At 64.6% G+C, this 54,495-nt stretch carries 62 protein-coding genes (2 of these 62 running past the window's edge); 16 read left to right on the top strand and 46 right to left on the bottom strand.

Annotation, left to right across the window (positions count from 1 at the left end):
- Both B5V03_RS36215 and B5V03_RS36210 read right to left on the bottom strand, forming a co-directional pair.
- Positions 1-147 carry the beginning of an efflux RND transporter periplasmic adaptor subunit gene (locus B5V03_RS36215; protein ID WP_129275194.1) on the bottom strand. 972 nt of this gene lie to the left of the window's left edge, so 147 of the gene's 1,119 nt are visible here — the first part of the coding sequence; it begins with the start codon at positions 145-147; the stop codon falls past the left edge of the window.
- A complete protein-coding gene (locus B5V03_RS36210) occupies positions 144-881 on the bottom strand; it encodes a sensor histidine kinase (RefSeq protein WP_245502452.1) in 738 nt (245 codons plus the stop codon). Before B5V03_RS36210 ends, B5V03_RS36215 begins: the two co-directional genes overlap by 4 nt.
- A gap of 250 nt (positions 882-1,131) precedes the next feature.
- On the opposite strand from B5V03_RS36210, the gene B5V03_RS36205 reads away from it, so the two are divergent.
- On the top strand, positions 1,132-1,785 hold the full coding sequence (locus B5V03_RS36205) for a TetR/AcrR family transcriptional regulator (RefSeq protein WP_129275191.1): 654 nt from the start codon (positions 1,132-1,134) through the stop codon (positions 1,783-1,785).
- 37 nt (positions 1,786-1,822) lie between these two features.
- Here B5V03_RS36205 and B5V03_RS36200 read toward each other — a convergent pair whose 3' ends face one another.
- The 3 genes from B5V03_RS36200 to B5V03_RS36190 all read right to left on the bottom strand — a co-directional run bounded on the left by B5V03_RS36200 (position 1,823) and on the right by B5V03_RS36190 (position 3,242).
- A complete protein-coding gene (locus B5V03_RS36200) occupies positions 1,823-2,467 on the bottom strand; it encodes a TetR/AcrR family transcriptional regulator (protein ID WP_129275189.1) in 645 nt (214 codons plus the stop codon).
- Between the two features lie 8 nt (positions 2,468-2,475).
- Positions 2,476-2,913, bottom strand: coding sequence for a hypothetical protein (locus tag B5V03_RS36195; protein WP_245502451.1), 438 nt, complete (start codon positions 2,911-2,913; stop codon positions 2,476-2,478).
- Between the two features lie 74 nt (positions 2,914-2,987).
- The gene (locus B5V03_RS36190) at positions 2,988-3,242 is read right to left on the bottom strand and encodes a hypothetical protein (protein WP_129275185.1); all 255 of its coding nucleotides are present in this window, start codon (positions 3,240-3,242) and stop codon (positions 2,988-2,990) included.
- 143 nt (positions 3,243-3,385) lie between these two features.
- Between B5V03_RS36190 and B5V03_RS36185 the strand changes: the two genes are divergently transcribed.
- The 5 genes from B5V03_RS36185 to B5V03_RS36165 are packed head-to-tail and all read left to right on the top strand — an operon-like array spanning position 3,386 to position 4,924.
- The gene (locus B5V03_RS36185; protein ID WP_129275183.1) at positions 3,386-3,586 is read left to right on the top strand and encodes a hypothetical protein; all 201 of its coding nucleotides are present in this window, start codon (positions 3,386-3,388) and stop codon (positions 3,584-3,586) included.
- Positions 3,583-3,768 carry a hypothetical protein gene (locus tag B5V03_RS36180; protein WP_129275181.1) on the top strand — a complete coding sequence of 62 codons (186 nt, stop codon included), beginning with the start codon at positions 3,583-3,585 and terminating at the stop codon, positions 3,766-3,768. Before B5V03_RS36185 ends, B5V03_RS36180 begins: the two co-directional genes overlap by 4 nt.
- Positions 3,762-3,980 carry a hypothetical protein gene (locus tag B5V03_RS36175; protein WP_245502450.1) on the top strand — a complete coding sequence of 73 codons (219 nt, stop codon included), beginning with the start codon at positions 3,762-3,764 and terminating at the stop codon, positions 3,978-3,980. Before B5V03_RS36180 ends, B5V03_RS36175 begins: the two co-directional genes overlap by 7 nt.
- 40 nt (positions 3,981-4,020) lie before the next feature.
- Entirely contained in the window at positions 4,021-4,329 is a 309-nt protein-coding gene (locus B5V03_RS36170; protein WP_129275179.1) for a hypothetical protein, read from the top strand.
- Positions 4,301-4,924: a PepSY domain-containing protein gene (locus B5V03_RS36165; RefSeq protein WP_245502449.1), complete on the top strand. Its 624-nt coding sequence runs from the start codon at positions 4,301-4,303 to the stop codon at positions 4,922-4,924. The genes B5V03_RS36170 and B5V03_RS36165 overlap by 29 nt, the downstream gene beginning before the upstream one ends.
- A gap of 1 nt (position 4,925) precedes the next feature.
- On the opposite strand, the gene B5V03_RS36160 is transcribed toward B5V03_RS36165, so the two are convergent.
- From B5V03_RS36160 to tolQ, 5 genes are all read right to left on the bottom strand, one after another.
- A complete protein-coding gene (locus B5V03_RS36160; protein ID WP_129275175.1) occupies positions 4,926-7,256 on the bottom strand; it encodes a putative bifunctional diguanylate cyclase/phosphodiesterase in 2,331 nt (776 codons plus the stop codon).
- Positions 7,257-7,589: 333 nt separating this feature from the next.
- Entirely contained in the window at positions 7,590-8,948 is a 1,359-nt protein-coding gene (tolB, locus tag B5V03_RS36150; RefSeq protein ID WP_433995369.1) for a Tol-Pal system beta propeller repeat protein TolB, read from the bottom strand.
- A 23-nt stretch (positions 8,949-8,971) separates the two neighbouring features.
- Complete coding sequence (locus B5V03_RS36145) at positions 8,972-9,931, bottom strand: protein TolA (protein ID WP_129275171.1); 960 nt, start codon at positions 9,929-9,931, stop codon at positions 8,972-8,974.
- A gap of 4 nt (positions 9,932-9,935) precedes the next feature.
- Positions 9,936-10,385 (bottom strand): protein TolR, encoded by a 450-nt coding sequence (gene tolR, locus B5V03_RS36140; protein ID WP_129275169.1) that lies wholly within the window; start codon positions 10,383-10,385, stop codon positions 9,936-9,938.
- 43 nt (positions 10,386-10,428) lie between these two features.
- Complete coding sequence (gene tolQ, locus B5V03_RS36135; RefSeq protein WP_129275167.1) at positions 10,429-11,145, bottom strand: protein TolQ; 717 nt, start codon at positions 11,143-11,145, stop codon at positions 10,429-10,431.
- A gap of 645 nt (positions 11,146-11,790) precedes the next feature.
- On the opposite strand from tolQ, the gene B5V03_RS36130 reads away from it, so the two are divergent.
- A complete protein-coding gene (locus tag B5V03_RS36130) occupies positions 11,791-12,078 on the top strand; it encodes a hypothetical protein (protein WP_129275165.1) in 288 nt (95 codons plus the stop codon).
- 16 nt (positions 12,079-12,094) lie between these two features.
- Here B5V03_RS36130 and B5V03_RS36125 read toward each other — a convergent pair whose 3' ends face one another.
- From B5V03_RS36125 to B5V03_RS36090, 9 genes are all read right to left on the bottom strand, one after another.
- Entirely contained in the window at positions 12,095-12,805 is a 711-nt protein-coding gene (locus tag B5V03_RS36125; protein WP_129275163.1) for an SDR family NAD(P)-dependent oxidoreductase, read from the bottom strand.
- Positions 12,806-12,832: 27 nt separating this feature from the next.
- Positions 12,833-13,600, bottom strand: coding sequence for a serine O-acetyltransferase (locus B5V03_RS36120; RefSeq protein ID WP_129275161.1), 768 nt, complete (start codon positions 13,598-13,600; stop codon positions 12,833-12,835).
- 63 nt (positions 13,601-13,663) lie between these two features.
- Positions 13,664-13,801, bottom strand: coding sequence for a hypothetical protein (locus B5V03_RS41860; protein ID WP_164988516.1), 138 nt, complete (start codon positions 13,799-13,801; stop codon positions 13,664-13,666).
- Positions 13,798-14,055 (bottom strand): hypothetical protein, encoded by a 258-nt coding sequence (locus B5V03_RS36115; protein ID WP_129275159.1) that lies wholly within the window; start codon positions 14,053-14,055, stop codon positions 13,798-13,800. The genes B5V03_RS41860 and B5V03_RS36115 overlap by 4 nt, the downstream gene beginning before the upstream one ends.
- A gap of 238 nt (positions 14,056-14,293) precedes the next feature.
- Complete coding sequence (locus tag B5V03_RS36110; RefSeq protein ID WP_129275157.1) at positions 14,294-14,785, bottom strand: DUF2852 domain-containing protein; 492 nt, start codon at positions 14,783-14,785, stop codon at positions 14,294-14,296.
- A 121-nt stretch (positions 14,786-14,906) separates the two neighbouring features.
- Positions 14,907-15,659, bottom strand: a complete 753-nt coding sequence (locus B5V03_RS36105; RefSeq protein ID WP_129275155.1) for a TetR/AcrR family transcriptional regulator — start codon at positions 15,657-15,659, stop codon at positions 14,907-14,909.
- Between the two features lie 129 nt (positions 15,660-15,788).
- Positions 15,789-16,154: a YciI family protein gene (locus tag B5V03_RS36100; protein WP_129275153.1), complete on the bottom strand. Its 366-nt coding sequence runs from the start codon at positions 16,152-16,154 to the stop codon at positions 15,789-15,791.
- Between the two features lie 59 nt (positions 16,155-16,213).
- Positions 16,214-16,618, bottom strand: a complete 405-nt coding sequence (locus B5V03_RS36095) for a YciI family protein (RefSeq protein ID WP_129275151.1) — start codon at positions 16,616-16,618, stop codon at positions 16,214-16,216.
- A 129-nt stretch (positions 16,619-16,747) separates the two neighbouring features.
- Positions 16,748-17,113, bottom strand: coding sequence for a nuclear transport factor 2 family protein (locus B5V03_RS36090; protein WP_129275149.1), 366 nt, complete (start codon positions 17,111-17,113; stop codon positions 16,748-16,750).
- A 157-nt stretch (positions 17,114-17,270) separates the two neighbouring features.
- Between B5V03_RS36090 and B5V03_RS36085 the strand changes: the two genes are divergently transcribed.
- From B5V03_RS36085 to B5V03_RS36070, 4 genes are all read left to right on the top strand, one after another.
- Positions 17,271-18,059 (top strand): SDR family NAD(P)-dependent oxidoreductase, encoded by a 789-nt coding sequence (locus B5V03_RS36085; protein ID WP_129275147.1) that lies wholly within the window; start codon positions 17,271-17,273, stop codon positions 18,057-18,059.
- A gap of 7 nt (positions 18,060-18,066) precedes the next feature.
- Complete coding sequence (locus B5V03_RS36080) at positions 18,067-18,504, top strand: hypothetical protein (protein ID WP_129275146.1); 438 nt, start codon at positions 18,067-18,069, stop codon at positions 18,502-18,504.
- Between the two features lie 257 nt (positions 18,505-18,761).
- Entirely contained in the window at positions 18,762-19,103 is a 342-nt protein-coding gene (locus B5V03_RS36075; RefSeq protein WP_129275144.1) for a hypothetical protein, read from the top strand.
- Between the two features lie 433 nt (positions 19,104-19,536).
- On the top strand, positions 19,537-19,887 hold the full coding sequence (locus B5V03_RS36070) for a hypothetical protein (RefSeq protein ID WP_129275501.1): 351 nt from the start codon (positions 19,537-19,539) through the stop codon (positions 19,885-19,887).
- 102 nt (positions 19,888-19,989) lie between these two features.
- On the opposite strand, the gene B5V03_RS36065 is transcribed toward B5V03_RS36070, so the two are convergent.
- From B5V03_RS36065 to B5V03_RS36050, 4 genes are all read right to left on the bottom strand, one after another.
- The gene (locus B5V03_RS36065; protein ID WP_129275142.1) at positions 19,990-20,403 is read right to left on the bottom strand and encodes a VOC family protein; all 414 of its coding nucleotides are present in this window, start codon (positions 20,401-20,403) and stop codon (positions 19,990-19,992) included.
- A gap of 49 nt (positions 20,404-20,452) precedes the next feature.
- Positions 20,453-20,989: an SRPBCC family protein gene (locus B5V03_RS36060; protein ID WP_129275140.1), complete on the bottom strand. Its 537-nt coding sequence runs from the start codon at positions 20,987-20,989 to the stop codon at positions 20,453-20,455.
- Between the two features lie 192 nt (positions 20,990-21,181).
- Positions 21,182-22,477, bottom strand: coding sequence for an RNA polymerase sigma factor (locus B5V03_RS36055; RefSeq protein WP_129275138.1), 1,296 nt, complete (start codon positions 22,475-22,477; stop codon positions 21,182-21,184).
- Positions 22,474-22,842, bottom strand: a complete 369-nt coding sequence (locus B5V03_RS36050) for a YciI family protein (RefSeq protein WP_129275136.1) — start codon at positions 22,840-22,842, stop codon at positions 22,474-22,476. The genes B5V03_RS36055 and B5V03_RS36050 overlap by 4 nt, the downstream gene beginning before the upstream one ends.
- Before the next feature lie 144 nt (positions 22,843-22,986).
- Between B5V03_RS36050 and B5V03_RS36045 the strand changes: the two genes are divergently transcribed.
- Together B5V03_RS36045 and B5V03_RS36040 are read left to right on the top strand one after the other, a co-directional pair.
- A complete protein-coding gene (locus B5V03_RS36045) occupies positions 22,987-23,952 on the top strand; it encodes a 2-hydroxyacid dehydrogenase (protein WP_129275134.1) in 966 nt (321 codons plus the stop codon).
- 99 nt (positions 23,953-24,051) lie between these two features.
- On the top strand, positions 24,052-26,019 hold the full coding sequence (locus B5V03_RS36040) for a methyl-accepting chemotaxis protein (protein WP_164988515.1): 1,968 nt from the start codon (positions 24,052-24,054) through the stop codon (positions 26,017-26,019).
- 174 nt (positions 26,020-26,193) lie between these two features.
- On the opposite strand, the gene B5V03_RS36035 is transcribed toward B5V03_RS36040, so the two are convergent.
- Positions 26,194-26,856, bottom strand: a complete 663-nt coding sequence (locus tag B5V03_RS36035; protein ID WP_129275132.1) for a TetR/AcrR family transcriptional regulator — start codon at positions 26,854-26,856, stop codon at positions 26,194-26,196.
- A 106-nt stretch (positions 26,857-26,962) separates the two neighbouring features.
- Here B5V03_RS36035 and B5V03_RS36030 point away from each other — a divergent pair, with 106 nt between their 5' ends.
- Positions 26,963-27,607 carry a glutathione binding-like protein gene (locus tag B5V03_RS36030; RefSeq protein WP_129275130.1) on the top strand — a complete coding sequence of 215 codons (645 nt, stop codon included), beginning with the start codon at positions 26,963-26,965 and terminating at the stop codon, positions 27,605-27,607.
- A gap of 53 nt (positions 27,608-27,660) precedes the next feature.
- Here B5V03_RS36030 and B5V03_RS36025 read toward each other — a convergent pair whose 3' ends face one another.
- The 5 genes from B5V03_RS36025 to B5V03_RS36005 form a co-directional block, all read right to left on the bottom strand.
- Positions 27,661-29,319, bottom strand: coding sequence for a hydantoinase B/oxoprolinase family protein (locus tag B5V03_RS36025; protein WP_129275129.1), 1,659 nt, complete (start codon positions 29,317-29,319; stop codon positions 27,661-27,663).
- 2 nt (positions 29,320-29,321) lie between these two features.
- The gene (locus tag B5V03_RS36020) at positions 29,322-31,406 is read right to left on the bottom strand and encodes a hydantoinase/oxoprolinase family protein (RefSeq protein ID WP_129275127.1); all 2,085 of its coding nucleotides are present in this window, start codon (positions 31,404-31,406) and stop codon (positions 29,322-29,324) included.
- Positions 31,407-31,546: 140 nt separating this feature from the next.
- On the bottom strand, positions 31,547-32,368 hold the full coding sequence (locus B5V03_RS36015; RefSeq protein WP_129275500.1) for an NAD-dependent protein deacetylase: 822 nt from the start codon (positions 32,366-32,368) through the stop codon (positions 31,547-31,549).
- A gap of 86 nt (positions 32,369-32,454) precedes the next feature.
- A complete protein-coding gene (locus tag B5V03_RS36010; protein WP_129275125.1) occupies positions 32,455-33,291 on the bottom strand; it encodes an SDR family oxidoreductase in 837 nt (278 codons plus the stop codon).
- Positions 33,292-33,364: 73 nt separating this feature from the next.
- Positions 33,365-34,684, bottom strand: coding sequence for a solute carrier family 23 protein (locus B5V03_RS36005; RefSeq protein ID WP_129275124.1), 1,320 nt, complete (start codon positions 34,682-34,684; stop codon positions 33,365-33,367).
- Between the two features lie 132 nt (positions 34,685-34,816).
- Here B5V03_RS36005 and B5V03_RS36000 point away from each other — a divergent pair, with 132 nt between their 5' ends.
- Positions 34,817-36,151 carry a dicarboxylate/amino acid:cation symporter gene (locus B5V03_RS36000; protein WP_129275123.1) on the top strand — a complete coding sequence of 445 codons (1,335 nt, stop codon included), beginning with the start codon at positions 34,817-34,819 and terminating at the stop codon, positions 36,149-36,151.
- 148 nt (positions 36,152-36,299) lie between these two features.
- Here the strand turns inward: B5V03_RS36000 and B5V03_RS35995 are convergent, their stop codons facing one another.
- From B5V03_RS35995 to B5V03_RS35950, 10 genes are all read right to left on the bottom strand, one after another.
- Positions 36,300-37,895 carry an ABC-F family ATP-binding cassette domain-containing protein gene (locus tag B5V03_RS35995; protein ID WP_129275122.1) on the bottom strand — a complete coding sequence of 532 codons (1,596 nt, stop codon included), beginning with the start codon at positions 37,893-37,895 and terminating at the stop codon, positions 36,300-36,302.
- Between the two features lie 170 nt (positions 37,896-38,065).
- A complete protein-coding gene (locus B5V03_RS35990; protein WP_092034560.1) occupies positions 38,066-38,413 on the bottom strand; it encodes a RidA family protein in 348 nt (115 codons plus the stop codon).
- Positions 38,414-38,428: 15 nt separating this feature from the next.
- Positions 38,429-39,550, bottom strand: a complete 1,122-nt coding sequence (locus tag B5V03_RS35985) for an NAD(P)/FAD-dependent oxidoreductase (protein ID WP_129275121.1) — start codon at positions 39,548-39,550, stop codon at positions 38,429-38,431.
- Positions 39,547-40,965, bottom strand: coding sequence for an NAD(P)/FAD-dependent oxidoreductase (locus B5V03_RS35980; protein ID WP_129275120.1), 1,419 nt, complete (start codon positions 40,963-40,965; stop codon positions 39,547-39,549). The genes B5V03_RS35985 and B5V03_RS35980 overlap by 4 nt, the downstream gene beginning before the upstream one ends.
- Positions 40,962-41,258 carry a (2Fe-2S)-binding protein gene (locus B5V03_RS35975; RefSeq protein ID WP_129275119.1) on the bottom strand — a complete coding sequence of 99 codons (297 nt, stop codon included), beginning with the start codon at positions 41,256-41,258 and terminating at the stop codon, positions 40,962-40,964. Before B5V03_RS35975 ends, B5V03_RS35980 begins: the two co-directional genes overlap by 4 nt.
- A 19-nt stretch (positions 41,259-41,277) precedes the next feature.
- Positions 41,278-42,414 (bottom strand): NAD(P)/FAD-dependent oxidoreductase, encoded by a 1,137-nt coding sequence (locus B5V03_RS35970; RefSeq protein WP_129275118.1) that lies wholly within the window; start codon positions 42,412-42,414, stop codon positions 41,278-41,280.
- Positions 42,415-42,422: 8 nt separating this feature from the next.
- Positions 42,423-43,229 (bottom strand): ABC transporter permease, encoded by an 807-nt coding sequence (locus B5V03_RS35965; protein WP_129275117.1) that lies wholly within the window; start codon positions 43,227-43,229, stop codon positions 42,423-42,425.
- Positions 43,226-44,101 (bottom strand): ABC transporter permease, encoded by an 876-nt coding sequence (locus B5V03_RS35960; RefSeq protein ID WP_129275116.1) that lies wholly within the window; start codon positions 44,099-44,101, stop codon positions 43,226-43,228. The genes B5V03_RS35965 and B5V03_RS35960 overlap by 4 nt, the downstream gene beginning before the upstream one ends.
- On the bottom strand, positions 44,098-45,138 hold the full coding sequence (locus B5V03_RS35955; protein WP_129275115.1) for an ABC transporter ATP-binding protein: 1,041 nt from the start codon (positions 45,136-45,138) through the stop codon (positions 44,098-44,100). The genes B5V03_RS35960 and B5V03_RS35955 overlap by 4 nt, the downstream gene beginning before the upstream one ends.
- A 25-nt stretch (positions 45,139-45,163) precedes the next feature.
- Positions 45,164-46,198, bottom strand: a complete 1,035-nt coding sequence (locus B5V03_RS35950) for an ABC transporter substrate-binding protein (protein ID WP_164988514.1) — start codon at positions 46,196-46,198, stop codon at positions 45,164-45,166.
- Positions 46,199-46,474: 276 nt separating this feature from the next.
- Here B5V03_RS35950 and B5V03_RS35945 point away from each other — a divergent pair, with 276 nt between their 5' ends.
- Positions 46,475-47,374, top strand: coding sequence for a LysR substrate-binding domain-containing protein (locus B5V03_RS35945; RefSeq protein WP_129275113.1), 900 nt, complete (start codon positions 46,475-46,477; stop codon positions 47,372-47,374).
- Between the two features lie 211 nt (positions 47,375-47,585).
- Here B5V03_RS35945 and B5V03_RS35940 read toward each other — a convergent pair whose 3' ends face one another.
- The 7 genes in view from B5V03_RS35940 to B5V03_RS35910 are tightly spaced (at most 23 nt apart) and all read right to left on the bottom strand, a layout consistent with a single transcriptional unit that may run on beyond the window.
- Positions 47,586-48,959: an amidohydrolase family protein gene (locus tag B5V03_RS35940; protein ID WP_129275112.1), complete on the bottom strand. Its 1,374-nt coding sequence runs from the start codon at positions 48,957-48,959 to the stop codon at positions 47,586-47,588.
- Complete coding sequence (locus B5V03_RS35935) at positions 48,956-50,539, bottom strand: ABC transporter substrate-binding protein (RefSeq protein ID WP_129275111.1); 1,584 nt, start codon at positions 50,537-50,539, stop codon at positions 48,956-48,958. Before B5V03_RS35935 ends, B5V03_RS35940 begins: the two co-directional genes overlap by 4 nt.
- A gap of 23 nt (positions 50,540-50,562) precedes the next feature.
- On the bottom strand, positions 50,563-51,219 hold the full coding sequence (locus B5V03_RS35930; protein ID WP_129275110.1) for an aspartate/glutamate racemase family protein: 657 nt from the start codon (positions 51,217-51,219) through the stop codon (positions 50,563-50,565).
- Between the two features lie 8 nt (positions 51,220-51,227).
- Positions 51,228-52,112 (bottom strand): polysaccharide deacetylase family protein, encoded by an 885-nt coding sequence (locus B5V03_RS35925; protein ID WP_129275109.1) that lies wholly within the window; start codon positions 52,110-52,112, stop codon positions 51,228-51,230.
- Positions 52,099-52,914 carry an ABC transporter substrate-binding protein gene (locus tag B5V03_RS35920; protein ID WP_007596398.1) on the bottom strand — a complete coding sequence of 272 codons (816 nt, stop codon included), beginning with the start codon at positions 52,912-52,914 and terminating at the stop codon, positions 52,099-52,101. The genes B5V03_RS35925 and B5V03_RS35920 overlap by 14 nt, the downstream gene beginning before the upstream one ends.
- Positions 52,915-52,929: 15 nt before the next feature.
- Positions 52,930-53,694 (bottom strand): amino acid ABC transporter ATP-binding protein, encoded by a 765-nt coding sequence (locus B5V03_RS35915; RefSeq protein WP_129275108.1) that lies wholly within the window; start codon positions 53,692-53,694, stop codon positions 52,930-52,932.
- A protein-coding gene (locus B5V03_RS35910) for an amino acid ABC transporter permease (protein WP_164988513.1) crosses the window boundary here: on the bottom strand, positions 53,691-54,495 show its 3' portion. The gene runs 53 nt beyond the window's last position; 805 of the gene's 858 nt are visible here — the last part of the coding sequence; its start codon lies off the right edge, out of view; the stop codon is at positions 53,691-53,693. The genes B5V03_RS35915 and B5V03_RS35910 overlap by 4 nt, the downstream gene beginning before the upstream one ends.

Below are 54,495 nucleotides of genomic sequence, written 5' to 3'. Positions count from 1 at the left end.
GGTTCTGACCAGCGCGGCGCGCGTGGCCGTCTGCGGCGCGTGATCATTGCAGCCGCTCAGCGCAGTGCTGACGAGCGCGGTTGCCAGGACTAGCGCCTTCGCCGCACGTGGCCTTTGACGGGACGGATTGGAGCATTGATTTGTCATGACGCGTCCGTTGGATGAGAAAGCGACAACAGCGCGCCAAGCGCATCCGCGGATCGCAAAGACGCGTGCGTTGCGTCATTCGAAGCAATGGCTCTCGTGCGGCGCGGAGCCCTCATTTGGCGCGTCGCAATGGTCCAGTTCGCCCCCCGTTCGCGTTCGGTCAGCGGGAACGAGAGAACAATCGAGGTGAATTCGGCGCCGAAACCCTGCTCGATCCGGCCGCCGAGCGCCCTCGCGATATCCCTCGCAATTCGCAACTCGCGATCCGAGGCATCCCGGGCGGGGCGCGTTCCGTTGTCCAGGATCACGCAGTTCAGCAGCGCGCCGGTGCGCGTCAGCTTGATCTTGATCTGCCCGGCCCGCGCGTCGAAGCAGGCGTGCCGTGCCGCGTGCATCACGAGTTCATGGACGATGAGGCCCAGATGCCAGCAACGCTCCGGCTGGAGCGCGATGGACTGGGTCGCGAATGCCAGTTGAATCGTCATCCGGTCTAGCAGCGCGCGGCGCATGCCAGAGCCCAGCCTGCGGATGCAGGTCGCGGCATGGATCAGCGTGTCGCCCGTTGGCATGGCCAGCGCACGATGCACGTCGGCGTAGCCGTGCAGCAGCTCGACGACATCGCCGAGCGCACATTTGGCTTCCGTCCCCTCGACCCGGATGGCCGCGGCGGCGACAAGGTCGATGGCCAAGGCGACACCATTGGTGACCCTGCGATTCAGCTCGCGCAGCAGCACGCCTTCCTGCAAGCCGGACGGGGCTGGGCTCAAAACAGTCACGACATTCTCCTATTCGACGCGAATGAATCGGGGACGAACACCCCACCTTTGCGACCCCGATCTTTCGGGAGCACTCGCAAAGCCTACAAAGCGTTGTGGCCTGACGACTTAATAAACTATACCGTATATTTTCTTTTTCTTGCCTTTCTTCGTCCCCCGTGTCAAGTCGGAAAGCAATGCGCACAGACTCGTGAATTCGGAGGCCAAAATGAAGAAGACGAAGCGAGGCAGACCGCCCAAGGATCTTGCCGGCGACGCACAGGCGCGAATTCTCGATGCCGCCCAGCAGCTGTTTCTGGAGAAGGGGTACCGCAGCGCCAGCATCGACGACATTTCCGAGCTCGCTCCTGCGAGCAAGCCGACGATCTACGCCCACTTCCCCGGTAAAGAGGCGCTGTTTGCGGCGGTGGTGGCCCGCACCATCGAGGGCTTGACGGACTTCGAGGGCTTCTCGCCTGAGGGCCGCACCATCGAGGACAAGCTGATGAGCCTCGGGACAGCCCTCGTCGAAAGAGTGGTCGAGGAATCGCTGGGCATGGTGCGCGCGACGATCGCCGAATCACAGCGCTTTCCCGAACTGAGCCGCAACGTCCACGACGCTGCACGTGATCGCTCCCTGAACGCGGTGTCCCAGCTGCTGGACGACGCCACGCAGAAGCTCGCGCGGACGCCAAGGGGACCGTTCAGCCCGAAGCGAAGCCGCGCCACCGCGCAGATCTTTCTCGACCTGATTCTGCTGCCGATGCTGTTTCGCTCGCTTGTCGGTGAAACTCAGAAAGATCTGAAGAAGGAGCTTCCGGGCTTCGTGCGCGAGCGCGTCGGCTTTTTCCTGGCAGCCTGCGAAACGGACTGGTCGTCCTAGCTGTCTTCTTTGGACGGTCGGCTTGGAAGCATTCGCCTCAGCCGGCGACCCTGAGCTGTACGTGAGCTGTCATCCCGGCCGGCTGCAGGAATGGCGCGCGACGCAAAGCGCCCGTAGAAAATCTCAACATCTCGTCGAAGCTTGGCCGCAGCGTCGCAGCCCCGACCCGCGAAGGATTGAGATGGACATCCATGGCTTGCAGCAGGCAGCAGGTCAGCGCCATCGGACTGCCGCCCTGCAGTTCGCCGCGTGCTTGCCCGGCGCCGATGATCGGTCGCACCAATCCTCGGATCCTGTCGTCGTAGGCGAGAACGACCGTCCAGTTCTGACGCACGGCTTGAGCTATCAGGTCGTGCAGTCGTCGATGCTTCGCCGGTCGGGCTTCATTGCAGTCGGCGATGGCCTTCAGGATTGCGGCCAGGCGCCGCAGCGCTGGCCCACTGCCACCGGCCGCCTCAGCCGCCGCACTGACCGTTTCATCGAGCACCTCCTGCACCACAGCCTCCTCGATCGCTCGCCTCGAGGGAAAGAATCGATAGACGTTGGCTGATGACATCGACAGGCTCCGCGCGATGTCGCCGACGGTGGTCTTATTGTGTCCCATCTCGCCGTAGAGATGGATAGCGGCCTGCATGATCCTGCGGCGGGCGGTCCTCGTTCGATCGTCAATCTGTTCGCGCATAACGTCTCTCACTGCGCCGGAATGTTCATCAGCTCGCGGCGGCAGGCCTGTCCGAAATCACGCAAGGGATCCATCTCCTCAATGAATCTGGGGAGATCGACGAATGTACGATTTGGCGACAGATAGGCTTCGATGATCAGGTGCCCGGCTCGCTCGGCGGCCTGAACGACCTCGTTGCTCGACAAGATCCGCATGCGTCCGACCAGCGTATAGAGGCTGACCAGTTGCGGGATTTCGGCCTGATCATTGACCAGGGCCTCGGCATAGAGCCGTGATGCCTCCTCCATGAAGCTATGGTACAATTGTTCGCGCTTCGAGAACGAGCGGGCATGATGAAGCTCGCGGCGCCTTCGTCGCCCGCTGAACCATCCACTGACGATGGTCGAGAGCGCGCCGAACGCAGAGCCGCCGAAGGCAGCCAGGGCCGGTATGTACACGGTGGTCATGCGATCGCTCCTTTGCCGCCGCGGCGCGGATTTGATCCAGACAGCGCCGGTCAAATCAACCGCCACGTCGCTCCTTATCTAACCTTCGTCGATCCGGCGGACGCCTGCTCGAATACCGCCTTGCAGCCTTCGCTCAGGTCCGATTTCCTCTGTCGTAGACAGGCTTCGACTCCCGGCGGATCGGGAATGTAGGCGCTGCACAGTCGAAAGGCGTCGGCCATACAGGCTGCCCTCTGCTCTGGCGTGCCCTGGTTGTCCTGCGCAGAAGCTGCTGCGCTGCCAAGCGCGACCACGATCGCCGCGAGCAGCGCCGGCATCAATCTCGTCATGTCAGTTCCTCTCTTTGCTGGGAGCCTCGTTTGCGAGCCACCTTGGCCCGCCTGCACACGCGCTTGTGACGTCCTTGCCTTGACACCGACGTCGTGTTCGATTTATATGAACTATACGGTTTATTTTATTTAGGAGGCAGAGAATGTCAAGTCCGCTGTTCGCCTTGATGCGCGAAAATCCAATGCCAGGGCTCGCCGTCGCATCGCTGAATGTCGTCGTCGGCGTGTGCCTCGTGGCGTCGAGCCTGCTGCTGAGCATCGCGATCGCGGTGATTGCCGGGGCTCATTCGCTTGCGGAGAGCAAGCACAGCCCTGGCCGGCTGGAGCGGAAGACGATGGCATGACGCCGGCCCTGCTGATTGCCCGCGATTGCATCATTTGCCGGGTGAACGTCTGGATCGCGCCGGTCGAATATGTGTTCGACATCATCGAGTCCGAGCTGGCGCGCAGAGGTGTTGCACGCGGGGAAACCGACCGTCTCACGCACAGGGCCGGAGCAGAGAGTACCGGTGCGATGACATGCTGAACTTCACGAAAGTGTACGACGTGATGGAAGTGGATCCGGACACCGGCAAAGCCGTGTGGACTGGGATCACGGGGACGCGGGCGGCGCTCCAGCGCGACAGGTTCACGATCGACCCGAAAGTCGCAACCTATTGTCCCACCGATTGGGTCGACGAGCGCGGCTATCTCGATGCGGAGCTCGCGCGCAAGCATCGGCGGCCGTGGAGCATTTGACGATGAGACAGCGTGATATGACCATCAGGAGCCGTGTACCGTGAGCCGACGATCCTTCCTCATGCGCGCCGGCCCGGCGACCGAAACCGCGCTTCCCTTGCGCGGCTATCTTCTCTCGGTCGGCGGCGCGTTGCTCGCTTTGATCTGGACAGCAGGCTCGATGCTGCCGGCCCCGTCGGCTGGTCGCTTTGCAGATGAGGATCCCGCGCGGCCTCCGATCCTCATCCACTCTGCGGTGAGGGGACCGGAGCGTGTCGTGATCGATACGAATCAGTCACTCCCCGCGCCCTCCGAGATCGTCGTCGCCCACGCGGCCGTGCATGCAACTGCCCAACCTGACCGAGATTGATCCGATGTCGAAGCGATATTTGCTTGTCCTGATCGTAGGGTCCTCATTGCTGGCAGCGACCGGCGCCGCGGCGGACGTGCAGAATCCTGCGGATGCCGACAGCCGCAGCGCGACCACGCAGAGCGACGCCGCGGTCCGCCGCGCACTCACGGAGTTCCGCACGACCCGCGTCCCGCTCAGCCGCGCCATGGCAATCGCCGAACGTCTCCATGAGGGCTCGAAGACGGCGGACATCAGCTTCGAGTCCGCCGGCTCCCCCGTCTACCGCGTCCGCACGATCAGGAATGAACAGGTATGGGAGAATGCCATCGACGCGAACACCGGCAGCACGGCCGGAAAGGAAGTGACGTCTTCGCTGCGAGAACTCGGTCGCGAAGACCTCGCCAACATGATTGCTCTCAGGTGGATCAAGCAGGAATTGTCGGACGCCGTGCAGGTCGCGGAGCGGGCTGCGGCCGGCAGCGCGCTTGCCGGGGGGCTCGTCAGGCAGGACGGCAGGCTGAACTTCGTCGTTGTCGTCGCCGTCGGCGATGATTTGAAGGAAGTCATGCTCGAGCCGCCCAAGGTCGCAAAGCAAAGCTCGGTCCATCGCTAGACTAGGCGAAGGAGCGCGAGCCGACGACCTGGAGCAGGCTCTCGCCGCGCCGTCCATGCGAGGCGTTGAGGAGCTGGCGCATCCGCACGGCAGGCACCGGACGGCTGAACAGATAGCCCTGCGCCTCCGAGACGGTGCCGTCGGCGCTGATCAGCTCGAGCTGCTCGTTGGTCTCGATGCCCTCGACCACGACGGCCATGCCGAGGTCGGCCGACAGCCGCGCCACGCCGCGCAGCAGCGTCAGCGGCCGGTCGGTGTCGATGCCTTCCAGGAAGGAGCGGTCGATCTTGACCTTCTGCATCGGGAAATTGTGCAGATAGCTGAGGCTCGAATAGCCGGTGCCGAAATCGTCCAGCGAGATGCGCACGCCGAGCGCATGCAGCTGCGACAGGATATCGTGGGTCAGCTGGGTGTTGCGCAGCAGCGAGGATTCGGTGATCTCGATCTCGAGGCGATGCGCCGGCAGGCCCGACACTTCGAGCGCGTAACGGATCTCGCTGAGCACGTCGCGCTGGTGGAATTGCTGCGGCGAGAAGTTGACGGCGACGCTGACGCTATCAGGCCATTTCATGCATTCCATGCAGGCGCGGCGCAGGATCCAGCGGCCGAGATCGACGATCAGGCCCATGTCCTCGGCGACCGGGATGATATCGACCGGCGAGACCGTGCCGCGCACCGGATGGTTCCAGCGCAGCAGCGCCTCGCAGGTGGTGATCTTGCCGGACTTGAGGTTGACCAGCGGCTGGTAGAACAGCTCGAACTCCTCGTTCGCCAGCGCCTTGCGCAGGTCGAGCTCGAGGATGCGGCGGGCCTCGACGGTCGCCGCCATCTCGTCGCGAAAGAAGCAGAAGGTGCCGCGGCCGTCGGCCTTGGCGCGGTACAGCGCCATGTCGGCGTTCTTGAGCAGCGTATCGGCGCTGACGCCGTCCGGCGAGGTCAGCGCGATGCCGACGCTGGCGCCGATCTCGACGAGGTGATTGTCGATGCGATAGCGCTCGCTCAGGCGTTCGACGATGCGGCGGGCGAGGCTCGCGGCATCCTCGGGCGCGCCGATGTTCTGCTGGAACACGACGAACTCATCGCCGCCGAAGCGGGCGACGAAATCTTCGGGACGCAGCATCTCGCGGAGGCGGTTGGCGACCGCGCACAGAAGCTGGTCGCCGCAGGGATGACCAAGCGTGTCGTTGACCTGCTTGAACTGGTCGAGATCGACGAACAGCAGCGCGGAGAGCCGTTCGGCATGGTGCGATTGCGCCAGCAGCCGCTCGATCTCGTCGCGGAACGAGACCCGGTTGGGCAGCGCCGTGAGCTCATCATAGCGGGCGAGATGGCTGATGCGGGCTTCCGCATTGGTGCGCTCGGTGATGTCTTCCAGCAGCAGCACGGTGCCGCCACCGGTCATCGGCTGGAACGTCCAGGCCAGCGTGCGGCCGCGCGAGAGATCCGGGTCGGTGGTAACGATCTCGCAGATCCGCGCATGCTCGATCTCGGCCAGAACCTGGTTGCCGCTCTCCGCCGAGAGGGAGCCTGCGGCGACGCAGGCCGAGACGATGTCGGCGGCGGTGGCGCCGCGCTTGACGAGGTCCTCCGGCAGGCCCATCAGCTCGCCGAAACGATGGTTCATCACCGCAAGGCGTCCGTCGGCGCGAAACATGCAGAGGCCATGCGGCATGTTGTTGAGCGCGGTATCGAACTGGCTCGCCAGCGCGGATTCGCGGAAGCTCGAGGTCAGCGCCTTGACGAAGATCGCATGCAGGCTGAGGTTGATGTTCTTCAGTCCGACGAAGAAGAACACGAGCAGGATGGCGAGCCCGATGTGATAGAAGCCGCCGTGCAGCAGGAGCGCTAGCGACATCGGACCGCAGGCGAGCGCGACGTGCCACTGGATCACCCGGGGCTGGCCGTAATTGCGGGCGGCGCCGCCAGCGGTGTAACCGATGCCGATGGCGACACAGAGCATGTCGGCCACCGCATCGTCATTGTTGTAGATGACGACGAAAGACCACAGGCCGAGCAACGCCGCAAAGCTGAGCGCACCGAACCAGTAACGCGGCTCCAGATACTTGGCTTCTTCGAATGACAATGCGTGCGTGCGGTTTTCATATCCGCGCATCTGGAACGCGCGCGCGGTGCCGATGGCGATCAGCAGAAATGCGAGCGGCCACAGCCAGACATCGCCCGTCTTCAGCGCAGTCATGACCGCGGCCACGGCCGCGGAGGCCGAGCCCAAAAAGATCGCCCAGAAATTCTGAACCATAGAGTTGATGAGAGCGGCGTAGAGTATCGGCTCCAGCTCGTCTCGATCGCTCTGCTTCTGGTCGGCCAGCTGCATTGCTTGTTACGCGTCCTGTTTGGCGCGTACTTTTACCCAGACCAAGTGAAGTCTTTCTGAGGGAACATCGTTAAAGTCGAGTTGTTTTTCGGCAATAGCGAACCTGTTTCGGCTGAAATATCAAGCAACTAGGCAAGCGTTGCCGGGCACAAGGTGAAGGAAAACTTGCTTTCCCCACCGAACCCGAAAAAATCGGCGCATTTTTTCGAAAACATCGCGCGTCCAAATGCGCGATACCAGAACCACGTTCCAATGAAATCGGAACGGGCTCTGGATTCTTGTTTTGACGCGTTTTCTTTACGCGAACCGGTACCCACTTCGCTCGAAAACGCTCTACTGCCCCGCCGTCGAGGACAATAGCGGCGACCATGCCGGGTCGGAGGCGAAGCCCGGCGTCGGCACCTTCAGCTCGTTGCGGCCGGAGATGTCGACCGAGAACAGCGACGGCCCGCCGCTGCCGCCGGGATCGCGGAAGAACATCAGCACGCGGCCGTTCGGCGAGAAGGTCGGGCCTTCATTGTGATAGCCGGAGGTCAGCAGCCGTTCGCCGGAGCCGTCCGGCTTCATGACGCCGATCGAGAACTGCCCGCCGCCCTGCCTGGTGAAGGCGATGTAGTCGCCGCGCGGCGACCACACCGGCGTCGAATAGGTGGCGTTGGTATCGTCCTTGGAGAAGGAGATGCGCTGCGCCTGTCCACCGCCCGCCGCCATCACATAGATCTGTGACCTGCCGCCGCGATCGGATTCGAAGCAGATGCGCGTGCCATCCGGCGAATAGGACGGAGACGTGTCGATCGCCGGCGTGTCGGTGAGGCGCGTTGTCGAGCGCGAGCGCAGATCCATCACGAACAGGTTGGAATTGCCGCCCTGCTGCAGGCTCATGATGACGCGCTGGCCGTCGGGCGAGAAGCGCGGCGCAAAAGTCATGCCGGGGAAGTTGCCGACGATCTCACGCTGGCCGGTCTCGATGTTGAAGAGATAGACCTTCGGATCGCCCTGCCCGAACTCCATGTAGGTGATCTCTTGCGAGTTCGGCGAGAAGCGCGGCGTCAGCACGAGGTCCGAGCCGCGGGTCAGGTAGCGCACATTGGCGCCGTCCTGGTCCATCATGGCGAGCCGCTTGACGCGGCGCTCCTTCGGACCGGTCTCGTCCACGAACACGACGCGGCTATCGAAATAGCCCTTTTCGCCGGTCATCTGCTCATAGATCTGATCGGAGATGATGTGGGCGATGCGGCGCCAATATTCCGGCGAGGTGAAATATTGCTGGCCGGCGAGCTGCTGGCCCGTGACGACGTCCCAGAGGCGGAATTCCGCCTTGAGACGGCCGTCCGGCTGCCGCGTCATGCGGCCGGTGACGAGAGCCTGGGCGTTGAGGGTCTTCCAGCTCTGGAATTGCGGCGCGACGTCGATGTTGCTGATGCGCTCGATGAAGGCGGCCTGGTCGATCGGGGCAAACAGGCCCGAGCGCTTCAGATTGTTGGTGATGACCTGGGTGACGCCGTTGCTGACGTCGCCGTCGGCAGGCGACCCGGGTACGAAGTTGGAGATCGCAATCGGAATCGGCCGAAACTCGGTAGGATCGATGCGAATTCGTCCCTGGGCGAAGCTGTGTCCGCTCCCGAGCATCGCGAGCGTCGATCCCGTCAGGGTCATGAAGCGGCGGCGGTTCATCAATCGGACGTCATTCATCGCAAAATTCTTTTGTTCGGATGTCACAACATGTCTTTCAGGCCGAAAGTCATTTCGATCTTCTTCCAGCCTTCATATTGCTGCCTGGGCATGAACGAATAGACCTGACATTGCACGATGGCGCGCTTGGCGCTCTCGGCCACGGCCTGGGCAATCGACTTGGATGGGCCTCGCACCTCGACGATGATCGGCTCGGACGCAAGCGAGCCGTCGATCTTCATCGGGATATCGATGTCGGCCTCGTATTGATCGGCGTCCTGTCCGTTATAGGTGGGCGTGAAGCAGCGCCGGACCGCGCTCGTGAACGCGCCCCGCCAGGTCGCGACATTGTTGGAGGCCGTCCCCGACGTCGTTCCCAGCGAGGCCGACGCATTCAGTGTCGAGCCGGCGAGCTCGTGCCGGGTCGCGGCGCGTTTGTCGAGGTCACGCTGGATCTGCGCGGGATCGAAAGAGCGCTCCTTCGGCTTGGGCTGCTGCTGAGGCTGCACTGCCGCAACCTTTTGCTCTACAGGCTTGGGCGGCGGCTTCTTGGTGTCCAACTTTTTCTGAAGCTCTGCGATCGGATCTTCCTTGGCCGGGTCAGGCTTCTTTTCCTGCGGCTTCGGCTCTTCCTTCGGCTTGGCCTCGGCGACGGGCTTGGGCGGCTCGGGCTTCTTCTCGACCGGCTTCTCGACGGGCTTCGGCGGCGGCTCGGGCGTCGAGCTGGTCTTGATCAGCTCTTTCTTCTCGGTGACCTTGCCGACAGCGTCTTCCTCGGGCTTGGCCTCGGCGATCTTCTCGACCTTGGGCTTCGGCTCTTCCTTCTTGCCGGTCTTCTGCCCCGACATCATCTTCGCAAGCTGATCGGAGGAGATGATGTCGACCGGAAGCGACTCTTCCGCCGGCACGAAAGCCCTGCTGCTGAAGGTGACCAGCCCCCATCCCAGCACGAGGACGTGGAGAGCAATCGACGCAACCAGTGTCTTGTCGACGTTCACCTTCACCGGTCTATCCCTGATCCGCCTCGGTGACGAGCGCCAGCTTCTTGAAGCCCGCGCCGGACAACAGGCCCATGACCTTGGCCACCGTTCCGTAATCCGCCTTCTTGTCGGCGCGCAGATAGATGCGCTCCTCAAGGCCGCCCCGCGCGTCCGTGATCGCCTTCAGCTTCGGGATCAGCTCGTTGATCGCGATCTCGGCGTCGGCGATGAACACCTTGCCCTTTATGTCGACGGACATCTGGATCGGCTTCTGGTCGTTCTGCTCGAGGCTCTTGGCCTGGGTCTGCGGCAAGTCGAGCGGCACGCCGACTGTGAGCAGCGGCGCCGACACCATGAAGATGATGAGCAGCACCAGCATCACGTCGACCATCGGCGTGACGTTGATCTCGGCCATGACCGGCTTGCGCCGGCTGCGGCGCCCGCCGCCTCCGGACGAACTCGCGACGTTCATGCCCATGGTCTGGTGCCCAAATTGCCCTTCACACTATACATGCCGTCCGTCAGCCCCGCTCGTCGATCTGACGGGACAGAATGGCTGAAAATTCATCGGCGAAGCCTTCGAGCCGCTGGGCCTGCCGGTTCACCTCGGAAGTGAACTTATTATAGAAAATAGTGGCAGGAATGGCGGCGATAAGGCCGACGGCGGTCGCAAACAGCGCTTCCGCAATGCCCGGGGCCACCACGGCCAGGGAGGTATTTTTCGACGCCGCGATCGACTGGAAGCTCGACATGATGCCCCAGACCGTGCCGAACAGGCCGACGAAGGGGCCGGCGGAGCCGACGGTAGCAAGCACCAGCAGCCGGCGTTCCAGCCGCTCGATCTCGCGCGAAATCGACACGTTCATCACCTTGTCGATGCGCATCTGAAGACCCGCGACCGAGCGGGCCTGGTTCTCGAACGAACGCTTCCACTCGCGCATCGCAGCCACGAAACACGCCGCCATCGAGTGCGTCGGCTTGGCCGAGAGCGTGCGATAGAGTTCCTCGATCGACTCGCCGGACCAGAAAGCCTGTTCGAAACGGTCCATCGAGCGGCGGGTGCGGGCAAACAGGAAGATCTTGTCGATGGCGATCGCCCAGACCCAGACCGAGCAGGCGAGAAGCCCCAGCATCACCGCTTTCACGATCCAGTGAGCCTGCCAGAACAGCGCGATCAGCGACACGTCGGCGGATGCGGCAACCGGAAGGGCGGACTGAGCCATTTCGGCCGGATTCATAAGCAGTATCCTCTCAAGGCGATCGTTATCTGATGTCCCGGCGAGCTAAATGGCTGCCGGTTCCCCAATGGCCGCGCTAGAACCGGCGGGCCGGCAAGCCCGCTCAAAGCCTTGTCTTTCTGGGGTGCAGGGGCTCGTCTAAAGCCGGCCGTCTGCTTTCCCCGCCAAGATGTCAAAACTAAGGGCTCCGGGCGCGACTTTCCGCCATTTACCAGACGCCAGCGATAGTTAATGCGGGGTTACCGGGAGCGAATTAGGCCGCCGGAAAAGTAGACGGAGCAGGCGGTTGGCCGGGGCTTGGATCCACCGAGGCTTGTCCTCCGCGCGGATTGCGTTCCCTCCCCCCTTGCCGGTCCGTTGCGGGCGAGGGTCAGGGAAGGCCCACACGGCACACTTTTTCGGGTGGCGTTCTCGCGGCGCATTTCGTCCGAGCGGGACGCATCATCCACGCCGAATCCGAAATTCGGTGAAGGCGCGGTCGGAAGCATCGTTATGCAGTTTGTGTCACGCGCGACGGAACTTCACTTCGCCATTCGGCGACACAGGACTATTGTTTTTGTCTGCAAACCGCCTGAGAGTGCCGGATGGGCCGCCCGTCAACCGATGGTAGTGGCTGATGGGCTGCCCGTCATACGGGAGAGCCCCATGGAACAGATTCTGATCAACCTCGTCTCAGGCGCGCTTGGTGGAGTTGGCGCGGGCAAGTCTTCGCCGACATTTGATCTCGGAATGGCTGGAAACGTCATTTCCGGTCTGGTCGGCGGTGGCGTGCTCGGCCAGATCGTGACGTTGTTGCTTCCGTCCGTCATGGCCGCAGCGCAATCGGGAAATCTCAGCGTTGGCGGCGTCGTGTCACAGGTTGTCGCCGGTGGCGCCGGCGGTGCAATACTCACTGCGATCATCGGCGCCTTCAAGAACAAGGCTGCCGCCTGATCCGTTGGACCGCGATCTACCACTTCTCCTTCGAGGTCCGCACGTCGAGCTCGAACGACCAGGCGCGTTCGGGCTGGCGGTAGAGGAAGGCGAAGGCATCGACGATGCCCTCGATGTCGATCAGGCTGTCCTCGCGTCCCGCAGCGTCCGGAAAGCGCGTGAAGATCTTGTCGCCGGCGATGGCGCCGTCGACCACGACGTGGCCGACATGGATGCCGTCACCCGCGTATTCCTTGGCCATGGCCTGCGCCAGCGTCCGCAGGCCCGCTTTTGACGAGTTGAAGGCGCCGTAGCCGGAGCGTCCGCGCAGCGAGGCGCTGGCGCCGGTGAAGAGCAGCGTCCCTGTCTTCTTCGGCACCATGCGGCGCACCGCCTCGCGGCCGAACAGGAAGCCGCCGAAGCAGACCACGCGCCAGGCCTGCTCGAAATAATCGGCCTCCATCTCGATGATCTTGCCGGGCGTGTTGTTGCCGGCGTTGTAGATGGCGAGGTCGAGATTTTCACCGGCGGCATCGAACAGCGCGGCGATGTCGCTCTCTTTCGTCGTATCGGCGACGAAGGGCACAGCCGTTCCGCCCGCCTTCGCGATGTCATCTGCAACCGCCTGCAACGCAGACAGCGTCCGGCCCGCGACGATCACCTTGAGTCCGTCAGCCGCAAAGCGCTTGCAGAGCCGCGCCCCGAGCCCGCGGTCCGGGCCGACGCCGATAACGATTGCCGTCTTCATTGCAGCTCTCCGAAGGATTGATGGGGGTCAGGCCACTGCTACAGGTTCGGGGCAATTGGTCAGCCGCGCGGGATTGCCGACCGCGGTGCAGCCGGCGGGCACGTCGCTGGTCACGACCGTATCGGCGCCGATCTTGGCAAAATCGCCGATGCTGATATCGCCGAGAATGGTCGCGCCGCTGCCGATGAAGACATTGCTGCCAATGCGCGGCGAGCGCGCCGGCAGCTCATCACGTCGGCCGATGCTGACGTTCTGGAGGATGGTGACGTCGTCGCCGATCACCACGTTTGCGCCGATCACGATGCCGGTGGCGTGGTCGAGATAGACGGACGAGCCGATGTGTGCTGCCGGATGAATGCTGACTTGCAGGCGGTTCGACGCCTCGTTCTGGAACAGCAGCGCGGCATCGCGATGGTCGCGGCGCCAGAGCCAGTTCGAGACGCGCCAGGCCTGCAGCGCGACGTAACCCTTGTAATGCAGCAATGGCGGAAGCAGATCGGCGATGGCGGGATCGCGGCGCGCGATCGCCTGCAAATCCTGGCCGGCGGCTTCGATCAGGTCCGGCTCGCCGCGAAAGGCGTCGCGGGAAAAGGACGTGAAGCGCGCGCGCTCGGTGGCGCCGCCGCCGAGCCGCTGCCCGATCAAATCGGCGAGCGCAGCGACAAAATCGTCATGCGCGAGAATACTACTCGCTACGGCCTTGCCGAACACCGGATCGGCAGCCGCCGCGCGCTGCGCCTCGCTGCGGATCGTCTGCCAGAGGCTGTCGCTCGCCGTGATCGCAGCTTCCACCATTGTCGCCTCCGGTCCGCCTGCGCCTGCCATGGCGAATATAGGCGGTCTGGATCAGTCCGCCAGTCACGCCGCCGGGACGCGCTTGCTTTGGCCCTCAAGACCGGGCCGAGCCCGCTTGCGCAGGCCAAGCGCATAAAGCCAGCCGCCCGCCGCGAGCAATACGGGCAGGACGAAGAGCGCGAAATCACGGAGCAGGATCATGGTTCGATGCTCCCCTTCGCAAAACTGATCGCACGGCCGAGTGCGAATGACGCGAACCAATAGAGGTAAAGGCTGAGAAAGAACCGCCAGGACTCGCCGACCTGCCACTGCGGATAGAGCTGGACCTCCGTCGGCCAGTGATTGAGGAACGCGATCACCACTGGCACGAGGGACCCGAACCGGTCGAACAGCGCCGTCGCGCGCTCGAGCAGCGCGATGCGACGGCTGATCTCCTTGCGTTCGGCGGTGGTCATGGTCGTACCCGTCAGCGCAGCAGGCGCTGTCAGGACTTGGTCGGGCCTGACGCGGATCGGGTTCTACCGGTCCTGCACATGTACGTGATCAACGCCGCAGAACGAACGCCCGCCGGCATTTCCCCAAAACCAAACCGCCCGCCTGCGGGGTGCGCAAGCGGGCGGCTCGGGGCCATCAGGACTTTGGGGGCGTGCGCCTGAGGGCTTTGAGATGTGGCCTCAGATCAGCCTCGTCAGATCAGCTTTGCGGCTGGTCGGTCGGCGGCGGGGTCGGACGCGTCTTGTGCTGCGCCATGAACTGGTCGAACTCTTCCTTGTCCTTGGCGTGACGCAGACGGTCGAGGAAGTTCTTGAACTCGACCTGCTCCTCCTCGAGCCGCTGCAGCGTCTCGGTGCGGTATTCGTCGAAGGCGCGATTACCGGAGGACGGCGGGCCGAAACCAAAGCCGAATCCGCGGCGCTCCATGCGGCCACGCATGCGGTCCATCTTGTACTGCATCCGCTCCATCTTGCTCTGCCAGCGATCCTGATTGCTCCAGCACGACATTCTTCTGCTCCCGAGTGTGAAAAAGAGAAGGGCAAGTCCGATCGGCCACCAGATGATGAAGCCGAGAATGGTCACGGCAATCCAGCCAGGATGCCAGGGCGTATCGAGCATGTGGGGCCGCTCGTACTGTTGCTGCTGGTCCGAGGGGCCGCGCCAGCGATTGACATCAGCGGTGTAGGCCATTTCCCTTCTCCATCACGGCATCAGTGCCGTTGTGAATGTAAATAACATTTACATAGCTAGACCATCCCGCGATTTTGTCAAGCTGGCGGCCTGACAGGCCTGCCGAATTATTTGCGCAACTTTATTTCGCCTTGCCCCAAGGACCACCAGGAGTCCCTCCCGGCGGCACGCTAGAGCCGGAGGATGCCTCCGGTGGCACAGGCGGCGGCTCGGCGCTTTTCGCGGACGGACGGCGGTCGGTCGGGAAGCCGAGGCCGCGCAGATAGATCAGCACCTCGGCCTCGAGCAGCTCGTCCGGCGACATCGGCAGTTTTCGCCGCGCGGCATCGCCGCGGGAGAACAGCGAGGCGACGCCATGCGCCATCGACCAGATGTGCAGCGCCATCATCATGGCGGGTGGCCGAGGCGCGCCCGGAGGCGCGAGCGCCGCAAGTCGCTCGGCGGCGGCGCGGATGATGTTGAAGGCGCGCTCGCTTGCGGCCTGCAGCGCCGGATTGGCGTCGACCGGCAGGCCGGATTCGAACATCGCGTTGTAGAACGCCGGCTCCTCGCGGGCGAAGGCAAGATAGGCCCGGCCGACACGCTCGAACGCGGTGACGGTGTCGGGCCGTCCGTCGTCCCAGGCTGCCGTCAGCCGCCCCTCGAACTGCTCAAAACCGCGCTGGGCGATCGAGGACAACAGCTCATCACGATCGCGGAAATGCCGGTAAGGCGCGGCTGCGCTGACGCCGGCCATGCGCGCGGCATCGGCGAAGGTGAAGCCGGCCGCGCCCTTCTCGGCGATCAGCCCGAGAGCGGCCTGCAACAGGGCTTCTTTCAGATTGCCGTGGTGATAGCCGCGCTCCGCGCGGCGCTCTTCCTTGCGCCAGCTCATGTGAACGGCTTTTACATGAGCTTGGCGTGAAGGTCACTAGCGGGAATCGGGCGTGATTAACCCCGTACTTCCACCGGGTCGCGCCGGGGCGATGCGTCGGTATCGCCCCGGACACGACCTCACGCGAAGCTACATCTGCGGGATCGCCAGCACCGGCATGACCTCGATCGCCTCGCCCGGGAAGATCGCAAAGTGCGGATGGTTCTCGAACAGCTTTGCTGCCTCCTCCTGCGAGGCCGCCCGCACCACCGTGAAGCCGGTCAGCGCATTGCTCACTTCGGAGACGCCACTCGCATCGATCTTCCGGGTCTTGCCGAGCGGGCCTCCCAACTCGACGATGACGTCCTTGTGCTTCTCGACCCAGCCGTGCCAGGCGGCCATGCCCTCGCGCTCCCTGGCCTTGCGTTCGGCCTCGGGCATCGCGTGCCAGGCCTTCATTTTTTCGCCGTTCATGCTGCCGAGATAGACAGCGAGGAATTTGTGTTCGGTGCTCATCGGTTCTCTCCCTTGTTGATCGATTGACGACAGACGCGCATTGATCGCGGCCGCTGTGACTACTTCTTGAGGCCGTCGAAACCGGCGGCGGCCGCCTGAACCTCCGGCGAAAAGTCGGCCATTTCCTGCACCTGCCGGATCTCGATGATTTCGTTGGCGGAGGCCGGGCACTTCTTGGCCCAGGCGATCGCTTCGGCGCGCGAGTCCACCTCGATCATCCAGTAGCCGCCCAGAACTTCCTTGGATTCAGCGAAGGGACCATCGGTGACGACGGGCGTGCCGGTGGCAAACGAGACGCGCGCGCCCATCGCGGGCGGATGCAGGCCGTCCAGCGTGATCAGCACGCCGGCATCCTTCAGCGCCTCGTTGTAGCGCATCATCGCGGCGACGCGCTCGGGATCGAGTTGGACGTCCGCCGGCGCGCTCTCGTAGCCGAGCGGGATCATCAGCATCATGAATCGCATGTGGTTCCTCGTTCCTCTTCGTTCCCGGAGACGCCGATGGGTTCCGGGCTGGCACTCCCCTTTAGGACGAACGAGCTTTGACCGAACCGACAGGGGAACAAAAATTATGCTGGAGGTCATTGCGTCGCATTAGCGCTGCTGCGGCAGGAAACGACCGTCCTGCCGGGCAGCGCCGAAATAGACGTCGATGCGGCGGACCTTGCCGCCGGCGAAGGTGAAGAATTCGGTGTTGCGAAAGCTCCTGCCATCCGCCGCCAGACAGAGATAGGTGACGAAGGCCTCGTCGCCCCGGACGAAAATCCGCTCGATGTCGTGCCGGGCGATCCAGCCGCTGTGCTTCCAGCAGCGCTCGAAATAGGCGGCCTTGTCGAGATCGTCGTCGAACGGACTGGTGAAGCGAAAGTCGTCGGCCAGCACATCGGCGACCTGTTGCCGATCGTTGGCGAGATAGGCAGCGAAGAGGTTCCGAATCAGGCGCTCGCGGTTCTCGGTCATTGGTCGCCTCCCTGAAGGACATCCTCTTGAAGACGATTCACGCACGACCGCGCCGACATCCGCACACCGCGAAGGCCGCCAAGGCCTTTCTCGTCGAGACCAAAGCGCAGTAAAAGGAGCGCAACCAACCCTCTCGAACGCAGGACACTCCCCGCCAATGCCGCAAGCCCCGCAAAAAGTCGCCCTCGTCACCGGAGCCGCGCGCGGCATCGGGCTTGCGACCGCGAAGAAGTTCCTTGGCGAAGGCTGGCGCGTGGCGCTGCTCGACATCGAAGGCGAGTTGCTCGGCCGCGCCGTCGCCGGGATCGGCCAGAGCGAGGCGACGCTGGCGCTGACCTGCGACGTCTCGGACAGGGACGCGGTCGCTGCCGCGATGAAAACGGTCGAGCAGCGGTTCGGCCGGCTGGATGCGCTGGTCAACAATGCCGGCATCGCCGTGTTCGCGCCGCTGATGGAGACGTCGGAGACCGACTGGCGCCGCGTGCTCGAAGTCAACCTCACCGGCCCGTTCCTCTGCACCAAGGCCGCGGTGCCCTTGATGCGCGAGGCCGATGGCGGCGCCATCGTCAACATCACCTCGATCTCGGCCGTGCGCGCCTCGACGTTGCGCTCGGCCTACGGAACCAGCAAGGCGGGCCTTGCCCATCTCACCAAGCAGCTCGCGGTCGAGCTCGCCTCGCTCAACATCCGCGTCAACGCGGTCGCGCCCGGGCCGGTCGACACCGCGATGGCCAAGCAGGTTCACACCAAGGAGATCCGCGCCGACTATCACGACGCCATTCCGCTCAACCGCTACGGCCTGGAAGACGAGCTCGCGGACGCCATCTATTTCCTGTGCTCGGAACGATCGAGCTACATCACCGGTCAAATTTTGGCCGTCGATGGCGGCTTCGATGCAGCCGGCATCGGCTTGCCGACGCTGCGCGGGCAAAGGCGGAACGGGTAGAGGCTTCATGCGACGCATCACCTTCCTCAAAGTCCTGATGCTCGCATCCGCCCTGCTCGCCTCCGCGCCCGCCGCGGCCGAGATCCGCATCATCCAGTCACCGGGCGGACAGGTCGGGCCGTTCCTCGACCTGTTCGAGAAGGTGCGCGAGAGTGGCGAGCGCGTGGTGATCGACGGTCCCTGCCTGTCCGCCTGTACGCTGGTACTGAGCATCGTGCCGGGCGAGCGCATCTGCGTCACCAAACGTGCCGTGCTCGGCTTCCATGCCGCGCGGTCGGTCGACCGGCGCGGGCGCTTCTGGGCCGAGCCGGAAGCCTCCGACGCGGTGCTCCAGGCCTATCCCGGTCCGGTGCGCGACTGGATCAGCCGCCGCGGCGGTCTGACCTCGCGACTGCTGGTGTTGAAGGGGCGCGACCTCGCCGCGATCTATCCCCGCTGCCGGTGACGATCGGCCGGCCATGTGACCGCGATGAAGCCGCTGCTGTCCGATGATTGGGCAATTATGCAAAATTCCGACTGTCCGGACGCGAAATTCGCTCAACCGCTTTGCAATGCCTGCACAATTTACGCGGTTTTCAGCTTTTCCCTGCAGTCTATGATGGTGGTGGCCGGACTGAGGCTGCGTCACAAACTCAGCAATGGTCACGGACTAGGATGGACTCACTTTTTCAGGATTACTCATTTTCAAACGGGGCGCTCGCCATGCAGCCCATCGATTTTCGCTACCGCCTGTCGGACCAGGGACGGATCGTCCTCGGTCCGCTCAGCTCCGAGGAAACCGTCGAGTTCGAGTTATTGTCGCAGCGCGACCGCGAGGGCCTGATGGACCTGCCGTCCGAGCTGCGGCTGCTCGAGCTCTATGTGAAGTATGTCGGTTCCAGCGCCGAGGCTCCGCTTGCGCCGTCCAGGCCTGCCCGCGGCGTCGAGCCGGCGCGACCGAGGAGACCGCGGCCACCGCGAACCGCGCGGGCGAGCAACTACATCGTTTCGATGATCGTGATCGCGAGCGTCAGCTTCACGCTCATCGCGTTGCTCGTGAGCTAGCAGGCAAACAAAGCGCGCCGGCGAAATTGCGCCGGTCATGCGCTTCAATGGTTCTAGTAGAACCTCTGGATCATCTGCGCCAATTCCATGCTCGCGCAGATGAGCATACCCCAAAGTGCAAAGTTGATCTGTAGCGCCGCTGCCATCGGCCGCTCCCCTTCCAAGTCACGCCCACCCCAGTGTGTAGAATTTATGAACGAATGATTAGCGATTCTGGCGCGCTGTTCACAGCCTAATATTGCGCCAGTTGTTGTGCGATGCGATCCGTACCTTTTCACGAAGAGGCCTCACTGCTCTCGCAATGTCACGCCAGAGTATGATTCCATATTCGGCCATGCCGGCCACGTCGTTTCCCTTAAGTTCCATTTCACCGGCGCGATGCAAGGCTTCCCACGCGGATTTTGCGTGTCGCGTACCGCACCTGGGATCCGGCATCATGCGACACAGCCTCGTCTTGCTCACTTTTTGCGCAGCGCTCATGGGATGCGCGGGCGCGCCGGCGCAGGAGCGTCGTCCGATCGCATGGGACGGCCTGGGCCAGAATCCGAACCGGCCTGCTGTCACAAAGCGGCGCGTGACCAGTCCGGCACCTGCAGTGAGCGATCCCAATCAGGAGCGGGACAGAGTGCTCGCCACCTTGCGCCCCTACTCCGAGGCGTGGTGGGCGGTCCACGACGAGATCGAAGCCGAGAACGACAGGCAGCTCGGCACGAAGCTCGTGATCTGCCCACGCTGCGTTCAGGCGCCCCCACCGAGCGAAGACGTGACCGGATCAATCCGTTAAGCGAGCAACCGGCCGATCCGGCCATGATGTGACGATACGATGCCTGTCCCGCTTCCCGTCTCAACGGAAAGCGGGACACAGCGCATCAGGCGACCTCGCCCGTCACATTCCCTCCGCCGGGCAGTTCACCATCCAGGGAATGCCGAACTTGTCGACGCACATGCCGAAGCCCTTGGCCCAGAAGGTCTTGCTGAAGGGCATGGTGACGGTGCCGCCGTCGGCAAGCGCGTTGAACTTGCGTTCGCCGTCCGCGGGGTCCGCGACCGTGATCGAGACCGCAAAGCCCTGCGGCTTGTTAAAGTGCTCACCCGGTACGTCCGAGGCCATCAGCACGGTGCCGTCAGGCAGCGACATTCGTGCGTGCATGATCGTCTTCTCGCGACCGGGCGCGGCCGGCACGTCCGGCGGCGCGTCCGATGACCGCATCATCGCGTCGATCTTGCCGCCGAGAGTCTTGGCGTAGAAATTGAACGCCGCTTCGCAGGTGTCCTGATAGAACAGATAGGGATTGAGCATTGCTTCTCTCCTTTGGTTTGCTTTTTGGTTTCCTTGCGCCACCGGGGCGTTACTTCTCGGTGAGCTTCTTCAGGCTGACGAGGCCGGCCTCAAAATCCTTGCCGATCATGGTGTCCATGTTGACGAAGACCTGCATGACCTTGGACATGAACGGGGCTGGACCGTACATCGCCCATGTCACCAGTGTGGCATCGCCTTGCGGCACAAAGGTGAACTCGGCGGTGTTGTGGCCCTCGAACGGCCGCTCGAAATCGAGCTTGATGCGCAGTTTTGACGACGCATTCGCCTCGAGGATCTCCATGCGGCCGGCGCCGACATTATTATTGCCGTCCCAGGCATAGGTCGCGCCCTTGCCTGCCGCGGCTCCGCCAAAGGTCCGCTTCATCGCGGGATCGCGGTTCTCATAAGGCGACCAGTTGGTCCAGAAGTGGAAATCGGAAACGAGCGGATAGATCGCATTGGCGGGCGCCTTCAGCGCCAGCGAGCGCTCGACGCGGAACGTGTCGGGTTTTGTCAATGCAAAGACGAGGATGCCCGCGATTCCGACCGCGAGCACGATGGCGATGATGGCAATGGCTTTCAGCATAAGGAACTCCTCGGATACGGAGTTAAGACGAAGGAGAAAGGGCGGGGCCGACAATCGTGGAGTGAATTTCCTGGCAAACTGCCCACTCCCCGTCATGGCCGGGCTTGTCCCGGCCATCCAAGCCTTGAACGCCAAGAAAAAACGTGGATGCCCGGGACAATCCCGGGCATGACGGCGGGGATAGAGTTGGGCCTATTTCGCCTTCGCGCCCTGCCGGGCGCCGCCACCCTTCGGCTGGTTGTCCCGGATCAGCCGATCGATATGCATGCGGATGTGGGCGGCTTCGGCCGAGGTGTTGGCGAGCGCGATGGCGCGGTCGAAGGCGATGCGGGCTTCGTCGTTGCGGCCGAGCTGCATCAGGAAGGCGCCGCGCACGCCGTAGAAATGGAAATAGTTGGCGAGTTTTGGCGCCAGCGGCTCGATCAAATCGAGCGCGGCCTGCGGCCCCCGCACCTTGGACACCGCGACCGCGCGGTTGAGCGTCACCACCGGCGAGGGCTGCGCCAGCTCCAGCGCGCCGTAGAGCAGGTCGATCTGGGCCCAGTCGGTCTCCTCCGGCGTCGCGGCGCGCGCATGTAGCGCTGCGATCGCCGCCTGGATCTGATAGGGACCGCTGCGGCGATGGCGCATCGCCTTGTCGATCAGCGCCAGGCCTTCCGCGATCATGGTGCCGTTCCACAGTGAACGGTCCTGGTCGTCCAGCAGGATCAGCGAGCCGTCCGCGGCAAAGCGTGCGGCGCTGCGTGCATGCTGCAACAGGATCAACGCCGTCAATCCCATGATCTCCGGCTCGCTCTGGAACAGCCGCAGCAGCAACCGTGCCAGCCGGATCGCCTCCTCGCACAGCGGCTTGCGCAACTCGGCCGTGTCGCCGCTGGCCGAATAGCCCTCGTTGAAGATCAGGTAGATCATGGCCGCAACACCGACAAGCCGCTCCGAGCGTTCGATTGCACCGGGCGTTTCGAACGGCGTTCCGGCCTCGGCAACCTTCGCCTTGGCGCGGGTGATGCGCTGCTCCATCGCGGCTTCCGAGACCAGGAATGCGCGCGCGATCTGCTTCACGGTGAGACCGGAGACAATGCGCAGCGCGAGCGCGATCTGCTGGGTAGCCGGCAGCTGCGGGTGGCAGCAGATAAACATCAGCCGCAAAATGTCGTCGCGATAATGCGAGCCGTCGAGCCGCTCGGCGAGCGCGCCTTCGGCGTCGTCGAGATCGGAGACCGCCTGGTCGTCCTCCGGCAGCGGCTGCAGCTTGCGGGTGCGGCGCACCTCGTCGATCGCTACGTTGCGGCCGACCATGATCAGCCAGGCCGCGGGATCGCGCGGTGGTCCGTTCTGTGGCCAGGTTTTCAGCGCGCGCAGGCAGGCGTTCTGAAAGGCCTCTTCGGCGGTATCGAGATCGCGGAAATAGCGCAGCAGCGCGCCCACCGCCTGCGGACGCGCCGATGTCAGCGCGGTCTCGATCCAGGCGGTATCGGTGTCGCTCACGCCGAAATTCCTCCGGGCCTGAACACGCCCACGGGCCGCACTTCATAGGCCCCGCCGGGATTGGCCGCGCCGAGGTCGCGGGCAACGTCGAGTGCCTCGTCGAGATTCTTGCAATCCACGATATAGAAGCCGAGCAACTGCTCCTTGGTCTCGGCATAGGGGCCGTCGAGCACCAGCGGCGGATCCTCTTTGCGCAGCGTCGCCGCCGCGGTGGTCGGCAGCAGCCGCGCCACCGGGCCGAGCCGGCCCTGCTGTGTGAGCTTCTCCTGCACCACGGCGAGCTTCTTCATCACGGCCTCGTCCTGGTCCTTGCTCCAGGAGCCGACGAAGTCCTCGTCGTGATAGCAGAGGATCGCATAAAGCATGGGCAGCACCTTCCCTGAACGCTTGTTTTAAAGACGATCCACTATGCCCCGCCCCGACAGGGCTGCGGAAAAAAATTGCAAGAAAAATCCAGCAGATCGTGCCAAGGAGGGCCAGCAAAAGCGGAACCTTATGAGGCACTTCGAATGACCGTGGGCACACTGGCCGTCCTGATCAACAGCACGCAGCAGAACTGGCTGCCGGAGCGCTGGAAGGCCCGATTCGAGGCGGTCTGCGGCGGCCGCCGCGTGGTGCTGCTGCCCAATTCCGCACTCGATCCGGCCGAGGTGCATTATGCGGCGGTGTGGAAGCCGGTGCCGGGCGATCTCAAGGCGTTTCCGAACCTGCGCGCCATCTTCAACCTGGGCGCCGGCGTCGACGCGCTGATGGCCGACAAGAGCCTGCCCGACGTGCCGCTGGTCCGCGTCGCCGTGCCTGACCTCACCAACCGCATGACCGAATATGTCGTGCTGCATGTGCTGATGCACCACCGCCAGGAGCTGTACCTGCGGGACTCGCAGCGCACCAAGCGCTGGGAGCCGAAATATCAGTGGCCCGCGAGCGCGGTGACGGTCGGCGTCATGGGGCTCGGCACGCTCGGCGCGGACGCGGCCGACGTGCTGCGGCGGCTCGGTTTCCGCGTCACCGGCTGGAGCCGCAGCCCGCGCACCATCGAGGGCGTCGAATGTTTCCACGGCACCGCCGGAATGGATGCCTTCCTGCGCACGACCGACATCCTGGTCAGCCTGTTGCCGCTGACGCCCGACACACATGGCATCCTCAACCGCGACGTCTTCACCAAGCTCAACCGCAAGAGCCCGCTCGGCGCGCCGGTCATGATCAACGCCGGCCGCGGCGGTTTGCAGAATGAAGCCGATATTCTCGCCTGTCTCGACGACGGCACGCTGGGCGCCGTCTCGCTCGACGTCTTCGTGCAGGAGCCGCAGCCGAAGGACAGCCGGTTCTGGACCCATCCCAAGGTGCTGCTGACGCCGCACAACGCCGCCGACACCGACGCGGACGCGATCTCGGCCTATGTGGCCGAGCAGATCGCACGGTTCGAGGCCGGCGGGGCGCTGGAGAACGTGGTGGACCGGGGCCGGGGGTATTAGGGCGCTTCGGCGTCCTACCCTCGGTGTCGTCCCCGTTCACCCTCTCTTAGCGAGAAGTTGATAGTCGTTCTTAACCAGCGGTGAAAGAACGAGCAGGACATGCGGGCGAGCCTCGGCCTCAGGATGCGGATCACGGTTGCGCTGGCGGTGACCGCGGCGGCGACCGCCCTGTTCGCGGTGCTGGGGGCGATGTGGATCATCGCTGGGATCATCGACCGCGCCGACCAGCGCGAGCTGCGCAGCCATTACGATGCGCTTCAGTCGCGCCTCACCGAGGAGTCCCGCCGCGCCGCCGCGATGAGCGCGGTGGTGTCGGCCATGCCGGCGACGCAGGAGGCGATGGCGAAGCAGGACCGCGAGGCGCTGGTGCGCCTGTTCGGGCCGGTGTTCGCCGCCATCAAGTCCGATTACGGCGTCGACCAGTTCCAGTTCCATGTGCCGCCGGCGACTTCGTTCCTGCGCGTGCACCAGCCGGCCAAATTCGGTGACGACCTCTCCGGCTTCCGCAAGACCGTGGTCGTCGCCAACCAGGACCGCAAGGTGGTGGTCGGCCTCGAGGGCGGCGTCGCCGGGCTCGGCATCCGCGGCGTGGTGCCGATCGCGCAAGGCGGCACACATCTCGGCTCGGTGGAATTCGGCCTGACCTTCGGCCAGTCCTTCCTCGACGACTTCAAGTCGAACCGTCATGTCGACGTTGCCTTCCATCTCGCCGACGGCTCGGGCTTCAAGCTGTTCGGCGGCACGCTGAAGGGCAAGAGCTTCTTCGATGCGGCCGATTACGGCCGCGCCGCCGGCGGCGACTTCACGGTGCGGCAGGCGAAGCTCGACACTACTCCGGTCGCCGCCCTGCTCGGGCCGATCAGGGATTTTTCCGGCAAGCCGCTCGGCGCCGTCGAGCTGGTGATGGACAACGCCGATTACGAAGCTTCCGCCGACCGTGCCTGGATGCTGGCGATCGGCATTGCCGCGCTCGGGCTCGTGCTGGCGGGCATCGTCGGCTATCTCATCGCCCGCAGCATCTCGCGGCCGATCCTGTCGATCACGAATGTCATGCGCGAACTCGCGGACGGACGTCTCGACGTCGCCGTTCCGGTTCATAAGGCGAATGACGAAGTCGGCGCCATGGTGAAGGCGGTCGCAGTGTTCCGCGACAATGCCGTCAACTTCAGCAGGCTTCAGGCCGATCAGCTCGAGGCCAAGGCGCAGTCCGAAGCGGAGAAGCGGCGCACCTTTGCAGCCCTTGCCGACAATTTCGAAGCCAGCATCCGCGACGTCGTCACCACGGTGTCCGCGGCCGCGGTCGAGATGGAGCACACGGCGCGCTCGATGTCCGACATCGTCGAGCAGTCGCGCCAGCAGACCCGCACGGTGTCGTCGGCCTCGGCGCTCGCCTCGGAGAACGTGCAGACGGTCGCCGCTGCCGCCGAAGAATTGTCCTCGTCGATGACCGAGATCAGCCGGCGGCTCGCGCATGCGACCGAAGTGGTCGGCAAGGCCGCGAGCGACGGGCGGGCGTCGAATGCACGCGTGCAGAGCCTGGCGGATGCCGCGCAAAAGATCGGCGACGTCGTCTCCTTCATCAACGGCATTGCGGGGCAGACCAACCTTCTCGCGCTGAATGCGACGATCGAGGCGGCGCGCGCGGGCGAAGCCGGCCGCGGCTTTGCCGTGGTCGCCTCGGAGGTGAAGGCGCTGGCGACGCAGACCGCGAAGGCGACGGAGGAAATCGGCGCCCAGGTCACGGCCGTTCAGGGCGAGACATCAGGCGCCGTCGACGGCATCCAGTCGATCTGCGCGACGATCCAGCAGGTCGACGAGATCTCGGCCGCGATTGCGGCAGCCGTCGGCCAGCAGGGCACGGCGACGCAGGAGATCGCGCAGAACGTCCAGCAGGCCGCCGCCCGCACCGGCGAGGTCTCGCAAAACATCGCGGGCGTCACCGACGGCATCGCCGCGACCGGCACGGCGGCAGAGGAAGTGCTGGGCTCGGCGATCGAGCTGTCGAAGCAGTCGCAGCGGCTGCGGGACGAGGTCGATCGCTTCCTGGCGCAGATTCGCGCGGCGTAGTGAGGCACGGGATCGCGCGGCACCACGGATGTCGTCCCCGCGAACGCGGGGACCCATAACCACAGGACGCAGTGTGGCGCGAAGCAGATAACTCCGAGTCTTCGCCAAACCACTCCCTGTGGCTATGGGTCCCGGATCGGCGCGCGCTTGAGGCGCGCTTGTCCGGGACGACAGCTACCCCTTAGCGCCCACCATCACATCAATCGCGCCCGTCACGATCGCCTCCAGATCTTTGCGCGACACGCGGGCACGGGAGCGGATGGCGATTGAGTGCACCGTTGCTGACGCGAGTTGCGCCAGCACGGCGGGATCTGCGCTCTCCGGCAACTCGCCCTTCTCCTTGGCCTTGCGAAAGCAACTTGCAAAGGCCTTGTCGAGTTCAGACAAGCCGTCGAGCACCATGGCGCGAATATCCGGATCGCTCACCGCCTCGGACGCCGCAGTGACCACCGTGAAGCAGCCGCGCGGGCCGGTCTCGCCGGACAGATAGATGTTCAGCGCGGAGGCGAAGATGCGCTCCAGCCGCTGGCGCACCGGCATCTCCTCACGAAAAATCTCCACCATCGATGCGCGGGCGTCCTCGCGGTAGCGCTGGTAGCTCTTGATGTAGAGCTCGCGCTTGTCGCCGAAGGCGCCGTAGAGGCTCGGTCGGTTCATCCCGGTGGCTTCGCTGAGATCGTCGAGCGAGGTCGCGGCAAAGCCCTGCCGGCGGAACAGGTCGAGCGCCTTGCCGAGCGCGACCTCGGGCTCGTAGGCGCGCGGACGGCCGCGGCGCTTGGGTTGGCCGCGGCGCTCGGGCTCATTGGCGGCAGCTGGCGGTTTCGATTTTTGTACCATTTCGCAAATTAATCCTTGACCTCCCCTATATTATGCAAGATGGTACAAAAATCAATCTGGCCAGGTTGAGCGACACCCAAAGAGGATTTGCCCAAGGAGGCCCAAGATGGATCTTTATTTCTCGCCGCTCGCGTGTTCGATGGCGACGCGCGTCGCACTCTATGAAGCCGGCGCGGAAGCGAATTATCTCGAAGTCGATTCTCCGACCAAGACGGTGCTGAAGGACGGCTCCGACTTCCGCACCGTGAACCCGATCGGCCTGGTGCCGACGCTGCGCACCGACGAGGGCGTGGTGCTGACGGAGAACGCCGCGATCCTGCAATATGTCGCCGATCGTTTTCCGCAATCCGGCCTCGGCACCGGACCCGGCATCGACCGCACGCGGCTGCATCAATGGCTCTGCTTCATCGGCACCGAGCTGCACAAGGGGCTGTTCATCCCCGTGCTCGACCGCAAGGCGCCGCAGGAAACCAAGGCCTATGCACTGGAGAAGAACCTGTCGCGGCTCGACTATGTCGAAAACCACCTGAAGGGGCGCGACTTCCTGCTCGACCATTTCAGCGTGGCCGATGCCTATCTCGTCACGGTCATCAACTGGACCATGGCGACGCCGCCGATCGAGCTCGCGAAATGGCCGAACCTGAAGGCGTATTACGAGCGCCTGCGCCAGCGTCCGTCGATCGCCAAGGCGATCGCGGAGGAGTTCGAGCTGTACAAGGCCGAGCAGGCGCGGCGGAAGGCGGCGGCGTAAGCTCGTACAATCAAGGCATCGTCCCGGCCGACAGGGCCGGGACGATCTTTTTATCACCGCGCGTAGCCGTAAACCGCGGCCGCGTTGTCCGACGAGACAAGCCCGCTCTCGACGTCGTCCTTGACCGCTGTGCGCGCTCTCTCGGAGGGCGCGCCGATGCCGGCGCCGCCCGGTGTCATCACCACCAGCCGGTCATCCGGCGGAATGGTCTGAAAACCCTTGCCGCGCATCTTCTGACCGGACTTCAGCCCGACATAGCCGGCCTCGCCGTTCTGGCCACCATCGCGGCCGCGCGGCGGATGATCGATGCGATCGAACGCCGCCAGGATGTCGAACGGCGCGTCGATGCCCGTGCCGACCTCGATGATCTGGCCGAGACCGCCGCGGGTGCGCCCTGCCCCGCCGGAATCCGGACGCAGCTCCTTGCGCCAGAAGATCAACGGCGTCTGCGTCTCCGCGATCTCGACCGGCGTGCCACGCACGCCGCTGGGATAGGCGGTCGCCGACAAGCCGTCCTTGCCGAAGCGCGCGCCGGTGCCGCCATTGCTGGTGACTGTCATCGAGAACCCGTAATTGCCGCCGACGCCGCTGCGCGTCTGTCCGCGCACGTTGAGATTCCACAGGCACGAGGTGCCCTCCGCGGGCACGCGCTCCGGAATGATCTGGCGCAAACAGCCGAACACGACGTCGGGCAGCATCTGGCCGATGATGTGGCGCGAGGCCACCGGCGCCGGCTTCGGCGCATTGAGGATGGCACCCGCCGGCGCCGACACCGTCAGCGGCGAGAGCGAGCCGGCATTGTTCGGGATCTGCGAGGCGACGACGCAGCCGAGACCGAACACGGTGTAGGCCGTGGTGTAGGACACCGGCACGTTGATGCCGAATTTCGACGCGGCCGAGGTGCCGTCGAAATCGACGTGGATGCCGGCATCCGAGATCGTCAGCGTCGCCGCGAGCGTCACTGGGGCATCGTAGCCGTCGACCACCATGGTGTTGCGCCAGCTTCCCTTCGGCAATTTTGCGATCTCGGCCAGCACGGCCTCGCGCGAGCGGTCGCAGATGTAGTCGCCGAGCTCATCGAGGGTGTCGATCTCGAACTCGGTCATCATCTCGACCAGCCGCTCGCAACCGACGTCGTTGCAGCCCGCGAGCGAATAGGTGTCGCCCTCGGTATCGATCGGCAGCCGCGTGTTGGTGCGGATCATCGCCATCAGCGTCTCGTTGACGACGCCCTGGTCGATCAGCTTCAGCATGGGGATGTAGAGCCCCTCCATGAACACGTCGGTGGCATCGGGCCCGAAGCCGATGCCGCCGATGTCCATGAGATGGCTGGTGCAGGAGAACAGCGCGACGACTTTGCCGTCCTTGAAGCAGGGCGTGGTGACGACGAAGTCGTTGAGATGGCCGGTGCCCATCCAGGGATCGTTGGTGATGTAGGCGTCACCCTGCTTCATCGTCTCCAGCGGGAAGTGGTTGATGAAGTGCTTGACCGATTCCGCCATCGAGTTGACGTGACCGGGCGTGCCGGTCACCGCCTGTGCCAGCATGCGCCCCTTCAGATCGAACACGCCGGCCGAGAGGTCGCCGCATTCGCGCACGATCGGGCTGAAGGCGGTGCGCAGCAGCACCTGCGCCTGCTCCTCGACCACGGCGATCAGCCGGTGCCACATGATCTGGAGGTCGATCAAGCTCGCGCCGTTTGCCTTGCTCATGATCAGGCCGCCTTTCGTTCCATGACGATGCTGCCCGCACCGTCGATATGGGCATCAAAACTGTTGGAGACGAAGGTCGAGGTCTCGTCCTCGGCGATCACCGCCGGACCCGCAATGGTCGCGCCCGGCGCCATGTCTTCGCGGCGATAGAGCGGGATCTCGATCACCTCGCCCGCACGGCCGTCGAAGAATTTGCGGCTGCCGGAGGCCTTGGCCGCAGGCTTGCGCGTCACCGCCGCGACCGTGGGTGGATTGCGCGCCTCGGTGGTGGCCAGCACCGACCAGCTCAACACCTCGATCGCCGCACCCGGGATCGAGCGCTCGAACAGCGCGGAATAATCCGCCTCGAATTTTTGGCGCAGGCCGGCGAGATCGGACGATGTCAGTGGCCGGTTCGGCAGCTCGATAGTGATCTCGTGGCCCTGGCCGACATAGCGCATAAAGGCGGCGCGGCGCTCGCGCACCGGCGCACCGGCCGCACCAGGCTCCACCAGCGCGCGCGCTTCGGTCGCCATCTCCTGCAAGAGATCGGAGACGACCTTGGTGTCGAAATCGTCGAGCCGGACGTGACGGCTGCGCACCAGCTCATAGGCAATGGGCGCGGCCAAAAATCCGACCGCCGAGCCGACGCCGGCGTTCGACGGCACGATCACCCGGGAGACACCGATCTTCTCGGCAACGCGCGCCGCATGCAGCGGAGCTGCGCCGCCGAAGGCGATCAGCGTGTGCTGGCCGACAATCTCGCCGCGCTCGACCGCATGCACGCGCGCCGCACTCGCCATGTTCTCACAGACGACCTCGTGCACCGCATAGGCTGCGGTTTCCGCCGACAGGCCCAGCGGCTCGCCGACACTGCGGAGCAGCGCCTGCTTCGACAGTTCGGGATCAAGCTTGATCGTGCCACCCGCAAAGGCGTCGGGATCAATCATGCCGAGCGCGACGTCCGCATCCGTCACAGCCGGGCGCAGGCCACCGCGGCCGTAGCAGGCCGGCCCCGGCTCCGACGAGGCGCTCTCGGGGCCGACGGTGACGCGCTTCATCGCATCGACATGCGCGATCGAGCCGCCACCGGCGCCGATTTCGACCATCTCGATCACGGGGATCCGCACCGGCAGGCCGGAGCCCTTGAGGAAGCGCGCGGCGCGATCGACCTCGAACACGCGCGAGGTCTCGGGCTGATATTTTTCGATCAGGCAGATTTTTGCAGTGGTGCCGCCCATGTCGAAGGACAGCACCTTGGTTTCGCCAAGACGCGCAGCGATCTGCGCCGAGAAGATCGCGCCACCGGCGGGACCGGACTCGACGAGACGCACCGGGAAACGCCGCGCCGTCTCGATCGAGGTGACGCCGCCGCCGGAGGTGACGAGGTAGATCGCGCCGCGGTACTGCTCGACCTGCAAGGCATCCGCCATGCGGGCGAGATAGCCGTCGATCAGGGGTTGCACATAGGCGTTCGCAACCGCTGTAGAGGTGCGCTCGTATTCGCGGATCTCCGGGCACACGGCCGATGACACCGTCACCGAGATGCCGGGCATCTCCTCGGCGAGGATCGCACCCGCGCGGCGCTCGTGGTCGGGATTGGCGTAGGAATGCAGGAAAGCGATCGCGACGCTCTCGACGCCGAGCTCGCGCAATTTCGGCACGAGCGCGCGCACTGACGCTTCGTCCAGCGGGAGGCGGACGGCGCCATGGGCGTCGATGCGCTCGGGCACGGTGAAGCGCAGATTGCGCGGCGCCAGCGGCTTCGGCTTGTCGATGCTGAGATCGTACTGGTCGTAACGGCTCTCGGTGCCGATATCGAGCACGTCGCGAAAGCCCTCGGTCGCAATCAGCGCCGTCTTGGCACCGCGGCGCTCGATGATGGCGTTGGTCGCAAGCGTCGTGCCGTGAATGAAGACGTCGATATCGCTGATATGCGCCTGCGCATCGGTGAGAATGAGACGCATCCCGTCCAGCACCGCCTGCTCGGGCCGCTGCGGCGTCGTCAGCACTTTTCGCGTTTTGCGCACCTCGCCCACATCAAGCACGATGTCGGTGAACGTGCCGCCGATATCAACGGCAAGCCGTACCTCGGCTCCCTCAAGCATTCCAAAACTCTCCGTGCTGATCGTCAAACTGGGGTCGAAACCGCAGCAATTTTCATACCAGCGATGGCGCAAATGGTGAAGCCATCCACCCCGTTTGCGTGGCACCTATGCGACAGGAGAGTGCTCGAGAAGCCCGCAGATCAGAGCAGGAATGCCAGCGCCGCCTCGCAGCGCTCCTCGACCTTGAGCGTCAGGAGATCGTCGGCGCGGGTACGTCCGAGATTGACCGCGGCGATCGGGATCTGCCGGTTCGCGGCGGCCTGCACGAAGCGGAATCCGGAATAGACCATCAGCGACGAGCCGACGATCAGCATGGCGTCGGCCTGCGCCAGATGATCCTGCGCGGTGGCGACGATTTCACGCGGCACGTTCTCGCCGAAGAACACGACGTCGGGCTTGAGGATGCCGCCGCAGGCTTCGCAAGGAGGCACCTTGAACGACGAAAACTCTGCGTGCTCCAGATCAGCGTCGCCGTCGGGCGCATCCGCGGCATCGAGCGTCAGCCATTCCGCATTGGCGCGGCCGAGACGATTCTGGAATTCGCTCCGCGGCGTCTTCGCTCCGCAGCCCATGCAGCGGACCAGGTCCAGCCGGCCATGCAAATCGATCACCTGCCGGTGGCCGGCGGATTGGTGCAGCCGGTCGACATTCTGGGTCAGCAGCATCTCGCAGCGCCCGCCCGCCTCAAGCCGGGCCAGCGCATGATGCGCATCGTTCGGCCGCGCCTGGCCGAACCGCCGCCAGCCGATCAGGCTGCGTGCCCAATAGCGCTGGCGCGTGTGTTCTTCCGACATGAAGGCCTGGAAATTGACCGGCTGGGTCCGCTTCCAATTGCCGTGGCTGTCGCGGTAATCGGGAATGCCCGAATTGGTGCTGCAACCGGCGCCGGTCAGCACGAACAGTTTTTCGTGCCGGCCGACGAAGTCTTCGAGCGGAGAATTTGCCAACGGAGGGTTTGTCATGGCGCAGATGTAGTTCGCGCCGGCCGGTTTTGCCAGATGTCCGCCGCCGCAACGATAGCAGCCGCCCTCAGTCGAGTTGATCAACTCTAGCTCGCCCAATTCTCCCGAAATTCGGGAAACAGCGTCAGGCCTCCACAGGCGTAGATGGTCTGCCCGGTGATGTAGCTTGCCTCGTCCGAGGCGAGGAAGGCGAACACGGCGGCGATCTCTTCCGGCGTGCCGACGCGGCCGAGCGGAATATGGCCGGTCACGACGCCGCGCTTTTCCGGGTCGCCGGTCCAGGCCGCGTTGATCGGCGTGTCGATCGCGCCGGGGCCGACCGCGTTGACGCGAATGCCGCGGCCGGCGAATTCGAGCGCCAGCGTGCGCGTCAGATTGGCCATACCGCCCTTGCTGATCGAATAAGCGAGATAGCCCGGCTTCGGAACGATCTGGTGGACGCTCGAGCAATTGATGATGGAGCCTCCTGCCCCACGCGCGACGAAATGCGCGAGCGCCTTTTGCGCACAGAGCACGGCGCCGTTGAGATTGACGTCGATGATGCGGCGGTAGGTTTCGATATCGAGCGCTTCGCTCGGCGATTCCCGCTGGAAGCCGGCATTGTTGACGAGACAGTCGAGGCGCTTCCAGCGCGCCAAAATTGTCTCGAACATCCCGGCGACCTCCTGCTCGTTGCTGACGTCCGCCTTGACGATGACATGTTCGAGCTTGCCGTGGCCGCGATCGCCCGATGCGGTCCGTGCAAGCGCGAGCGTCTCCTCTGCTCCCTCAGGATGACCGAAATAGTTGATGGCGACGGTCGCGCCCTCCTGCGCGAGCCGGATGGCGACGGCACGGCCGATGCCTTGCGAGGCGCCGGTCACCAGTGCGTACTGGCCGACGAGGCGGGAGGCAAACGGGGTCGAACGATCAGTCTGGGGCATGAGCTTTCTCCGGAATACCTCATCATGGCTGGAACCGGGATTTGGTTCCATCCCGCCAGCGCATCGCTGGGATTCACTCCGCGCCGCGCGCGAGCGGCGAGCTCAGGATCTGGTACAGGATGATGGCGCCAAACGTTGCGGTGCCGATCCCGCCGATCGTGAACGCGCCGAACTTGAGCGTGAGATCGCCCGCGCCCGCGGTCAGCGCCACGGCAACGGTGATCAGGTTCGCCGGGTTGGCAAAGTCGACCTTGTTCTCGACCCAGATCCGGCCGGCCATCGCGGCGATCAATCCGAACAGCACGATCGAGAGACCGCCGATGACGGGCCCCGGGATCGACAAAATGAGTGCGCCGAATTTCGGCGAAAAGCCGAGCAGGATCGATACCGTCGCCGCGAGCGCAAACAGCAACGTCGAATAGACCTTCGTCGCCGCCATGACGCCGATGTTTTCTGCGTAGGTCGTGACGCCGGTGCCGCCACCGCAGGCCGCCACGATGGTCGCAAGGCTGTCGGCGAACAGGGCACGGCCGAGATAGGCATCGAGGCTCCGGCCGGTCATGGCGCCGACCGCCTTGATGTGCCCGAGGTTCTCGGCGACGAGGATGACCGCAACCGGCGCGATCAGAAAGATCGCGTCGGCCTGGAAGGTCGGCGTGGTGAAGCTCGGCATGCCGAGCCACGGCGCCGACGAGAGTTGCGCGAAGTCGACCGGCTTGCCGAAGCCGAGGCCGTTGGCGAACAGCAAATACAAAAGATATCCGCCGATCGCGCCGAGGATGATCGGCAGGCGGCGCCAAAGGCCCGGAGCTGCAACGGCAACCACGCCGATGATCAGGACGGTCGCGAGCCCGATCCAGGTGTCGAATGCGTTGGCACTCACCGCCTTGACCGCAACGGGCGCAAGGTTGAGGCCGATCGCGGCGACCACTGCACCGGTGACGGCTGGCGGCATCAGGCGCTCGACCCAGCCAACCCCCGACCACATCACGATCAGCGCGATCAGGCCGTACAGCACCCCGGCTCCGACGATGCCGCCGAGCGCAACTGACAGGTTCGGGTTCGGCCCATGCCCGGCATAGCCGGTGGCCGCGAGAACGACGGCGATGAAGGCGAAGCTCGAGCCGAGATAGCTCGGCACGCGCCCCGCGACGATGACGAAGAAGATCAGCGTGCCGATGCCGGAGAACAGGACCGCAACATTGGGATCGAACCCCATCAGCAGCGGCGCGATGATCGTCGAGCCCGACATGGCGACGCAATGCTGGAGACTGGAGACGATGGTCTGGCCCCATGACATCCGCTCCTCGGGCATAATCACGCCGGAGGTCTTGAGCTTCCAGCGCGGAAAATAGCTTTGTGCTTGCTCGTCCGAGCCTGTTGCGATCGTCATGTTCCCCCCGTTGCGGTGCAGCGATTGATCTTCGTGCGATCCGACAAAAATGTGATTGTCGCTTCTGCGGCAGCCATCACATGATGCAAATCATCAAATCTTGCAAAATCAATGCGTTCCGGGGCACACACTATGACACAAGTCGCGATCCAGCCAGCTATCCATCGCCGGCACCAGCCCTGGTACAAGATCCTCTACGTCCAGGTGCTGATCGCGATCGCGCTCGGAGTGCTGATCGGTTACTTCTATCCCAACCTCGGCAAAGAGCTGAAGCCGCTCGGCGACGGCTTCATCGCGCTGATCAAGATGATGATCGCGCCTGTCATCTTCTGCACCGTGGTGCACGGCATCTCCTCGATGGGCGACCTCAAGCGCGTCGGCCGGGTCGGGCTGAAGTCGCTGATCTATTTCGAGACGGTCTCGACCGTCGCGCTCGCCGTCGGCCTGTTGGTCGGCGAATTGCTCCAGCCCGGGCACGGCTTCAACATCGATCCCGCCACCATCGATCCGAAGTCGGTCGCGACCTACGTCACCAAGGCCAAGGAGGAGGGTATCGTCGCCCATCTGATGGCGATCATCCCCGACAGCTATGTCGGCGCGATCGCGCGGGGCGACCTCTTGCAGGTGCTGCTGATCTCGATCCTCTCCGGCTTCGCCATCGCCCTTCTCGGCAAGGCCGGCGAGCCGATTGCGGACGCGGTCGACAAGGCCGCAAAGATGTTCTTCGGCATCATTCGCCTCATCGTTCGCGTCGCGCCGATCGGCGCCTTCGGCGCAATGGCGTTCACCGTCGGCGCCTACGGCCTCGGTTCGCTGCTTAATCTCATAGCGTTGATCGGCACTTTCTATCTCACCAGCATCCTGTTCGTTCTGATCGTGCTGGGCTCGATCGCCCGCCTTGCCGGCTTCTCGATCCTGCGCTTCATCGCCTATATCAAGGACGAGCTGCTGATCGTGCTTGGCACCTCGTCGTCGGAGACCGTGCTGCCGCAGATGATCCAAAAGATGGAGCATCTCGGCGCCTCGCGCTCGGTGGTTGGCCTCGTGATCCCGACCGGCTACAGCTTCAACCTCGACGGCACCAACATCTACATGACGTTGGCGACGCTGTTTCTGGCGCAGGCGACCAACACAAATCTGACCATCTGGCAGGAGCTCGGAATTTTGGGCATCGCCATGATCACCTCGAAGGGCGCCTCGGGCGTAACGGGCGCCGGCTTCATCACGCTCGCTGCGACGCTCTCGATCGTGCCTGACATCCCGATCCAGTCGATCGCGATCCTGGTCGGCATCGACAAGTTCATGAGCGAGTGCCGCGCGCTGACCAATCTGATCGGCAACGGCGTCGCCTGCGTCGTCATCAGCATCTCCGAAGGCGAGCTCGACCGTGACGCTCTGCACGAGACCATGGCCCATCCGCTGGAGATGGGCGAAGCTTTGGAGCCGGGCGGCAGTGCGGCGTCGTAGGCGGCGCGCATCGCAAGCCAGCACAGCGGTAGTTTACCGGAGTGGTCAATTGGTGCAGACCGAGTCACAACGTCAGCGTTGGGATCACGGATTGATACTCATTTTTTCCGCCCGACGCGCTGTGGGCAGGGCGTCGGGTTTTTGATTTTTAGAGAGCCGCGTTAGCGACCAGCTCGATCCTGCGCGCGACCCCGATCGCCTCTAGGAACGCCTCGTCATGGCTGACGACGAGCAGCGCGCCATCATAGGCCCGCAAGCCTGCCTCGACGGCTTCGATGGACTCGATGTCGAGATGATTGGTCGGCTCGTCCAGGATCAGCAGTGACGGCGGCCTGGCTCCGCCGAACACGCAGGCAAGGCCCGCACGAAGCAGCTGTCCCCCGCTCAGGCTTCCGACGATCTGCAAGGCGGCATCGGCACGAAACATGAAACGCGCTAGCGCCGCATGGCACTCATTCGTGCCTGCCTTTGGGTTGAGACGCCCGAAATTGTCCAGGATCGAGAGCGCCGGATCGAGCAGGCTGACCTTCTGGTCGAACATTGCGAAATCAGGTTTGACCCGCACGGTGCCCGAAACAGGGTGCAACTCCCCCGAGATGAGCTTCAGCAGCGTCGTCTTGCCCGAGCCGTTCGGCCCGACGATCGCAACGCGCTCCGGCCCGACCATCGTGAAGGATAGGTCGCGCAAGACCACGCGCTCCCGATCATGGCCGGCACTGACCCGATCGAGGCAAATCACCTCCCGCCCCACCGGCAGGCTGGTCGAGGGCAGTTTCACGGTCAGCGGCTGGAGGATCTCGATGCGACGGCGCGCCGTATCGACGGCGTCGAGCGCGCCCGCGCGCCGCCGCTCGGCGATCTGCATCGACTTTCCGCCGGTGTCCTCGCTGCGATCCTTGCGTGCCCCGGCCAGGATGCGCGGCATGTCGCCCTTGGCGCTTTTCTTCCTGCCGCCGCTGTCCTTGCGCGCCTTCCGCTCCGCGGCCTCCTGCGCCCTCCCGTCGATCTCGGCGAGATGCTTCTCGGCGTGGGCAAGGTCGTGCCTGACGGCCGCGAGCTCAACGGCTTTCTGCGCGCGATAAACGCTCCAATTGCCGCCATACCGCCTTGCCCCGAGCGATGTCAGCTCGACGATGGCATCCATGATCTCGAGCAGGTCACGGTCGTGGCTGACGACGATCGCGCCGCCGCGCCAGCCGGCGAGGAGATCCGTCACCGCCTTACGTCCGTCCTGATCGAGATTGTTGGTGGGCTCGTCCAGCAGCAGGAAGTCGGGCTCGGCGAAGACCAGCGCGGCGAGACGAACCCGCGTGATTTGGCCGCCGGAGAGGCACGACAGCTCCGTATCAGGCGACGGATCAAAACCGAGACGCGCCAGAGCCGTTTCCAGCCGCGCTTCGAGGGTCCAGTCGATCGTGGCGATGTCGTCGGCCGAGGCGTCGCCCCGCTCCGCGCGGCGTAGCAGCGCCAGCGCCTGGCGGACGCCGAACAGATCGGCCACCGCCGCGCCCTTGAGGATCTGCACGTCCTGGCGCAGCAAGCCGATGGTGCCGTTGATCAGGATACGCCCGGAGTGGGAAACATGTTCGTCGGACATCGACGCAAGCAGCGTCGTTTTCCCGACGCCATTGCGGCCGACGAGACCGGTTCGCTCGGCCGCGAATGTCAGATCGATGTTGGAGAGAAGAGGACGGCCGTCAGGCGTGGACAGCGACAGGTTCGACAGGATGATCGATGCAGGCATGGAATTCCCCGTGAGCAAGGCGGATGGGCGTTGCGGTCGGGGTGAAATCCATGGGTTCGACGTTCCTGATTGAAGAACTCTCTAAGTAATCTCATCGAGGGGCGAGATCAAGGCGCGACGCGAAGGGACCACAGCGAACAATGCGCCGACGTCCCTTCGGCCCTTCGCGATCAACCCTTGAGCGCGGTGACCACCACCTCGATCAGCGCACCGCCGCCGAGATCGGCGACGCCGACGGTGGCCCGGGTCGGCAGATTGTCGCCGAAGAACTCGGTCCAGGCCGCGTCCATCTCCTTCTTCTTGGAGAGGTCCGTGACGAAGATCGAGGTGCTGACGACACGCGACTTGTCGGTGCCGGCTTCTTTCAGATAGCCGGCGATCTTGCCGAGGATGTTGCGGGTCTGGTCGCCCATCGAGACCGTGGTGTCGTCGGCAATGGTGCCGCCGACGAAGACGAAGCCGTTGGCTTCGACGGCACGATGCATGATGGGCGTGCGGATGCTGCGGGTGATGCTCATGATGTCCTCTTGTTGTTAGAGCGTGGTGGGATGAAAGCGGTCGATGCCGAGATCGCTGATGCGGGTCTGGGTGCCGCCATTGACGATCAGCTCCGCCATCACGGCGCCGGCGCCGGGGCCGAGCTGAAAACCATGCAGCGAGAAGCCGAACTGGTGATAGAGGCCCTTGTGACGGCTGCTCGGGCCGAACACGGGGATATCGTCCTTCATCTTGGCCTCGATGCCGGCCCAGGCGCGCACGATGGTCGCGCTGCGCATCACCGGGAACAGCTCGAACACGGTGCGCGCGCTGATGGCGAGGCTCTTCCAGTCCAGCACGGTCTCGTTGCGATCCTGATACGGCGTTGCGAGATGACCGCCGCCGATCAGCACGGTGCCGTTCGAGAATTGCTTGAACGAGAGTTTTCTCCCGCGCAGGATCACGACGGGGTCGATGAAGTGCGGTACGCGCGAGGTGATCATCAGCATCGGCGCGACGGTCTCGACCGGCACGGGTTCGCCGAGCGCAGCGGCGATCTTGCCGGCCCAGGCGCCGGCCGCGTTCACCAGCACCGGCGCGGCAAAGCTCTCCGAACCGACATCGACGTACCAGAGGCCGTCGCTGTAGCGGATGTTGGTGGCGGCTACGCCTTCGCGAACGGTGGCGCCAAGCTGCTGGGCTTTGCGCCGGAACGCCGTCGTCGTTTGCGCCGGATTGGCCGCGCCATCGCGGCGCGAGACCACGCCGCCGGGGCAGGTTTCCGCGACGGCCGGTACCAGCCGGCGCAGCTCAGCCCCGTCGATCAGCTCCTCATGGGTGAAGCCAAGCGCGTTGAGTTCAGCCACGCGCGCGCGGCAGACCGCGAGTTCCTCCTCGTTCTCGGCGACCAGCACCTGGCCGTAGCTTTCAAAACTGCAATCGTCGTCGAGGAGATCCGAAATCTTCTCCCAGATGCCCATCGAGCGGATCGAGAGCGGGATTTCCGGAATATGCCGCGCAAGCTGGCGCACGCCGCCGGCATTGACGCCTGAGGCGTGGCGGCCGGCATAGTCCTTCTCGATCAGCACCGGCTTCAGGCCGGCGAGGCACAGATGCAGCGTGGTCGAGCATCCGTGGATGCCGCCGCCGACGACGATCGCATCCACGTTCTGGGTCATCCGCGCACCACGGCCTTGACGTCGGCCCCGCTCTTCGGGACGGCGGCAAGCTCGGCGAGCGTGATCGGCTTCACCGGCGCGCGCAGCCGGTAGTAACCGATCTCCTGCGGGGTCTTGTTCCGCGCCTGCGCCATCAGCTCGGTGACCGTGAGGCCGCAGAGCCGGCCCTGGCACGGGCCCATGCCGGTGCGGCGATAGGCCTTGAGCTGGTTCGGCCCGGTCGCGCCGATCGCGACGGAGTCCAGAACGTCCTTCGCCGTCACCTCTTCGCAGCGGCAGACGATGGTGTCGCCCGTGGGAATGCGGAACTGCGGCGATGGGCGGAACAAGGTATCGAGGAAGACGCGACCGCGCTCGGCCTTGGCAAGCTCAGAACGGAGCGTCGCCATCGGCGCGAGCTTCGCGGCAGCCGCCGGCACCAACGCTTCCACCGCCGCGCGCGCGGCGATGCGGCCGCGCACCACGGCCGCATTCGCACCGCCAATGCCGGCGCCATCACCGGCGATCGCGATACCGGCGACCGATGAATTGCCGCTCGCATCGAGCACAGGCGACCAGCACAACTGCAAATCATCCCAGCGATGCTCGATACCGGCTGACATCGCCAGATTGACGTTGGGCACGACGCCCTGATGCAGCAGCAGCAGATCAGCCGGAATGGTCTCGCGCTTGCCGCCGGCGACATAGCTCACACTCGCGAGCTGGCCATCGCCAGATGCAGAGAGCTCGGTGATGCCGGAGACGACCTGCACCTTGGCCTTCACCTCGCGCATCATCGACAGGCCCTTGGCGAAATAGGGCGAAGTCACGAACGCGAGGGCGTGCGGCAGCGCCGCAAAGTAATTGCCGCGCTCGGTGGTATCGAGGATGCGGTCGATGCGGCCGCCGAGACGCAAAATCTGCGCGGCGAGCAGCCAGAGCAACGGCCCCTGCCCCGCGATCACCGTGCGTCCGTCCGGCACCAGCGCAGACGATTTCAGCATGGTCTGCGCCGCGCCGGCGGTCATCACGCCCGGCAGCGTCCAGCCCGGAATCGGGAACGGCCGCTCCAGCGCGCCGGTCGCGAGGATCATGCGCTTCGCCTTGACGAAGGCGGACGCACCACCGACGGAGACGGCGATGTCGAGATTGCGGTCGAGGCTCCAGACGGTCGCACGATGGATCACCTCGGCGCTGCTCGCGCGCAGCGACCGCACGAGATCGGCGCCGACCCAATAATCGGCGCCGAGCTGATTGCGGTCAGTCACCGGCGTGGACGAGATGGCGCGAAACACCTGGCCGCCGGGGCCGACATTCTCGTCGAGCAGCAGCGTCGAGAGGCCTGCTTCGGCGGATGTCGCGGCGGCGGCAAGGCCGGCGGGGCCGGCGCCGATCACGACGACATCGTAGTCTTCGCGCTTGGGAGCCACAGTCATCGTCCGATCTCCCGCTTGCCCTTCTGGATCTCGACCTGCATGCCCTCGGCGACGGGCACGAGGCAGCCCTGGCGATTGCCGACGCCATCGATGGTGACGAGGCAGTCGAAACACACGCCCATCATGCAATAGGGCAGACGCGGAGCGCCGCTCACTGCGGTCGAACGGCGTGCGTCGCAGCTCGATGCCAGCAGCGCGGCGGAGACGGTGTCGCCCTCGCGTGCCGCGACGGCAACACCGTCGACGAAGATTTGCACTGGCGGCCGTTTGTCCTGTTCGGATCGTTTGAACATCCTGGTTCCTTCAATATCCCTAGTAGCCGCTGTTGTTCGCGGTACCCGCGCCGCCAAAACGGCTGGCCGAGAATGCGCCAACCAGCTCCGGCTCGAGCGCGCCCTGCGCGACCATGCGGGCGATCTCGAACGCGTGGTTGGAGGCGAGCGTCACGCCGGAATGGCAGCAGGCGACGAAGGCGCCGGGATGCGTCTCCGACTGGTCGTAGATCGGAAAACCGTCCTGCGGCATGACGCGGATGCCGGCCCAGCTCCTGACCACGTTGAGTCGCGACAAATGCGGGAACATGCGCTGGGCGCGATCGGTCATCACCGCGCTGATCGAATGTTTCAGCGTGCGATCGTCCAGCTCGTCTTCCTTGCTGTCGCCGATCATCACCGTGCCCTCGTCGGTCTGGCGGATCGTGGTCAGCGGATGCGGCAGGAACGGCATGGTGCGCTCGGTCACCACGATCTGCCCGCGGGTCGGCCCCATCGGCGCGTAGAGGCCGACCATCGGCGCCAGCGTCTGGTTGGCATTGCCGGCGGCGAGCACGATCTTGGCGGCGCGTAGCTCGCCCTTCGGCGTGGTCAGGCGGAACTCGCCACCGCTCTTGCTGATCGCCGAGACCGGTTGCTCCGGAAAATAGTCGATGCCGAATGCCTTGAAACCGGTGTGGAACGCGCGAAAGGTGCGCAGCGAATTGACGTGGCCATCGAGCGGACAATAGCTGCCGCCGGAGACCTCCGGGCCGATCAGCGGCAGCGACTTCTTGACCTCGGATGCGGAGAGCATCTCCATCTTGTAATCGGCAGCACCGCTCTGGTTGTGCATGCGCTTGACCAGCTCGGCGCGCTGGCCGAATTCGTCCTCGCCGAGCGCCAGGTGAAAGCCGCCATTCTGCTGGAGGCTGACGTCGAGACCGGTCTGCTGCTTCAGCTCGGAGGCAAGCCGGCCCCACGCCTGCGACGCCTGCACAGTCCAGACCGTATAGGCCGGCATGCCCAGGCCCTTGCTCTGCACCCACACCAGCGCAAAGTTCGCGCGCGAGGCACGCTTGGTGATATCGCCTTCGTCGAGCACGGCCACGCTCTTGCCGAGCCGGCCGAGGCCCCAGGCGATGGCGGAGCCGAGCAGTCCGCCACCGACGACGGCGACGTCATATTCAGTTCGCATGAGTTCTCCTATCGTCCCGTATCGCCCTTGCCGGCGAGCACACGGTCGAGCCCGTAGAAGCGGTCGAGCAGAATGAGGGCGGTCATGGTAATCGCGATCACGCAGGCCGAGACTGACGTCACCAGCGGATCGATGTTGTCCTGGATATAAAGGAACATGCGCACCGGCAGCGTCTCGGTGCCGGGCGCGGCGAGGAAGACGGTCATGGTCAGATCATCAAAGGACTGGATGAAGGCCAGCGCCCAGCCGCTGATGACGCCTGGCAGGATCAGCGGCAGCGTGACGCGGCGGAACAGCGTCCAGCCATTGGCGCCGAGCGACACCGCGGCCATCTCGACCGAGAGATCCATGCCGGTCGCGGCCGCGAGCGTCAGCCGCAGCGCGAACGGAAACACGATGATGACATGCGCAATGATCAATGCTGCAAAACTACCGCCGAGGCCAGCCGAGGTGAAGAAGCGCAGGAAGGCGATGCCAAGCACCACATGCGGGATCATCAGCGGCGACAGGAACAGAGCTGCGAGCGCATCGCGGCCACGGAAGCGATAGCGCGCGAGCGCGAGTGCTGCGGGCACTGCGAACAACAATGCGACGAACGAGGACAGCGCACCCAGCCCAAGGCTCACCCAGAAGGCGTGGATGAATTCGGGGTAGTTCGCGATCGCCCTGAACCAGCGCAGTGAAAAGCCGTTGGTCGGCAGCGACAGAAAACCTTCGGGCGTGAAGGCGACCAGGCAAACCACGAGGATCGGCGCCACCATCACGATGACGAAGATGGTGTGGAAGATCAGCGCCAGCGGGCCGTTCCGGCTCATCGGAACACCTCCGCATAACGGCGCTCGATCAGCGCGTTGCTGCCGACCACGATCAGCACAAGTGCGACCAGCAGCAGCGTGGCAACGGCAGCGCCGAGCGGCCAGTTCAGCGTGTTGAGGAATTCGTCATAGGCGAGCGTCGCCGCGACCTTGAGCCGGCGCCCCCCGATGATCGCCGGCGTCGCAAACGCGCTGGCCGAGAGCGAAAACACGATGATCGCGCCCGACAGCACGCCCGGCATGATTTGCGGCATGATGATGCGGCGGATGATGGTCACAGGCCCCGCGCCGAGCGACATCGCGGCATTCTCGATCTGCGGATCGAGCCTTTGCAGTGCCGCCCATACCGACAGCACCATGAACGGCATCATCACATGTGCGAGCGCGACCACCATGCCTGTTTCGGTGAACATGAAGGGAATGGGGGAGCGGATGACACCGGCCGACATCAAGAGCTTGTTGACGAGGCCGTTGTTGCCGCCGAACAGCAGCGCCCAGCCGAGCGTGCGCGCCACCACTGAAATCAAGAGCGGACCGAGGATGACCAGCAGGAAAATGCTCTTCCAGCGGCCGCTCATGCGATTGAGGATGTAGGCCTCGGGCGCGCCGAGCAATGCGGTGAGCAGCGTGGTCAGGATCGCGATGCGAAAGGTCCGCCAGAACATCTCGGCGTAATAGGGATCAGTCGCGATCTCGTGCCAGTTCTTGAGGATGAAGACCGGCTCGATGCCCTTGTACTGGCCCCAATCGTGGAATGACAGCATCACCGTCATCGCCAGCGGAATCAGGAGCACGCCGACGAACAGCATCAAGGCGGGCGCGGTCAGCGCCCATGGCGCGCGCGCGTTGCGTTCATCAGCGGCCGTGCTCATGCGCCGGCCCTCGCGCGCACGCTCATATCCTCGGGCCGCCAGGTGAGGCGAACCGCATCGCCCTCGGCCGGCTGCGCCTGACCATCGTTCTGGCGGATCACAATCGCCGGGCCGCATTCGCTGTCGCATTGGAACAGCCAGTGATTGCCTTGGAAGATACGCGTCATGATTTTTGCGCTGAGCCCTGCATCGCCAAAGCCGATTCTTTCGGGGCGAACGCTGACGGTCACGGGACCACTGAGACCAGCCGGCGCCGGCGCGCGCCAGGAACCCGCCACGAGCTGCGTGGGCACGACAGTCCGGTCGATCGTCCCGGCAAAGTCATTCGTCTTGCCGAGAAATTGCGAGACGAAGGCAGAAGCCGGCCGCTCGTAAGTTTCCTGCGGCGTGCCGATCTGCTCGATCTTGCCTTGGCTCATCACCACGATGCGGTCGGACAGCGACATCGCCTCGTTCTGGTCGTGGGTGACCAGGATCGTAGTGGTGCCGATGGTGCGCTGGATCTGGCGCAGCTCGATCTGCATCTCCTCACGCAATTTTGCGTCGAGATTTGACAGCGGCTCGTCGAGCAGCAGCACGCTCGGCTTGATTACCAGCGCGCGCGCCAGCGCGACGCGCTGCTGCTGGCCGCCGGACATGCGGCGCGGATGGCGGTCCTCGTAGCCGGCGAGACCCACCATCGCGAGCGCGGCACGAACGCGCTCGGCCCGCTCGCCGCGCGGCACGTTGCGCATCTCCAGACCGAACGCGACGTTCTCCGCCGCGGTCATGTGCGGAAACAGCGCATAGCTCTGGAACACGATCCCGAGCCCGCGCTTGGCCGGATGGATCGCGGCCAGGTTCTTGTCCTCCAGGCGGATCGCGCCGCGCGTGGGGTCAACGAAGCCCGCGATCATCTGCAACGTCGTGGTCTTGCCGCAGCCGGACGGGCCAAGGAAGGAGATGAACTCCCCCTTGCCCACGGCGAGACTGAAGTCGTCGACCACAGTCTGCGCACCGAACTGTTTGGCGACCCGATCGAGCTCGAGATAGGCCATGACGCTTTCTCCGCGAACGATCAGATCAACGCTCGACCTCGCGGTTCCAGCGCTTGGTCCACTCCTCGCGCTTCTCGTTGATGACGGTCCAATCTGGATTATAGAGCTTTGCCGCGCGCTCACCGATCGGCGCCATCTTGCCGAGCTCCGGCGGGATCACCAGCGATTTCAGCACCGGGCCATAGCCGTAGTCCTTCAGCATCACGAGCTGGATTTTCGGCTCGAGCAACATCTTGACGAAGCTGGAGGCCAACGGCGAGGCGTTGGGCTTGGTGATCGGACACGCCGTCGTCAGCAGCGTTGCGGCGCCTTCCTTCGGATAGACGAAGTCGACGGGGAAGCCGGTATTGGCAAAGCTCTGCACACGACCGGTGCCCCACACCGCGATCACGGCCTGGCCGGACTGGAACAGCTCGGTCATCTTGCCCGGCGACGGCTCGTAGGCGAGCACGTTCGGATTGATCTGTTCCTTGAATATCTTGAAGCCGGAATCGACGTTGGTTTCGCCGCCGCCATTCATCTTCGACAGCATTACCAGCGCTTCGAGACCGTAGGTGTTGTTGATCGGCGGGATCACGAGCTGTTTTGCGTATTTCGTGTCCTTCAAATCGTTCCACGAGGTCGGCGGCGCCCAGCCTTTCTCGGCAAACACCTTGGTGTTGTACATCAGGCCGGTGGCGACGATGCCGATCGCAACGGCGCGATCGTCCTTGAAGCGCGCGGTGTCGTAGAGATCGGCCGGCAGTCCCTCGAGCTTGCCACAGAAGCCGAGCTGGATCGCCTGGTACATCGGACCGTCGTCGACGATGGCGACGTCGATCTGCTGATTGCCCTTCTGCGCCTGGAGTTTTGCCAGCGTGTCGGTGGAGTTGCCGGCGACGTATTCGACCTTGACCCCGTTCTCCTTCTCGAAGGCCGGGATCACCTCGTCGCGGATCGTCTTCTCGAACGAGCCGCCGTAGCCGGCGACATAGAGCGTCTTTTGCTGGGCCGAGGCGACCGACGGGGCGGCAATGAGCGCCGCAATGCTGACCGCTGTCAGAAGGCGAAGAGTCTTCATATGGACCGATCTCCAATACCGGAATGAGGTGACGTGCCGACGAGTCTCGCTGACCGAAGCGCCTGCCGCATTTCCTTCCGCGCAAATCCGCTTCCGATCAGGGCTCCGGCCCCTGTTCGGCGGGTTTTGGCGCGATGTGAAGGTTTGAACCCCTCCAATCTGCCGAAAAAGCGGGCTGTCTCCAGTCCTGATGAAAAAGATCGCAAACCTAGGCTTCCATCGTCCAATGAATAATGGCACCGTCTGCATGCCTAAATGTTATGAATAGGATGGTAGATGGCGCGGATCAATTCGCGGCAGGTCGAGGCCTTTCGGGCGATGATGCTGACCGGCAGCGTCACCGAGGCGGCCAAGCTGATGGCGGTGACGCAGCCGGCGGTCAGCCGGTTGCTGCGCGACTTCCAGGCATTGCTGAAAACCGAGCTGTTCGAGCGGCGCGGCACGGGCCTGGTGCCGACCGCCGCGGCGACCGCGCTCTATACCGAGGTCGAGCGTTCCTTTGTCGGCCTCGAACGCATCACTGCGGCAGCCGAGGAAATCCGCAGCCGCCGCACCGGCTCGCTGCGGATCGCAGCACTGCCGGCGCTGTCGAACGGCTATCTGCCGCGGCTCGCGGGACATTTTCTGAAGGAGCGGCCGAACCTCAACCTCGCCTTTTTCGGCGTGATCTCGCCGATCGTGGTCGACTGGGTGCTCAACAACCAATGCGACGTCGGCTTTGCCGAGGTGCCGATTGTGCATTCCGGCCTGCCCAGCCTGCGGCTGCCGGCGCTGGCGCGCGTCGCAGTTCTGCCGACCGGACATCGCCTCGCGGAAAAAGAAGTGCTGGAGCCCGGTGATTTCGAAGGCGAGACCTTCATCTCGCTGTCGGCTGGATCGGCGAGCCGCCATCTCGTCGACCAGGTGTTTCACCGTCACGACGTCCGCCGCGTACTGCGGGTGGAGACCGCGCTGTCGGAGATCATGTGCGGCATGGTGTCGTCGGGGCTTGGGGTCGCGATCTGCGACCCCTTCACCGCGCAGGAATTTTCCACCCGCGGCATCGTCGTGCGCCGCTTCCTGCCGCGCATAGACTTCGAATTCTCGGCGGTTCTCCCGGCGCAGCGCAGTGCCTCGCCGGTGGCGCTGGATCTGGTCGAGACCGTGCGCAAGGCGCTGGTTGAATTCGACGATTAGGCCGAACGCCTTTGGGTTAGAGCGATCTGGCCACGGGGTCGCTGCAACCTCTCCCGCTTGCGGGGGAGGTCGGCGCGGAGCGCCGGGTGGGGGTTCTCTCCTCTAGGGGAGTGTCCCGTTGCGGAGACACCCCCACCCCAGCCCTCCCCCCGCAAGCGGGAAAGGGAGCGCGCTTTCCTCGTGGCGACGATCTAGCGCCCAAAAGGAACGCTCAGCCGTTGAACGCCGCCTGCGCCTCGGGGAGATCCCAGATCTTGCCGATCGCGGCACTCCCTGCCGCCGTGATCGCGGCTTCGTCGGCGCCAAGAAAACGCCCCTCATCGACCAGCATGCGGCCGTCGACCATGGCCTGATCGATATTGGCGCGGTTGGCGAGCGCGATCAGCGCGCGGCGGGGATCGAACAGCGGCTGCAGATGCGGATGGGTGAGATCGACCACGGTGAGATCGGCAGTCGCGCCGGGCTCGATCCGGCCGAGATCGGGGCGCTTGATGACATCGGCGGCAACGGCCGTGTTCGCCTCGATCAGCTCCGGCGAGTTCGCGACATCGGCGCGCTGCGACGTGACCTTGGAGATCAGCGAGGCCGCATTGAGCTCACCGAGCAAATCCATGTTGTAGCCGTCGGTGCCGACCACGGTCCGTACGCCATGTTCGGCGAACCGGCTGAACGCTGCAGTGACGCCGGCGCGCGCAAATACGCGCGGGCAATTCAGGACGGTCATGCCGCGCGCGGCCATCAGCTTGAGATCGTCATCGCTGCTGAACATGCAATGCGCGGCCATCAGGTCGGGCGCCAGCAGGCCGAGCCAGTCGAGATATTGCGCCGGAGTGCGGCCGCCATAGCGCTTGCCGATGGTCTCGACCTCGGCGCGGCTCTGCGCCATGTGCGTGGTGATGGGCACGCCCAGCTCGCGCGCTCTCACCGCGCAGGCCTTCAGCAGATCGGGACCGCAGGTGTCGGTGGCGTGCGGGCTCATCGCGAGGCTGATGCGGCCGTCGCCGCGATTGTTCCAGCGCTGGTAGAGTGCGTCCCAGGTCGCCATGTCGGCGGTGCCATCGTCACCGGAATAGCGCACCACGCCATCGGCGCCGGCCTTGGCGTCCGACGTCGAGAACAGATAGGGCGCGCCGTAGAAGCGGATGCCCATCTCCTCGGCCGCGTCGAACATCTCGGGGATCGAATTGCGGAACGGCTCCATCACCGTGGTGGCACCACCCTTCAGAAGCTGAAGGATGCCGAGCCGCGCCACCGCCATGCGCTCTTCCGCCGACAAGATATCGGCGCCGCGCTTGGTCAACGGCAGCAGCACCGTATAGACGATGCTTTGGTTGTTCTTGCGGCCGTTGCCGTCCTCGGTGTGGCTGCGCGCCACGGCTTCAGAGAAGCAGTGATTGTGCAGGTTGAGCAAGCCCGGCAGCACGAAGCGGCCGGGGCGGTCGTAGACCTCATCCGCGTGCGGCTTGTCGCGCGTGACCGCGGCGATCTTCTTGCCTTCGACCAGAACCCAATGGTCGCGCAGCACATCCTGCGCGCCGTCCTTGCGTGACAGCACATAGCTGCCGAAGATTGCTTTGGTGCTCATGTGGGGCGTACGTTCCAGAAGACGGCGGTGCCGTCGAGAATGCCGGTGATGGCCTGGCGATAGGCGGTCGGCTGCTTGTACAGGCCGACCGGAATATAGGGGATTTCCTGGAAGGCGACTGCCTGGATCTCGCGGCAGATGCGCTGCTGCTCCGCGAGCGCGGAGGCCGCCAACCACTGGCTGCGCAAGGTCCCCATCTTCTCGCTCGCATACCAGCCGGCAACCTTGCCTTCGCCGCGGATATTGGTGTTGCCGGCAGGATTGAGCCAGTCGATGCCCTGCCAATTGCCGACCGCGGCGCTCCAGCCGCCCTGCCCGATCGGATCCTTCTTCAGCTGGCGCTGCAACACGACGGCGAAATCGAGCCCGGCATATTCGACGTTCATGCCGGCCTTGCGCAGTGAGTCGACAGCGATCTCGCCGAGCGGCTTCTGCGCCAGCGAGTTGGTGGGCACCAGCACCACGATCTTCTCGCCATTGTAGCCGGCGGCCTTGAGGTCAGCCTTGACCTTGGCATAATCGCGCGGGCCACGGAACACGTCGAGGCCGACCTCGCTCGCCATCGGCGTACCAGGCGCGAAGAAGCCGATCGGCGAGACCTGGAACGCCGGATCGGTGCCGGCCACCGCCGTCATGAACGCGGATTGATCGATCGCGCCCAACAACGCGCGGCGGATTGCTGGATTGTCGAACGGCGGCTGGAGGTGATTGAGGCGCAGCATGCAGGCGTAACCACGGGGATCGAGAATCCGCGTCTCGATGTCGCCGGCCGCCTTGATGATCGGCAACAGATCGTGCGGCGTGGTCTCCTGCCAGTCCTGTTCGCCGGTCTGGAGCGCGGCAACGCCGGTGCCGGCATCGGGCGTGGTGGTCCAGACCACGCGATCGTAATGCACGATCTTCGGCCCCGCGGTCCAATCCGGCTTGCCGTCGGTGCGCGGCTGATAGCGATCGAATTTGGCATAGGCGTTGCGGGCGCCCTGCACGCGCTCGTCGGCGAGATAGCGGAACGGACCGCTGCCGATGACTTCGGTCAGCGGCTTGAACGGATCCTGGCTCGCCAGCCGCTCCGGCATCATGAAGCAGGCATTGATCGCGGCCTTGCCGAGCGCCTGTGGCAGCAGCGGGAACGGACGCTTGAGGCGGAAACGGATGGTGCGGTCGTCGGCGGCCGAGAGCTCGGCGGTCGCCTCCATCAGCTCGCCGCCAAAACCGTCACGCGCCGCCCAGCGGCGGATGCTCGCGACGCAGTCACGCGCCAGCACGCGCTCGCCATCGTGCCAGAACAGGCCGTCGCGCAGGCTGAGGTCCCACTGGAGCTGGTCGCCGGAAATGGCGTGGCCCGACAGCATCTGCGGCGAGACCTGGAGCGAGGAGCTCATGCCGTAGAGCGTGTCGTAGACCATGAAGCCGTGGTTTCGCGACACCTGCGCGGTCGAATAGATGGGATCGACGAAAGCGAGATCGATGACGGGGATGAACCGCAACGTGCTCTGGGATTCAGCGCGCACAATGCCCGGCAGCGACAGCGCCGGCACGGCTGCGGCGGCCTTGAGGAGCGAACGGCGAGAGATAGGCATTCCAAAACGCTCCTGAGGAGATTTTACGTGTTCAACAAGACCGCGACAATCGCAGCGGCTACAGCCTGCTGTGCCGGCTCGATCACGGGCACGCCGATCGCATCCGCAATCGCCGCGCGATGCGAGGCCATGCCGGCGCAGCCCATCACCACGACATCGGCGCGGCACTGCGTCACCAGCGCGCGGCCGGCTTCGATCAGCCGTCCGCGGATGTCCGCGCCTGCCGTCTCCGCCGCGCTCGCACCGACCGACCAGCTTCCGGCGTAGCGGGTGTCGACGCCCATCACCCGCGCCATGCGCTGCTGGCGGCGGATGCTCGACGGCGACAGCGCGATCACGCCAAACCGTTCGCCCAGCATCAGTGCGCGAAAGATGCCGCATTCGGCGATGCCCATGACCGGGCGACCGCCAGCGGCTTCACGCACCGCATGCAGGCCGGGATCGCTGAAGCAGGCGAGCACGAAGGCATCCGCTTTATCGCGCGACACGCGGTTGACCAGCGGCATCACGACGCTGTCGGCGTCGCGCTGCGAGCTGATGCCGGGCGGTCCTTCGGCAAGACCGACCACCTCGATCTCGGGCCCACCGGCGATGCGCAGCGGCCCGACCGCGTCATCGATCGCCGCCGTCACCGACGCGGAAGAGTTGGGGTTGATGACGAGGATGCGACGACGGGTCATGGCTTTGCCTAGCGGTTGCTGGCCTCGTGGCGCAGAAAATTTTCCGCGATCTTCTCGCCGGTCGTGATCCAGACGTCCGGGCACGACTTTGCGTAGGTCAGGAACTCCCGCAGCAGGCGCAGCCGCATCGGACGGCCGCTGCATTGCGGATGCAGCACCGTCGTCACCATCGCGCCCCAGTCCCTGGTCTCATCCAGCTCGTCCTTCCAGATCGAGAGCACGTGCTCCTTGGGGAAGATCGAGCGCGGGCTGAAGCGCGCGGACAGGCCATGCATCCAGTCGTCATAGCTCGCGGTCACAGGCAGCTCGATCGTGCCGGGCTTGCCGTCGGCGAGGCGATGGCGATAGGGCCTGACATCGTCGCGGAACGAGGAGGTGTAGACGATGCCGTGACGCACCAGCGCGACGCGCAGCTCCTCGGTGAACTCGCCGTAAGGCGCTCGATAGCCGGTCGGCCTGACGCCGAGCCGGCGCTTCAGCGCCTCAAAGCCGCGCTCCAGCTCTTCCTCGATCCAGGGATCGCCAGGATCGGGCAACAGATGGTGATAACCGTGATGGCCGATCTCGTGACCGGCCTTGAGGATTGATTCCGCCATTGCCGGATGCGCGTCGACCGACCAGCCCGTGACGAAGAACGTCGCCTTGAGATCGAGCTGGTCGAGCAGCTCCAGCAGTTTTGGCGTGCCGACCCGCGCCTCATAGCCGCCATAGCTCATGGTGATGAGCCGCTGGGCGTGCACGGCGTCCTTGCTGGTCCACGCACTCTCGGCGTCGACGTCGAAGGAGAGGAACATCGCCGATTTATACGGCTTCGGCCAGGGATATTCGGGCGCGGGATCCGCGGTGTTGGCCGGAACGAGCGGGATGCTCTGGAGTGCCTTACTGTCCAGCATTGATGGTCGCCTTCTCTAATCCGTTGTCGTTCAGTTTCCACTTGGCAAGCAGGGTACGATAGGTGCCGTCCGCGATCAGCGCATCGAGCGCCTCGACCACCGCCTGCTGCAACGCCTTCTCCTTAACCGGCAGCGCGATGCCCGTGAACTGCGTCGCGAAGGGCTCGCCGACCGGCGCATAGGTGCCCGGCTCGAGATCCATCAGATAGGGCAGCGTTTCGTTGCCCTGCACGGCAGCGTCGATACGGCCCTGCCTAAGCTGGTTACGCGCATCGGCCGAGCCGTCGGTGCCGACGAACTGGATCGAATTGCTGCCGCAATTCTTCTGGCTCCACTTGTCGATCTCAGCCGGAAACATGGTCCGGCGGCTGGCGCCGACCTTCTTGCCGCATAGCGCCGCCATGTCCTTGAACTCGGACGCGCGGGACTGCTGCACGAAGAACTTTGGACCACTGCGCAAATAATCGACGAAGGAAGCGATCTCGTGCCGGCTCGCATAGTCGGTGAAGCCGGACAGGATGGCATCCACCCGGCCCGTCGAAATCGACGGCATGAACTCGGCAAAGCTGGTCTCGGTCCATTCGATCTTGACGCCGAGCTTGCGCCCGAGCGCCTCGCCGAGATCGATGTCGAAGCCCGACAGCGCGTTGGTGGCGGGATCGCGAAACTCCATCGGCGGATAGTTCGGCACCACCGCCACCTTGATGCTGCCGCGCTTGGCGATCTCCGCCGGCAGCTCGATGGCCATCGCCGAGACACTCATGGCACCGAACAGCGCCACAGCTACCAAAAGTCTCTTCATCAACACATCCCCATTTCAGATTACTGCCGAAAGAAATGCTTTGGTGCGCTCCTCGCGCGGCGCGCCCAACACGTCCGAGGCGCGACCCTGCTCGACGATCGCGCCCTGGTCCATGTAGACGACGCGGTCGGCGACCTCGCGGGCGAAGCCGAGCTCGTGCGTCACCACCATCATGGTCATGCCGCTCTTCGCCAGCTCCTTCATGACGGCAAGCACCTCGCCGACAAGCTCGGGATCGAGCGCGCTGGTCGGCTCGTCGAACAGCATCAGCATCGGCTTCATGGCGAGCGCCCGCGCGATCGCCACGCGCTGCTGCTGGCCGCCGGAGAGCTGCGCGGGATACGAGTCCGCCTTGGCCGCGAGCCCGACGCGACGGAGCAGCTCGAGCGCTTCAGCGCGCACCTCATCGGATTTGCGCCCCTGAACCTGGGTCGGGCCTTCGGTAATGTTCTCCAGCGCCGTCTTGTGCGGAAACAAATTGAAGCGCTGGAACACCATGCCGGTCTTCAGCCGCTGCCGCCCGATCTCGCGCTCGCTGAGCCGATGGAGCTTCCCGCCCTGCTCGCGCACGCCGAGCAGCGCGCCGTCGAGCCAGATGCCGCCGGCATCGATGACGGCAAGCTGGTTGATGCAGCGGAGCAGCGTGGTCTTGCCGGAGCCGGAAGCGCCGATCAGACACATCACCTCGCCGGGCCAGACGTCGAGCGAGACGCTTCTGAGAGCCTGGAACTCTCCAAAACTCTTGCTGACGGAGCGGATCGCGACGAGGGGCTTTGTCATCGCGCAAGCCGCAATGTGCCGCGGGCAAATCGGCGTTCGAGCAGCATCTGGAGCGGCGTCAGGATCGAGACCACGAGCAGGTACCAGAGCCCGGCGACGATCAGCAGCTCAATCACGCGGGAATTGGCATAGTAGATGTTTTCGGCGTTGTGCAGCAATTCCGGATACTGGATGACGCTCGCAAGCGAGGTCGCCTTCACCATGCCGATGAACTCGTTGCCGAGCGGCGGGATCACCACGCGCATCGCCTGCGGCAGCACGATCCGCCGCAACGCGCGGAGCCGTCCCATGCCGATGGCCTGCGCCGCCTCATATTGCCCGATGTCGACCGACAGCATGCCTGCGCGCATCACCTCGGACGTATAGGCACCCTGGTTGATGCCAAGCCCGAGCAGCGCGGCGAGGAACGGCGTCATGACGTCGACCGCGCGCGCGCTCCACAGGCCGGGAATGCCGATGGTCGGAAACACCAGCGCGAGGTTGAACCACAGCAGCAATTGCAGGATCAGCGGCGTGCCGCGGAACAGCCAGGTGTAGCCGGCGGCCACCGTCTTCAGCACCGGATTGGGTGACAGCCGCATGACCGCGACGACGACGCCGAGGAAAATACCGAGCGCCATCGCCAGCATTGCCATCACCATGGTGTTGACGATGCCTTCGAGGATGACCTTTGCCGTCAGGAATCGGCTGACATAGGACCATTCGATCTGGCCGTTCGCAAATGCGCGCGCAATCGCGGCCAGCACAAGGACGATCAGGGCCGCGCTGATCCAGCGAAACCAGTGCGGCTCGCGCGCGACC

It is taken from the genome of Bradyrhizobium betae, from assembly GCF_004123905.1.
Taxonomy (GTDB): domain Bacteria; phylum Pseudomonadota; class Alphaproteobacteria; order Rhizobiales; family Xanthobacteraceae; genus Bradyrhizobium; species Bradyrhizobium betae_A.
Note: the sequence above shows the minus strand (reverse complement) of the source record. Positions and strands in the feature narration are given on the sequence as shown.

Coding starts and splice junctions, on each gene's coding strand:
- B5V03_RS36175 (WP_245502450.1), top strand. CDS start 3,762: ATGCTGAACTTCACGAAAGTGTACGACGTGATGGAAGTGGATCCGGAC.
- B5V03_RS35930 (WP_129275110.1), bottom strand. CDS start 51,219: ATGACCCGTCGTCGCATCCTCGTCATCAACCCCAACTCTTCCGCGTCG.
- B5V03_RS35945 (WP_129275113.1), top strand. CDS start 46,475: ATGGCGCGGATCAATTCGCGGCAGGTCGAGGCCTTTCGGGCGATGATG.
- B5V03_RS36040 (WP_164988515.1), top strand. CDS start 24,052: ATGCGGGCGAGCCTCGGCCTCAGGATGCGGATCACGGTTGCGCTGGCG.
- B5V03_RS36030 (WP_129275130.1), top strand. CDS start 26,963: ATGGATCTTTATTTCTCGCCGCTCGCGTGTTCGATGGCGACGCGCGTC.
- B5V03_RS35920 (WP_007596398.1), bottom strand. CDS start 52,914: ATGAAGAGACTTTTGGTAGCTGTGGCGCTGTTCGGTGCCATGAGTGTC.
- B5V03_RS35970 (WP_129275118.1), bottom strand. CDS start 42,414: ATGCGAACTGAATATGACGTCGCCGTCGTCGGTGGCGGACTGCTCGGC.
- tolQ (WP_129275167.1), bottom strand. CDS start 11,145: ATGAATCCGGCCGAAATGGCTCAGTCCGCCCTTCCGGTTGCCGCATCC.
- B5V03_RS36025 (WP_129275129.1), bottom strand. CDS start 29,319: ATGAGCAAGGCAAACGGCGCGAGCTTGATCGACCTCCAGATCATGTGG.
- B5V03_RS35915 (WP_129275108.1), bottom strand. CDS start 53,694: ATGACAAAGCCCCTCGTCGCGATCCGCTCCGTCAGCAAGAGTTTTGGA.
- B5V03_RS35955 (WP_129275115.1), bottom strand. CDS start 45,138: ATGGCCTATCTCGAGCTCGATCGGGTCGCCAAACAGTTCGGTGCGCAG.
- B5V03_RS36160 (WP_129275175.1), bottom strand. CDS start 7,256: ATGCAGCTGGCCGACCAGAAGCAGAGCGATCGAGACGAGCTGGAGCCG.
- B5V03_RS36125 (WP_129275163.1), bottom strand. CDS start 12,805: ATGAAGACGGCAATCGTTATCGGCGTCGGCCCGGACCGCGGGCTCGGG.
- B5V03_RS36005 (WP_129275124.1), bottom strand. CDS start 34,684: ATGACGATCGCAACAGGCTCGGACGAGCAAGCACAAAGCTATTTTCCG.
- B5V03_RS36010 (WP_129275125.1), bottom strand. CDS start 33,291: ATGCCCCAGACTGATCGTTCGACCCCGTTTGCCTCCCGCCTCGTCGGC.
- B5V03_RS35935 (WP_129275111.1), bottom strand. CDS start 50,539: ATGCCTATCTCTCGCCGTTCGCTCCTCAAGGCCGCCGCAGCCGTGCCG.
- B5V03_RS35925 (WP_129275109.1), bottom strand. CDS start 52,112: ATGCTGGACAGTAAGGCACTCCAGAGCATCCCGCTCGTTCCGGCCAAC.
- B5V03_RS35990 (WP_092034560.1), bottom strand. CDS start 38,413: ATGAGCATCACCCGCAGCATCCGCACGCCCATCATGCATCGTGCCGTC.
- B5V03_RS36015 (WP_129275500.1), bottom strand. CDS start 32,368: ATGACAAACCCTCCGTTGGCAAATTCTCCGCTCGAAGACTTCGTCGGC.
- B5V03_RS36020 (WP_129275127.1), bottom strand. CDS start 31,406: ATGCTTGAGGGAGCCGAGGTACGGCTTGCCGTTGATATCGGCGGCACG.
- B5V03_RS36200 (WP_129275189.1), bottom strand. CDS start 2,467: ATGCGCGAACAGATTGACGATCGAACGAGGACCGCCCGCCGCAGGATC.
- B5V03_RS35940 (WP_129275112.1), bottom strand. CDS start 48,959: ATGAGCACCAAAGCAATCTTCGGCAGCTATGTGCTGTCACGCAAGGAC.
- B5V03_RS36085 (WP_129275147.1), top strand. CDS start 17,271: ATGCCGCAAGCCCCGCAAAAAGTCGCCCTCGTCACCGGAGCCGCGCGC.
- B5V03_RS36075 (WP_129275144.1), top strand. CDS start 18,762: ATGCAGCCCATCGATTTTCGCTACCGCCTGTCGGACCAGGGACGGATC.
- B5V03_RS35960 (WP_129275116.1), bottom strand. CDS start 44,101: ATGAGCACGGCCGCTGATGAACGCAACGCGCGCGCGCCATGGGCGCTG.
- B5V03_RS35965 (WP_129275117.1), bottom strand. CDS start 43,229: ATGAGCCGGAACGGCCCGCTGGCGCTGATCTTCCACACCATCTTCGTC.
- B5V03_RS36115 (WP_129275159.1), bottom strand. CDS start 14,055: ATGACCACCGCCGAACGCAAGGAGATCAGCCGTCGCATCGCGCTGCTC.
- B5V03_RS35985 (WP_129275121.1), bottom strand. CDS start 39,550: ATGACCCAGAACGTGGATGCGATCGTCGTCGGCGGCGGCATCCACGGA.
- B5V03_RS36080 (WP_129275146.1), top strand. CDS start 18,067: ATGCGACGCATCACCTTCCTCAAAGTCCTGATGCTCGCATCCGCCCTG.
- B5V03_RS36110 (WP_129275157.1), bottom strand. CDS start 14,785: ATGGCCTACACCGCTGATGTCAATCGCTGGCGCGGCCCCTCGGACCAG.
- B5V03_RS36000 (WP_129275123.1), top strand. CDS start 34,817: ATGACACAAGTCGCGATCCAGCCAGCTATCCATCGCCGGCACCAGCCC.
- B5V03_RS35995 (WP_129275122.1), bottom strand. CDS start 37,895: ATGCCTGCATCGATCATCCTGTCGAACCTGTCGCTGTCCACGCCTGAC.
- B5V03_RS36105 (WP_129275155.1), bottom strand. CDS start 15,659: ATGAGCTGGCGCAAGGAAGAGCGCCGCGCGGAGCGCGGCTATCACCAC.
- B5V03_RS36165 (WP_245502449.1), top strand. CDS start 4,301: ATGCAACTGCCCAACCTGACCGAGATTGATCCGATGTCGAAGCGATAT.
- B5V03_RS36180 (WP_129275181.1), top strand. CDS start 3,583: ATGACGCCGGCCCTGCTGATTGCCCGCGATTGCATCATTTGCCGGGTG.
- B5V03_RS36190 (WP_129275185.1), bottom strand. CDS start 3,242: ATGACGAGATTGATGCCGGCGCTGCTCGCGGCGATCGTGGTCGCGCTT.
- B5V03_RS36090 (WP_129275149.1), bottom strand. CDS start 17,113: ATGACCGAGAACCGCGAGCGCCTGATTCGGAACCTCTTCGCTGCCTAT.
- B5V03_RS41860 (WP_164988516.1), bottom strand. CDS start 13,801: ATGATCCTGCTCCGTGATTTCGCGCTCTTCGTCCTGCCCGTATTGCTC.
- B5V03_RS36130 (WP_129275165.1), top strand. CDS start 11,791: ATGGAACAGATTCTGATCAACCTCGTCTCAGGCGCGCTTGGTGGAGTT.
- B5V03_RS36205 (WP_129275191.1), top strand. CDS start 1,132: ATGAAGAAGACGAAGCGAGGCAGACCGCCCAAGGATCTTGCCGGCGAC.
- B5V03_RS36060 (WP_129275140.1), bottom strand. CDS start 20,989: ATGCTGAAAGCCATTGCCATCATCGCCATCGTGCTCGCGGTCGGAATC.
- tolB (WP_433995369.1), bottom strand. CDS start 8,948: ATGAATGACGTCCGATTGATGAACCGCCGCCGCTTCATGACCCTGACG.
- B5V03_RS36195 (WP_245502451.1), bottom strand. CDS start 2,913: ATGACCACCGTGTACATACCGGCCCTGGCTGCCTTCGGCGGCTCTGCG.
- B5V03_RS36045 (WP_129275134.1), top strand. CDS start 22,987: ATGACCGTGGGCACACTGGCCGTCCTGATCAACAGCACGCAGCAGAAC.
- B5V03_RS36185 (WP_129275183.1), top strand. CDS start 3,386: ATGTCAAGTCCGCTGTTCGCCTTGATGCGCGAAAATCCAATGCCAGGG.
- B5V03_RS35980 (WP_129275120.1), bottom strand. CDS start 40,965: ATGACTGTGGCTCCCAAGCGCGAAGACTACGATGTCGTCGTGATCGGC.
- B5V03_RS36035 (WP_129275132.1), bottom strand. CDS start 26,856: ATGGTACAAAAATCGAAACCGCCAGCTGCCGCCAATGAGCCCGAGCGC.
- B5V03_RS36100 (WP_129275153.1), bottom strand. CDS start 16,154: ATGAGCACCGAACACAAATTCCTCGCTGTCTATCTCGGCAGCATGAAC.
- B5V03_RS36095 (WP_129275151.1), bottom strand. CDS start 16,618: ATGCGATTCATGATGCTGATGATCCCGCTCGGCTACGAGAGCGCGCCG.
- B5V03_RS35950 (WP_164988514.1), bottom strand. CDS start 46,198: ATGAAGACTCTTCGCCTTCTGACAGCGGTCAGCATTGCGGCGCTCATT.
- B5V03_RS35975 (WP_129275119.1), bottom strand. CDS start 41,258: ATGTTCAAACGATCCGAACAGGACAAACGGCCGCCAGTGCAAATCTTC.
- B5V03_RS36065 (WP_129275142.1), bottom strand. CDS start 20,403: ATGCTCAATCCCTATCTGTTCTATCAGGACACCTGCGAAGCGGCGTTC.
- B5V03_RS36120 (WP_129275161.1), bottom strand. CDS start 13,600: ATGGTGGAAGCTGCGATCACGGCGAGCGACAGCCTCTGGCAGACGATC.
- tolR (WP_129275169.1), bottom strand. CDS start 10,385: ATGGGCATGAACGTCGCGAGTTCGTCCGGAGGCGGCGGGCGCCGCAGC.
- B5V03_RS36050 (WP_129275136.1), bottom strand. CDS start 22,842: ATGCTTTATGCGATCCTCTGCTATCACGACGAGGACTTCGTCGGCTCC.